This window comes from Methylotuvimicrobium sp. KM2 (assembly GCF_038051925.1).
Classification (GTDB): Bacteria; Pseudomonadota; Gammaproteobacteria; order Methylococcales; family Methylomonadaceae; genus Methylotuvimicrobium.
On sequence record NZ_CP150634.1, the window covers coordinates 2,825,242 to 2,882,912 of the forward strand.

Genomic DNA, 57,671 nt, shown 5'->3' on the forward strand with positions numbered 1-57,671 from the left:
AACTTTTTGAATCGAGCGCCAAGAGCTTAGGACTTACCAGTATTGAAATAAGCGGCGATCCATTTCATCATCGAGCCTATTTGAACCGAATTGCGGCACAATCCGACATTATTCCGTTAGTCCATGTTTATTTAGATGGCGACGGCACGCCTTGGGAAATGAAGCGCTGGATTGCCGAAGACCCGACACCGAGAAACCCTTTGATATTGCGTTTAATGGCAGCGGATCAAGAACCGGCAATATTACTGGGCCGGCCTTGCTACTACGGCTTACATTCGACGGAACACTGCCACTATTCACTATGGACATCGAAACGTTATTCGACCGAAGTCGTCGAAAGCATGGCATCCGCCTTGCGGAAATGGCTAACAAACACCAAAGCAGCAAACGTAGTTTTGATCGGTTATAGCGGAGGAGGAACACTCGCCACGCTGCTCGCGCCTTACTTTAAAAACACAAGCATCGTTGTTACTATCGCAGCCAACCTGAACACAAGCGCCTGGAGCCGACACCATGCTTATTTACCACTAGACGCATCTTTAAACCCGATTGACGCTCAACCTTTACCGGCCGAAATAAAACAAATTCATCTAGCCGGCGTAAAAGACAGCAATGTTCCCGCTTCAATCGTCGAATCTTTTAGCCGGCGGCAAGCCAATGCCGTTTACCTGCCGATCGACGGATTCGATCATATGTGCTGTTGGGCAGACTTATGGCCCAATATTCTTAAAAAATATATCACGCCAACTAACCATCAGCCTGACCGTTAAAAACGGTTAACCTAACGTTCATGAAGGTCCGGCCATCGCCCCGGCAAATGAAAGTTCGAGGCGTGGCGGAGGGTGCAGTCACTCGCCCGACAGGACGCCGTGAATACGTCCATGTAGGCTCGACGGCGGCTTTCCCTGCCGCCGACGCCTGTCGATCGAGCAACCGCACCCTCTTCGGAGCCGGCATTGTACTTTCACAGTAAAAATACAATTAGAATATCGCGACAAATAACTTCCTAGAGCTATGATGGGATAGATCTTTGACGAACGACCTCATACAGCATCGCACCGGTCGCGACCGACAAATTGAGACTGGAAACACTACCCTGCATCGGTAATTTGACCAACCAGTCGCATTGCTCACGAGTCAAACGCCGCATACCTTTACCCTCGGCACCGATCACCAAGGCCATAGGTAATTTGAAATCACATTGATAAAGCGTTTGCTCGGCCTCGCCGGCTGCGCCGAAAATCCAAATCCCCTGATCTTTCAGCCAACGCAAAGTTCGGGACAGGTTCGTAACTTGATAGACCGGCACGGTCTCGGCCGCGCCGCTCGCAACCTTACAAACCGTCGGCGTAATACCGACCGCATTGTCCTTCGTGATAATCACGCCATGCACGCCGGTAGCATCGGCCGTCCTTAAGCATGCTCCGAGGTTATGCGGGTCCTGAACATTATCCAAAACCAAAAACAACGGCATGCCGGTAAGACTGGAAACCGCCTGCTTCAATGCATCTTCCGATTGCGCCGAAGGGAGTTCGATTTCAAGCACGATACTTTGATGATTATTACCATCGGCAAGGCGATCCAGTTTTTTTCGGTCGACTTTTTCGGGGTTAATACCGATCTTTTTCAAGTCTTCGAGCAATTGACTTAAACGTCGGTCCTGACGGTGCGAGTCAACCCAAGCCTGATGAATATGCTGAGGCGAATAATCGAGTGCCGCCTGGACCGAATGAATGCCGTAGATTTTAACTCGGCTCATTTTTTACGCCGTCTTTTTTTCGGGCGCTTTGCCAAGGCAGTAACCTTAACCAGTTCGAAATCGATTTTCTTGTCGTCAAGATTAACGCGTACGACTTTCACTTGCACGGTATCGCCAAGACGATAACGAATACCCGTACGTTCGCCGATTAACTGATGACTGGCCGCATCGAAATGAAAATAATCTTGGGCAAGATTACTGATATGCACGAGGCCCTCGACATAAATATCGGCAAGCTCAACAAAGAACCCGAACGATGTCACCGCCGAAATAATACCCGGAAACTCTTCGCCGACCTTGTCCATCATGTATTCGCACTTGAGCCAACTAACGACATCGCGCGTCGCATCATCGGCTCGACGCTCGTTCGTCGAGCAATGCTCGCCAAGCGTGACCATATCGGGAAATCCGTAATGATAACTTTCCGGCTTTTTGTCTTGTAAACAATGCCGGATGGCCCGATGCACCAACAAGTCCGGATATCGACGAATCGGCGACGTAAAATGAGCATAGGCTTCGAGCGCCAAGCCGAAATGGCCTTTCAAATCGGGACTGTAAACCGCTTGCGACATCGAACGCAACAAAACCGTTTGAATCAAATGAGCATCCGGGCGCCCCTTAATGCTATCGACTAGATGCATGTAGTCGAGCGGCGTCGGCTTATCACCACCACCCAAGCTCAGACCCAATTCACCTAAAAAGGTCTTCAGCGCCAATAATTTTTCCGGTCCGGGCCCGTCATGAATTCTCAATAACTTGGGCATTTTTCGGCGATTGAGAAATTTAGCTGCCGCCATGTTCGCGGTAATCATAAACTCTTCAATCAGCTTATGTGCATCGTTACGCACAACCGGAACGATCTTTTCAATTTTACGTTCGGAACCGAAAATAATCCGCGTTTCCTGAGTATCGAAATCCATTGCGCCGCGTTTTTCTCGGCTTAAACACATGGCTTTGTACAACGCATACAGTTCTTGTAAATGCGGCATTAAAGGCTTATATTTTTTAATTAAGGCCTTGTTGCCATCGACCAGCATGCTAGCGACTTCGGTATAAGTCAGGCGTGCATGAGAACGCATCACAGCTTCGAAGAAACACGAACGCGTCATCTGTCCTTCCGCATTGATCGTCATCTCGCAGACCATACATAAGCGGTCGACATTAGGATTGAGAGAACAGAGTCCATTCGAAAGAATTTCCGGCAACATCGGAATCACCTGTTCCGGAAAATAAACCGAGGTACTGCGGTTTTTGGCCTCAATATCCAACGCGCTATTGATCGCGACATAATGAGACACATCGGCGATCGCGACAAAAAGCTTCCAGCCCTTTCCCGTCTTACGGCAATACACGGCATCGTCGAAATCGCGCGCATCCTCGCCGTCTATCGTCACCAACGGAACATCACGCAAATCGACTCGACCTTCCTTAGCCGCTTCCGGCACTTCATCGCTGAATGCCTGAATTTCCTGCTCAACCTCTTCCGGCCAGACATGCGGCAAACCATGGCTGCGAATCGCCATCTCGATTTCCATGCCCGGAGCCAAATGCTTGCCCAGAACCTCGGCAACACGTCCGATGGGCTGATTGGTCTTACTCGGTTGCTCCAGGATTTCGGCGACAACGATATCGCCTTTTTTAGCTTTGCCGGTTTCATCACCCGGTATCAACACGTCTTGAGCCAGGTTTTTATTATCCGGCACGACGTAATTAACGCCTTTATCGGTGAAAAAACGACCGACCACTTGTTTGGTATTCCGTTCCAGCACCTCGACGATTGCCCCTTCGCGGCGCCCTTTCCGGTCGAGACCGGCGATTCGCGCGACGGCTCTGTCATTATGCAGAACCGAACGCATTTCACGGGGAGACAAAAATAAATCGTCGGACCCGTCGTCCGGCTTTAAAAATCCGAAGCCATCGGCATGACCGATGATGCGTCCGGCAATCAAATCCTTGCTGTTAACCCGGCAATATTTTTGGCGGCGATTGAATAATAATTGTCCGTCCCGTTCCATTGCACGAAGCCGTCTGCGCAAGGCCTCCAACTGGTCGGGCGACTCGAGTTGAAATTCCTGAGAAATTTGGTCGCGCGACAACGGTTTACCGACATGAGCGAGCAGATCGAGAATCAACTCCCGACTAGGAATCGGGTTCTCGTATTTCGCCGCCTCGCGCTCTGCATAAGGGTCTCGGGTCGGAGTAAAATTTGGTTTTTTATCTTTAGACTTCAATGTCGTCGTTTCCTAAATTAGAATGAATGTCATAGCTTAACTGATATACGCGTATTTTAACAATTCCCTATGCAAATCAAAATTCAACGTGATGTATTAAGAAGTTGATGAACGACCAACGGACAACCCTCAGCAATTTTTAGGCATCAATAGTATTGACAGCATATCAAGCAATCGGTATAGTGCGCGCTCACTTCGCTGATACAGCACACCTTTGCCGAGGTGGTGAAATTGGTAGACACGCTAGCTTCAGGTGCTAGTGCTCGCAAGGGCGTGGAGGTTCAAGTCCTCTCCTCGGCACCATTATCCCGAAAAAAAAGAGCTAATCGCCTTTTGTGTCAAATTTGAACTACTGAATTTTATTAGTCAATTTCCCGCTAATAATTCAAAAACTCTTCGTTTGATCGAAGCTCAAATAACCGCATTTACTGCGTTATTTTTATACCTCAAGTTTTCATCACCTGCTTCAATGCGGCCGCTGTCCAGGTTTTGACCGGTAGTTATGATCACGGCAAAAGACTTTTTGACCGTTACTGAAATGAACGCGTTAACCTATATAAAGCAGTTGACATGTGTTGTAGACCATTCGTTCTGAGCTAAGTCAAAGCATGAACGGGGTCTACAACACTTTTACCGGCTTGTTGAAGCCTCAAATACCTCTCATTTTTCGACAAGACTTTCCTGATCGTAGCGAAAGGACTCGGGGCAAACGGTAGATTGAGGCTCTCGACTGCTTTTTTTTGGCTAAAGCAACGCATAAACATCAATCCAGTAAATACCCATCCTATGTTTGGCAGCGGCCCTGTTGCGTTCTCAAAATATGAAAGCGACTATCTGATGCATTCGGAAGTAATAGATAAATTGTTGCTTATGGCAAATGAAATTCCAGATATGCTTAGTTATTTGGCTCAGATAACCGACATGTAATTATTCAGCCCCCTTATCGTTCCCACGCTCCCGCGTGCGAATAGCGTGGAAATGATAATTGGCGGGTACTGAATAGTTACGCCGACATTGATATTTTGAATCAATCACAAACGGTTTGCTTTATCGTCTAATGCGAATTCGACCGTTTACTAACTTAGAGCTTAAAAATTGGTTGTTTTACACCCAGCCTTCGAAATCTTTGAAACAAGTATCGGAAGAACCTGAACATCCACCCATACTTCAATATCAACTATGTCATTTAACCTAAACGATGCTGCTCAACCCAAACTATTGAGTGATATAACCTAAATTGTATTGCCGCTATTATTCACTCCTCCAAGTAAGATAACTCCGACAATTTGTAATAGAAGACTAAAATATAGGGGATTTTTTCATTTTTTTTGATTAAAAATTATTCCTGGCATATTGCTTGCAGTATCTCAGTCTGTGTTAATTAAACAAGCAAAGACCAGAATGAAAAAAATAATCAAAATAGGATTGCTCGGCGCGATGTTTGCTCCGACAACTTACGCCAACCAAAATGCCCTGACCGACATGGATTTTCACAATTCCAGTTCGGAAAAAATCAAACTAGGACAATTCCTCTTTTATGACAAAATATTATCCGGAAACCTCAATATTTCATGCGCGTCTTGCCACCATCCAATGGCCGGCACAGGTGACGGTTTGGCTTTGCCGGTCGGCGAAGGCGGCAAAGGATTAGGCGTCACGCGAGATACCGGTAGCGGCATCGACGCAATTCATGAGCGGGTACCGAGAAATGCGCCTCATTTATTCAACCTGGGCGCAAAAGAATTCGTCACCATGTTTCATGACGGGCGTTTAACGGTTAACCCTAATCACCCCTCCGGCTTCGACTCCCCGGCCGGTGACGCTTTACCTGAAGGCTTGGATCATTCTCTTGCAGCTCAAGCCATGTTTCCAGTGACTTCCACCACCGAGATGGCTGGGCAAGCCGGAGAAAACCCCGTGGGAGATGCCGCAACTGCAGATAACTTTACGGAAGTATGGAGACTGTTGACGGCTCGGGTGATGGCAATCGACGAATATCGCGACTTAATTCACCAAGCCTATCCCGGCCTCGCCGATCAGAATGCAACCTTCGTCCATATCGCCAATGCTATCGGTGCTTTCGAAGCGACTGCATTTCGTGCCGACAACAGCCGTTATGACCAATACTTAAGAGGCGAATACAGCCCCTCCTCTTCGGAAAAAAAAGGGTATAAAATTTTCAAAGACAACTGCATGTCTTGTCACAGCGGTCCTCTACAAACCGATCACCAATTTCACGCTCTGGGAATTCCACAAATTGGTCCGGGAAAAGGCGACGGATTATTCGGTTACGACGACTTCGGTCGAGAGCGCGTTACCGGAAACAATGACGATAGATATCGTTTCCGAACCCCTACTCTGCGAAACGTAGCCATTACCGGACCTTGGGGGCATGATGGCGCCTATGACACATTGGAAGGCATGATTAGACATCACCTTAACCCTGAACAAAGCCTGGATAACTACGATATCCGCCAAGCCCGCCTACCGCCTCGGAACGACTTGAGTGAAATCGATGACATCATCCACAGCGATGAAATCAGCCGTGCAGATTTAAAGGCCAGAATCGAAATTCAGCCGGTTAACCTGACCGACCAGGAAATCGACTCTTTACTCGATTTCCTGAAAGCACTAACCGACACTGCTAGCTTGGATATGCGCAATACAGTGCCCTATCGAGTACCGAGCGGCTTACCAATAGCCGATTAGTGATGTATCCCCGGAAAATCCGGTATTAATGAACAAAACCGATTCAATACTGTATGCCTTTCGCACTTCAAATTTCGGCAGTGTCTTAGGTGGCACCGAGGTGTGTGGCCCCTCACCCAATGCTAGGTGAGGGGCCAACATGGACGTATTCACCCAGCACCTAAACTCCATAGCCCACTGGCTATGATTAATCCTGATTAGCAAGATGCTTCAGCTTGCCGAAGCCAAGTGTCCGAGCAGGGACCAGTCGTAGTCGCAAAAACTGAAATATGCTGTTATCCAAGCTCCAGCTTGGGTAAGAGCGTGATGTGGGTTGGCCGTTTTTAGCTTGACGCACATGATCTGCGAACCCGGTCCTGCTAGGGATATGCTGATCTTTGGACTTTAGCTGAAGAAACTTACTAATCAGGTGATTAATTGTCTTAGATAATTTAGGTGCTGGGCTTTGACGGGCACCCCGGCGCCGAATTTTAATCTCCGATGAGTATTAGTTTAATTACACTGCATTCTGCCCCCTTAATACCGGAACATTGCGCTGCCCGCAACACTAATCCTTGCTTCATTGCGTGATCTCGCCTTCACTCGCCTGCAACACATAAATAGTCGCCCCAATCACGGCGGCCGGCGCAACGATGATATTTATTATCGGCAACGTTAGACCTAACATCGTGACGCCACCGAAGCTCATCGAGCCTAGACGAATACTTTTGAGTATTTTACGTTGCTCAGAAAATAACAAACCGGCATTCTCCAGTGGATAAGCCATGTATTCCAACGCCGCCCCCCAAGCCCCGAACAAACCCCATAAAAAAGGCGCCGCGATATTGATGCCGGGAATGATCGATACAATTAATAACGGCAATGCCCTGCTACCCAAATAGCCGAAGCGCTTGAATTCGGCCAGTATGATTTTGTTGACGGAGTGCTCTCCAATCTCAAGCTTTCGACCCGTAATGAGTTCCGCCGATTTTGCCGACAATGCGCCGTAAAACGGCGCCGCAATGACATTCGCCAAAATAGTAAACGTGAAAAATCCGGCGATAAAAAAACTAAGAAAAAACAGCGGCCACAAAACCCAGCTTAACCATGACAACCAGTCCGGGATAAAATGCGCTATAAGGTCGGCCACATAATAATAACCGAGAACCAAAACCGCGCTATAAAGCACGAGATTAATCAAAACCGGAATCACGATAAATTTTCGCAATTCAGGCTTAATCGCCCAACGCAGACCACGAAAGAAACAACTCACCGCCCACGCCGGATTATTGCCTTTTTTGGAAAACTTCATTATTTCAGTCCCTCCATACCATTTTCCGATGGATTCAATACCACGCCGCGTTCGGTCACGATCGCCGCAATCAATTCGGCCGGGGTCACATCAAACACCGGATTCCAAGCACCGACCAAGGATTCCTTATTATAACTATCCGGCAACAACTCATTCGATGCTCGCTGTTCGATTTCAATACCGCTACCATCGGCAAGATTCCAATCGATCGTCGATAATGGAGCAGCTACCATTAACTTGATGCCATGTTGCTTTGCCAACACCGCCAGCGAATAGGTGCCGATTTTGTTTGCGGTATCCCCATTTGCGGCGATTCGATCGGCACCGACGACAATCCAATCGACCGCGCCCGACTTCATTAACCAGGCGGCCGCCGAATCGGCTATCAAAGTCGCCGCAATGCCGTCTTGAGCCAATTCCCAAACGGTTAGTCGGGCGCCTTGTAGCCAAGGACGGGTTTCTCCGGCAAAGACTTTATTTAACCCTCGCCGGCAGGCGCTCCGAATCACGCCGAGCGCGGTACCGTAACCGCCTGTCGCCAAGGCGCCGGCATTACAATGCGTCAAAACGCCTTTAGTCCCACCGATAATTTCGGCGCCCAACTCGCCGATTCGATGATTCGCGGCAATATCGTCCTGATGAATTTGTATAGCCAAGGCTTGTGTTGCCGCCACCGGATCTTCCGGCTGGGAATTTAAAAGCGCTTTCATCCGGTCCAAGGCCCAAAATAAATTGACTGCGGTCGGGCGCGATGCCGCCAGTCGCTCTATATCGGCAAACACTTTATCAGACCAATTTACAGAACGATCGTGACAATGTTGCTTCACCGATAACGCTACGCCATAAGCCGCCGCAATACCGATCGCGGGCGCTCCGCGCACACGCATCGTTTTTATGGCTTCAGCGACTCCCGGCGCATCACGGTAATCTTCATAAACGATAGTTTCGGGAAGCAGCCTTTGATCCAGGACTTTTAACGAATCGCCTGTCCATTGCAGGGCTTGTACCGCTAATTGTTTAGGTTCAGTCATTGTTTATCGAATAGGTAGGAAAAAAAGTTATAATTCGGTTTTATCTTGCGATGCATGCTATCGGCACACATTACACGCAGGATATTCATTTAAATTGGAAACCGTTCATGAAAGTCGATATTGCTATCAATGCCCGCTGGATTATACCCGTTGAGCCCGAATCCGTAACCTACGAGCACCATACGTTGATTATCGACAAAGGTCGAATCGTCGACCTATTGCCGACAATGGAAGCCTCGCAAAAATACCATGCCGATTCGGTGGAGAATCTCGACCGTCATGCCCTCATTCCCGGCCTAGTCAACTGCCATACTCATGCCGCGATGACACTATTGCGAGGCATTGCCGACGATTTACATTTAATGGACTGGCTGCAAAATCATATCTGGCCGCTCGAAAACCAATGGGTCGGCGAGGCTTTCGTCCGGGACGGCACTGATCTCGCGATCGCCGAAATGATACGCGGCGGCACGACCTGTTTTAACGATATGTATTTTTTCCCGGAAATCACCGCGCAGCAGGCGATACATCACGGCATACGCGCAGGAATCGGCATGATTCTCATCGACTTTCCGTCCGCCTGGGCCGAGAATGCCGACCGTTATATCGAAAAAGGCCTGGAACTGCACGACCGTCTCCGCCACGAACCATTGATCATAACACCGTTTGCGCCGCATGCACCTTACACGGTCTCGGATGAACCGTTGCATAAAGTCAGAACTTTCGCAGACGAACTCGATGTGCCGGTACACATGCATGTTCACGAAACCCGGCACGAAGTCGATGAGGCCTATGAAAAAAACGGTAAACGCCCAATGGAAAGATTGAACGATCTTGGCTTGATCAATCCCTCGTTTATCGCCGTCCATATGACGCAATTAACTGACAGTGAAATCGAGCTGTTTGCCCAGTCAGGAGCGCATATCGTGCATTGCCCGGAATCCAATTTGAAACTAGCTAGCGGCTTTTGCCCGGTCGCGAAATGCCTCGATGCAGGAATCAATGTCGCACTGGGTACAGATGGGGCGGCCAGCAATAACGACCTGGATATGTTTGGCGAAATGCGTAGTGCCGCGCTTCTAGGGAAAGCCGTCGCGAACGATGCGTCCGCGATTCCGGCCATGACTGCGCTTAAAATGGCGACAATCAACGGCGCCAAAGCCTTGGGTCTCGGCGACGAAATCGGATCGTTGGCTATCGGAAAATCGGCCGATATCGCGGCGATTGATTTGAGCGGTATCGAAACCCAACCCTTATATTGTGCTGTCTCGCAAATCGTTTACGCGGCAAGCCGACAAAACGTTACCGACGTTTGGGTAAACGGCAAACGCTTATTGAAACAACAGCGCCTGACAACACTTGATCTTGCCGATTTAACGATCAAAATCGAAGCATGGCGGCAGCGTTTGTTTCAATAACGAATACTAACCTAAAATCCGCCGCTAGCAATAACCTAGTATTGTAGTATACAATTATTCAACCTAAACGGTTCACTATCATGACAGTTACAGACAACGTACATCTTCACGAAATAAATAAATTCGGCTCGCTCGCGGAACGCTGGTGGGATGTTTCCGGCGAGTTCAAAACTTTACACGATATCAATCCACTGCGAATCCGTTTCATTCAAGAGCATGCGGAGATTAACGGCAAACGTATCGTGGATGTCGGTTGCGGCGGCGGAATACTTTCCGAAGGACTGGCTAAAAACGGCGCCGATGTGCTCGGCATCGACTTGAGCGAGGAATTGATCGATATCGCCGATCTGCACGGACTGGAGTCGGGCGTCAACGCGCATTACCGCAAAATTAGCGCCGAAGCCTTGGCCGATGAACAACCCGAAGGTTTCGACCATGTAACTTGCATGGAAATGCTCGAGCACGTTCCCGATCCGGCATCTATCGTCAAAGCCTGTGCGAAACTAGTTAAGCCCGGCGGCACGGTATTTTTCTCGACGCTGAACCGTAAGCCGAAAGCCTATTTATTGGCCATCGTTGCAGCGGAGTATGTATTGAGAATGCTGCCTAAAGGAACACACGATTTCAAAACCTTTATTAAACCTTCTGAGCTGAGCCGCTGGGCACGCGAAACCGGGCTTGAACTACAAAGCATGGCCGGTATTGAATACAATCCTCTGACCAAACGCTTCAGTCTCGGCAAGGACATCGACGTTAACTATCTTGCCGCTTTCAAACGAAAAGACTGACTATGGTCTGCGATTTTAAACTTTCTTGCGTGCTATTCGATCTCGACGGAACACTCGTCGATACCGCACCGGACCTAATTGCCTGCTTGAATCATGCTTTGCTTGAACACGGCTTTGCGAATGCCCCAGAAGAATCGGTTAAGCCCTATATCTCATATGGTGCTGCGGCGATGGTTAAAGCCGGCATTAGCGATACCGTCAGTGATGACATTCGGCAGGCGATTCTAAAAACAATGCTCGACCGATATCAACACAATATCGCCGAATTCACGGTTTTTTTCGACGGCATGCCCCAATTACTTGAAGCCATTGAGTCACAAGGCCTTAAATGGGGGGTCGTGACCAATAAGCTTAAACGCTACACCGACCCGCTGATGCAAGCGCTCGATCTGACGCGACGAGCAGCCTGTATCGTCAGCGGCGACAGCACCGGCAACAGCAAGCCGCACCCCGAGCCGATGCTGGAAGGCTGCCGACTGGCCGAAGTAATGCCACACGAATGTGTTTATATCGGCGATGCGAGCCACGATATCGAGGCCGGAAGAAATGTCGGCATGAAAACCCTGGCCGCGTTATACGGCTATTTAAAGCCGGAGGATGTTCCCGAGAATTGGGGCGCCGATGCCTTGATCGAACATCCTCGGCAAATCGATTCATGGATAAAATCAACACTATGCAATTAACAGGAAAGGTTATTTTGATCACGGGCGCAGGCGGCGGTCTTGGCGGTACAGCTGCCTTGGCTCTCGCCAAACAAGGCGCTCAGGTCATTTTACTGGACAAAATCATCGCCAAACTGGAAACGGTTTACGACAAGATCGTCGCAGCCGGCGCACCGGAACCCATCATGTACCCTTTTGATTTGGCCGGCGCAAACGAAAACGATTACCAGGAACTCGCCGACCGCATCGAAGCAAAATACGGCTCGCTGCAAGGCTTGCTGCATTCGGCAGTCGAATTCAGCGCATTCGAGCCTTTAGTCTTGCATAACACCAAAGACTGGGGGCATTCGTTGAATGTCAATCTGAATGCACCCTTTATACTATGTAAAGTCTTGTTGCCGATCATGCAAAAAAGCGATTTCGCTTCTATCGTATTTACGTCGGATTCCAAGGCGAGAACCGGCCAAGCCTATTCGGCGTCTTACGGCGTATCGAAAATCGCGCTGGAGGGTTTGGCTAAGATACTGGCGGAAGAATTAGAGTCGGAAGGAAAAATCAGGGTTAACACCTTAATTCCTGGGCCTATCGATTCTCCATTTCGAAAAAAAGCCTACCCGGCCGAGGATAAAAGCCTGCTACCGGCAATGTCCTCATTAAATGAGATTTATACCTATCTTTTCAGCGCCGACAGCATCGATCTAACCGGTCGCATCATCGACGCGCAAACCTTTAAGCAACAACCAACAAATTAGCATGGCTGAAAGAGAAAGCATCGTTTTAACGCGGGATGTCAATATCGTCACGATTCCCGACGGCAATAACGGCACCTTGAGCAAAGGAACCGTCGTCACGATCCATCAATCGCTCGGTAACAACTACACAGTTGTCACCGATTACGGACACATGGTACGCATCAACAGCGCCGATGCCGACGCATTGGGCAAAGAGCCTCACGAGCTCCACACCTTGGTCCGCGACACGGATCCTGATGCAGTCGAGAAAAACTGTTGGGAGGTCATGAAAACGGTCTATGACCCAGAGATCCCCGTCAACATCGTCGATTTGGGACTGGTTTATAACTGCGTGGTCACACCGACCGGGGAAGGCAAAAACAGGGTCGACATTCAAATGACGTTGACCGCACCCGGTTGCGGCATGGGCCCCGTCATTCAAAGCGATGTCGAAAAAGCGATACGCGCGCTGCCCGGCGTCGAAAGGGTCAATGTTGAAGTCGTACTCGATCCGCCCTGGTCGAGACACATGATGTCGGAAGTCGCCCAGGTGCAGTTGGGGTTGTTTTGATCGGAATTCAGGCCAAATTGGCACTGAGTCGCCATATGGCATTAGGGCTCTAATTTAATTGTGACTATACCACATCGCGCTCGGCCTCCTCGATCACACTATCGGGAACTCCTAGCTTTTTCAACGCGGCAATGAATCGCGCTTCACGGCTTGAGGAAAATTGCGCCTCATCGCGGCGTAAGCCTTCGCCTACATAGGACTTCAACAGTGCTTGATAACCGGAGAATCCGCGCAACGGCGCAAGCGCCTTCATCGATTCCACCACATCCTCCGGCATACGCACGGTAATGGAAATCATCGGACGGTCTTTATTCAGACGTTTTTTGATAGTGTCAGAGATCATAATGGTTGCGCTCCGTAACGGTTGCCTTGCGGGCGGAAATTAAGCGGATGGCTTCGCCTTCGATTTCGACATGCACCACAAACAACAAGCGTCCCGATGCGTCATAACCGATCACGGCATCGCGCGCTTCGTCGTTACGTCCAGCATCGACTAGTTTCAAAAACGGATCGAAAAACGCCTCGGTAGCCTGCTCGAAGGTCACCCTATCATGTTTGCGCGGATTGCTGGCCGCCTTGCGTTCATCCCAAACAAACAGCACGCCGTTTTTCTCGAAGTGAATATCCATGCGCTTACCTTAACAAATGTATTTACTTTGTCAATACTTACTGGACGTAGCGCTTAAATCCAACCGTGACCATGACAATCACAGCGAGTAGGATACGATAAGTGTTAAGGATGCGCATCGATCGTGGTCGATTAGGTTTGTCTTTCACCATAGTTGACTTGCTTGCTATATTTCAAGACTCCAGCTCGGTAGGTCCGATTAGCGTAATCGGACTCATGACTAATCATCGCCCTTTACCGAGATATTCCCATCACCGCACCAATCCAAGGGATAAATCCATTTATCTACATGCTGCTCATAATCGGCATCGTCGCGGATCGCATGCTCTCAATAATGTCGCTGCCATATCTCGCGTTCGCCCGCTGCACGGCGAACTTCGGAGCGGCGTTCGGTTTGCGGGAGCGCCCGAGAAAACCGCTTTTGATCAATCGCCAACGCGTGCTGAAATCGCTATCGCCCGGCGGCAAGGTCCAAACGCTATGCATATGTTCCGGCAACACGACCCAGGCATCAATATGGAACGGGTAACGCTTCCGCGCACGCCTCACCGTGTCATGTAATAGATCTATATAAATCATTGCCTTGCCGTTGCAGCAAGTTCACCGTAAAGAACCAAGTAGCTCCGGGGATGAACACTCGTCGATAGTTAGGCATGCTTAACATTTCTCACTTCAAATTTCGCCATTAGCGTATGGAGGTGTCGGGGTGTTCGACAAAGGCTTTGATAGCATGGATGCTATCATAGAGCCTACATGGACGTATTCACGGCGTCCTTTGACGGGCACCCCTGCACCGAAATTTGACTAGCAAAGGGTATATATTCCAAACACAACATATACACTGTAGCCAGTTGATTCATGCGTCCGATTACGCTACGCTAATCGGACCTACACGAGCTGCATCTGTACTCTGCGCCTCAGCGCGAGACAACTTAATCGCCGATGATGAACTGACCGAAGGCCCTACTGCCGCCTCCCGTCTCGATCGTTTCGATGACTTCGAGACTGACCGCGTCGATTACCGACACGTTATCGTCGAACCAATTCGCGACATAGACATGGCAACCGTCGGGCAGCGTGCCGATGCCTTCCGGCTTATCGCCAACGCCTATCACGGCTTTCTCGATCAACGTTTCGGTATCGATCACCGATACCGTGCCATCGTCCTGGTTCGTTACAAACAATAAACTGTCATCGAGCGCCAAAGCCGCCGCATAGGGCAGCATTTTAACTTTAACGGTCGCAATTCGCTTGAGGTGATCCCGACCCAACACCGTAACATCGTCACTCTCGACATTGGCCACATAAATTCTTTCGCCTTTGCTGTCGACAGTCAATCCGAACGGATGCTCGCCGACCTTAGTCGTATTGCGGATGCGCAATGTTTCCAGGTCGATTTGCGACACCGAATTATCGAGCCGGTTCGCGACATAGAGCCATCGGTTATCGGGGCTTACCGCAAGACCGGACGGCGATTGTCCAACCGGAATCGTTTTCTTAACTTGCATGCTTTCGGCGTCGATCACCGATACGATGTTCTTGTACCAGTCGGCGATGTAGATCGTCTTGCCGGTCCGGTCCGTCGTGATGCCCAATGCGCCTGCACTGACCGGAACCTGAGCGACCAATTTGTTAGTCGCAGTATCGATCACGGCCATTTCGCCCGATTCCGGTGTCGTGACATACACGCGGCTACCGTCCGGCGCAACTGCGATCCCTGCCGGTTTGCCGGGTACCGCGATCGTTTCGGTAACCGTATTCGACGCAGTGTCGATAACCGATACGCTATCGCCGAGTTGATTGGTGATATAGGCGCGTGGCGCGGCGGCGGCCAATGGCAGGGATAAAAAAAACGCGGCAGCCAAAGCCGCCGCGTTTTTGACATGCGTTAAAAACACTGCAAACAACCTTATTTTTCGGCTAAGGCTTTCAGGTTTTCCAAACCTTCTTTAAAAATAGCGTTAACGGCAGTGTTGGCCGCTTCTTCGTTCATTTCAGCCGGTGGGTTGTTGTTCATGTATGCGCGGTAGTAACCGGCTTTCCAAATCACCTGCGTTTTATCGCCTTTAGCCTTGACGTCGATGCTCGCAGCATAGTTACTGACCGGCAATACCGGCACCTCTTCGTCTTGGCCGGAATGCGTTATGGTTTTTGCAGCACTCATATCTTTGATTTTATAAGCATAACTCATCTTTTTATCGTCATGCTTTTTCAATTCTTCTTTAATCGTGCCCCCGTCTTTTAGCGTTAAAACACGGGTTGCGCCTTTTTTGTTGCCGCCCTCACCTGTTGTGCTGGCCACTGCCGGCAACCATGACATATCGTCGAAATTTTTAATCAACGCCCAGACTTTATCTGCCGGTGCATTAATGGTGATATCCTGCTTTACCTTCTGACGCACCGGGCCATGAGCATGGGCGCCGGCTGCAAACAAAAACAAAGCTGAAACTAAGAGCGTGAATTTTTTCATTATTGACTTCCTATTGCGGAAAAGTGAAAAGATAGCTGGCTATTATATGCCAAAACACCGATCGCTAAAAACGAGTCGAGGGTTAATACTGCAAAAAAACACCTGAATTTTTCCTGAATTCATGCGTCAAACAAAAGCATTCACTGCCGACAAATCTTTTTTGATGTCCTCGATGTTTTCGAGACCGACCGAAACACGCACCAAACCATCCTTGATTCCCGCAGCCTCCCGCGCCTCCGGCGTCAGACGACCATGCGTGGTTGTCGCAGGATGAGTAATTGTGCTTTTGACGTCACCCAGGTTTGCCGTAATCGAAATCATGCGCGTCGAATCGATCAAATTCCAGGCCGGCTCTTTGCCGCCCTTCAATTCAAAACTCACGATACCGCCGAATCCGCTTTGCTGACGTTTCGCCAATTCATGTTGCGGATGCGATACCAGACCCGGATAGTGAACCCTTTCCACTCCCGGTTGCCTTTCCAACCAACGAGCTAAATCCAAAGCATTGGCGCAATGTTTTTCCATGCGTAGTGCTAGCGTTTCGAGCCCCGACAGAAAAGCCCAGGCATTGAAGGGGCTCATCGTGGCGCCGCCTGTGCGCAAATAAGGATAGATGGCCTTTTCGATGATTTCTTCGGAAGCAACAACAGCGCCGCCGACACAGCGACCATGCCCATCGATATATTTGGTCGCCGAATGGACGATGATATCCGCACCCAGTTCGAGCGGTTTTTGCAGTGCCGGAGTACAAAAACAATTGTCGACAATCAATAAACAATCACTCCCATGCGCCAAGTCGGCAAGCGCTTGAATATCGGCGATTTCGGTCAACGGATTAGACGGCGTCTCCAAAAACAAAAAACGGGTATTCGGTTTGATCGCCGATTCCCAAGCAGCCAAATCGGTTAAGGCGACAAAATCGCTCTCAACGCCGAACTTGGCAAAATAATTTTGAAACATCAACACGGTATTGCCGAATACGCCACGCGACACCACCACATGATCGCCCGACTTTAGTAAGCCCATGCCGACCGCCATGATGGCGGCCATGCCCGACGCAAAAGCCAAGCAACGCTCACCCTTTTCCATCCAAGCCAATCTTTCCTGGAATGCATTGACAGTCGGATTGGTAAAGCGGGAGTAGATATTACCGGGAATTTGGCCGGTAAACTTCAATGAGGCTTCTTCGGCGCTGTCAAACACATAACTGGAAGTCATGAATATCGGAATGCTATGCTCTGCTTCGCCCGTTCGCCGATGCCCCGCTCTAATGGCCTGAGTTTCGAGCGAATAATCGTTCCAATCGGTATCTTTCATGTTGCTCCTGTTCTAACCGGTGAGACGTTTCTATAAGTTTCCAGCATAAACTTTGCTCAGTCTGAATTCTGCATTTCTATGATAAAATTTTCCGAATTTCTTTTTGCCTGAGCATCATCGTTACGCAAGGCTTGAACGTTCTCCAAATAGGCATCATCGATATCGCCGGTTATATATTCGCGGCTGAAGCACGATGTATCGAAATGCTGAATATCCCTATTGCCTTTCCTTACCGCCTCGATCAAATCCTCAAGATCCTGATAAATTAAACGATCCGCACCGATCGCTTCGCAAACCTCGTCTTCGGTACGGCCGTGCGCAATTAACTCTTCGACCACCGGCATATCGATACCGTAGACATTCGGATATCTGACCGGCGGCGCTGCCGATGCAAAATACACTTTTTTAGCCCCGGCTTCACGGGCCATTTGTATGATTTGTTCCGAAGTCGTTCCTCTGACGACAGAGTCGTCAATTAGCAAAACATTTTTTCCGTCGAATTCCAAATCGATCGCATTGAGCTTTTGCTTAACCGATTTTTTGCGCTTTTGTTGCCCCGGCATGATGAACGTCCGTCCGATATAACGGTTTTTGATAAAACCTTCTCGGTATTTGACACGAAGCTTGTTAGCCAACTGCAATGCCGCGGTTCGACTGGTATCGGGAATCGGAATCACCACATCGATATCGTGATCCGGCCATACCCGCATAATTTTTTCGGCCAATTTTTCACCCATTCTCAAGCGGGCCTTATAAACCTGGATATCGTCGATGATCGAGTCGGGTCGAGCAAAATAGACATATTCGAACATACAAGGACAATGATCGACGAAATCGGAACATTGCTTGGTATGCAAGGCACCCGATTCCTCGATGAACACTGCCTCTCCGGGCTCGATATCCCGAATCAGATCAAAGCCCAAGACATCCAGCGCGACACTTTCGGAAGCGATCATGAATTCGCTGCCTTTATCGGATTTTCTTTCGCCGAATACGATAGGCCGGATGCCGTGCGGGTCGCGAAAGCCTAAGATGCCGAAACCCGCTATCATTACGACGACCGCATAAGCGCCGCGAACGCGCTGATGAACTCTGGAAACCGCGGTAAACACGTCGTCCACAGTCAATTTCAACTTACGTAGTTGCTGCAACTCATGCGCAAACACATTGAGCAATACTTCGGAATCGGAGTCGGTATTGATATGACGTTGATCTTCGATGAATAAAACGTGCTTTAACGCTTCGGTGTTGGTTAAATTGCCGTTATGAGCCAGCGTCAGGCCGAACGGCGAATTCACATAAAAGGGCTGCGCTTCGGCCGAGCTCGTACATCCGGCGGTCGGATAGCGCACATGACCGATGCCCATATTACCCTTGAGCTTCAGCATTTGACTGGTCGTAAATACATCCCGAACCAGGCCGTTGTCCTTACGTAAATGCAACCGCCCGTTTTCACAGGTCACGATGCCGCTCGCATCCTGCCCCCTATGCTGCAATACGGTCAACGCATCATACAGCTCTTGATTGACGTTGTTATGAGCAACAATACCGGCAATACCACACATGCTTTAAACCTAAAATTTTAATCAACGATAATTAACATAGCTCATCAGGTCCGACGGAATATGTTCCCGCAACCAGACGGCAAGCGATTGAAAAGGCGGAATCAAAGTCGATTCTTTCCACCAAGCATCCTCCGGAAGCGGCGTCAAACCGGCCAACATGACGCAAACCGTGACGACCAACAATCCGCGAGCGATACCGAAAATCATTCCAGCGAAACGATCCGACCCGGTCAATCCGGTTTGCTTGACCAATTTTCGTAACATTAAATTGATCAATGCACCCCCAATCAACACGGCAAAAAACAATGCCGCAAAGGCTGCGGCAACCCGTGCCGAAGGCACGCTAAAAACCGGCTCCAAAAGCACGGAAAACTCACGACTAAAAGTTAATCCGAGCCAAATCGCGACGACCCACAATACCAGTGAGAATGCCTCTTCGATAAAGCCTCTAAACAAACCGATCACCAAGGAAATGGAGATCAACCCCAAAATGGCATAATCGACCCAGATCATATCCGCATCTCCTATAAAGCTTATTCGGAAACCAGAAAACCTTTCAGACTGTGTTGGCTATCCAATTGCATCAGTTGGGTTTCAGCCCGTTTTTTATCGAGCTCGGGACCGACACGAAGACGATACGCCTTACCTTGCGCGGTATCTACTTCGGTAACGGCGGCAGGAAAACCTTTTGCGCGCAGTTTATCACGGAGCGAATCGGCATTTTCCTGCTTACTGAAACTACCTAATTGTATATACCACTTAACCAGACCTGTGCTTGCAGCCGGACTGTTCTGTTGAGGCGCCGTTTGCCCCCCTTGAGCAGTAGCCGCTGCCGGTTCAATGGCCTTGGGTTTATTGACTGACAATAACAGACTTTTGAGGTTATTGTCGGCATCCAGCCGATTTTTAAGCGCCTGGGCTTTGCTTTTATCGGTTTCAGGCCCCACCAAGACCCGATAGGATTTTCCGCCTCGGATGTCAAATTCCTCGACTGCTGCCGGAAAACCTTGCGAACGCAATTTATCGCGTAATGCGAATGCATTATCTTTCTTACTAAAACTGCCCGGCTGTATATACCAAGTCACAAGTTCCGCAATCGGCAATGCCGCTACCGACTCCGTTTTCGTTTCCAGAACCCTGACTTCGGAAACCGGAGCCGTCTCAGCCGGCTTATCCGTTTCCATCAAAGAGGCCGGCAATTTATTCTTATCAATAGGCTTAAGCTCAGACCCGTCATCGACAGGCCCAATGTATTCGAGTTCTTCAGGAGTCAACCCCTCTACTTCATCGACATCAGGCTCGGGTTCGTCAACCGACTCTTCGGTCCATTGAGGCCGACTACTGTCCGGAAGACGCTCGGCAGTCTTGGCAAAGTCCTGCGTTGGCGGCTCAGGTAAGGCTAATTCATTGACCAATTCACCGCTCTCCTCAATCGGATCGTCAAACAGCATCGGTACAAAAATAGCGGCCAACGCGGTGATGACAACCGCGCCGATCAATCTTTGTTTTAATTCCTGGTCCATCGTTAACCTCTAAGCTAAACCAGCTAAGGAACGAACATAAAATAACTTCGACAACTGTTGGAAAGAGAGGCGGCGGCTCGAATGACAGTTATCGGCGGCAGGGATAGCCGCCGTCAAGCCTACATAGACGTATTTACGACGTCCAATCAAGCGAGTCACCGAACCGCTGCAAAACCTAGTATTTGTAGAATTTATTTTGCGCATATTCCTAAATATTCAGATACTAAAAAGAAAGAACCGAAAACCAATAATAAATCGTTTTTTCCGGCTTTAGTCTTGGCACTATCCAATGCATCTTGCAGTCCGGAGAAACCGAAATCAACACCCGTAATTTTGCACTGTTCGAAATAATCTTGCATCATTGCCTTGGAAACGCACCGAGGATTGTCTTTTAACGGCACAAAATACCATTGATGAACCAATGGTTTCATGATGCTGATAACGCCAGGAATATCTTTATCCTTCATCATCGTAAAAACGGCATGAACGCGTTTGCCGGAAAAATTATCACTTAGATAGTCGATCAAGGTCTGAACGGCTTGAGGATTATGCCCGACATCGAGTAGGACAGGTATCTCGTCATGAATGAATTGAAAACGCCCAGTTAGTTCAACGGACCCGATGCCATGCCTTATCGAATCCACACTAATCGGGAGGCGTGAAGACATTAGGGTCGCAGCCATTACCACAGCAGCCGCATTTCGATATTGATGCTCGCCTTTGAGATTAGGTTCCGGCAATCGGTCGATCTGCCGATCGGGTGCACACCATATCCAACCTTTCGACTGCTTCCTGTAAGCAAAATCGCACCCGATAAAAAAAGCCGGGGCCTCGATTTCATTTGCATATTCGAATATCGAGTCGGGTGGCTCAGGATCGCTGATAATCGCAGGAACTTGCTTTCTGAAAATACCGGCTTTTTCACGGCCAATCAGCTCGCGCGTTTCGCCGAGCCAATCGGCATGATCGATCCCAATGCTGGAAATAATAGAAACGTCGGGGTCCACAATATTGACGGCATCAAGACGCCCGCCCAATCCTACCTCCAACAATTGCACATCGAGATTGGCCCTGGAAAAAATATCGAGCGCAGCCAAGGTACCGAATTCAAAGTAACTCAACGAAACACCGTCTCGAACCGATTCAATACGCTCGAAAGCCGAACAGATCAAATCGTCGCTAACTGGTTTGCCGTTAATTTTTATACGTTCGTTATAACTTAGAATATGCGGAGAAGTATAGGTGCCGACTCGATAACCTTGAGCCCGATAAATGAATTCCAAAAAGGCCACGCATGAACCTTTACCATTAGTTCCTGCTACCGTGATCGTCGGCGGCTTATTGTAATCCGGTTGCAATGCTCGGAATACCCTCTGTACTCTCTCCAAGCCTAGATCAATCGTTTGCGGATGCAAACCTTCTTGCCACCTCAGCCAGCCCTCGAGCGTATCGAAATGCTTCATCTCAGACAAATTGTCGGTTCCACAAAAACATAAAAAAGCACGAAAGCGCCAACGAGATAGAAAATCGTGGATTGTCCCATCCAATAACTGCAAACTTAGGCCCTATTGCGGACCGGTTTTTGTTGTGTTTCTCGTGGCTTAACCGCAACAGCAAGATCATTCGGCCATTTAAAATTGCACTTAATCCTGAACGGCAGGCAAAGGCTCGGTTTCGGCCAAGATAATAGGTTCTTCTAAATTCGGGCTTATTTTCGTTTCCATCCGCGAGGCCATTAAAATCGCCAGCATTGCAGCAATTTTATCGCGCATTTCACGCCTATCGATAATCATGTCGATAGCGCCGTGCTCTTGCAGAAACTCGCTACGTTGAAAACCTTCCGGCAATTTTTCTCGAACGGTTTGCTCGATGACGCGAGGTCCTGCAAAACCGATCAAGGCATTCGGCTCGGCGACATTGATATCGCCAAGCATCGCCAAACTCGCGGAAACACCGCCCATCGTAGGGTCGGTCATACACGAAATAAACGGCAATCCCGCTTCCGACAACCGTGTCAAGGCCGCGCTGGTTTTCGCCATTTGAAACAATGAAAACAATGACTCCTGCATGCGAGCGCCGCCGCTGGCGGTAAAAACAATGAACGGCGCACCGATTTCGAGGCTCTCATTCACACCTCGCACGAAACGCTCGCCGACCACCGACCCCATCGAGCCACCCATAAAACTAAAATCGAACGCGGCGGCTACGATATCTTTATTCTTGAGCTTACCCTTAATCACTACGAGAGCATCGCTTTCCTTGGTCTGTTTTTGCGCTTGACTTATACGGTCTTTATAGCGTTTGGAATCCTTGAATCTAAGCGGGTCGGTCGGTTTGATATGTTGACCGATTTCTTCTTGATCCTGCTCATCGAGAAATAATTCCAACCGTACTCTTGCCGATATCCGCATGTGATGATTGCATTTAGGGCACACACTGGAATTTCGTTCCAATTCGTTGTTATAGAGAATCGCGTTGCAACTCGGACACTTGGTCCATAAACCCTCGGGCACGGCGCCTTTTTTCTTGTTAGTCCCGTCTGTTCTGATTGTTGAGGGGACCAGTTTTTCAAACCAACTCATATTTTAAACTCCGAATTCGCTCATGTGATCGACGACTTATTCATCCATTGCGGCGCGCATGGCTTTAAGTAAATCGACTATTTCGGAACAGGCCTGCTCCGGATTATCCAAATTCGCTTCGATTTTACTGATCAAGGCGCTACCGACAACGACACCATCACCTAAATGAGCCACTGTCTTTGCCGTCTCGGCATCCTTAACACCGAAGCCGATACCGATCGGCAATTGAGTATTCGCACGGATTAACTTCAGCCTTTCCTCGACATCGGCGGTGTTCAAGTGCCCAGCACCGGTTACACCTTTGAGTGAAACGTAGTAAATATAGCCACTGCCCGCCGCATCCATTTTACGAATGCGTTCTTCATTACTATTAGGCGCCAACAAAAAAACCGGATCGATACCGCGTTCTTTCAGCAACGAAACACAGAAACCGGCCTCCTCAGGCGGCAAATCAACCGTCAGCACACCATCGATTTCGACGCGTTGCGCCGCATTGGCAAAATCTTCGTAACCCATTGCCTCGATCGGATTTAAATACCCCATCAACACGACCGGCGTTTGGTCATCCTTTCTTCTGAATTCGGCGACTATATTGAGTACTTTTCTTAAACTCATTTTATGCGCCAAGGCGCGTTCACTGGCTTTCTGAATGACCGGTCCGTCCGCCATCGGATCGGAAAACGGTACGCCAAGCTCAATAATATCAACGCCCGCTTCCACCATCGCATGCATCATCGGCACGGTAAAATTCGGATGCGGATCACCGGCCGTCAAAAATGGAATCAAAGCCTTACGGCCTGACTTGGAAAGCTCTTCAAATTTAGCGGCTAAACGGCTCACAGTTGTATTCCCTCGCGTTGCGCCAAGGTCATGATATCTTTATCGCCACGACCGGAAAGATTGATAATAATTATGCTGTCTTTGGGCATGGTCGGCGCCAGCTTTGTCGTATAAGCAATCGCATGACTCGATTCCAGCGCAGGAATAATGCCTTCCATTTCGGTTAAATCATGAAAACCCTTCAAGGCTTCATCATCGGTTATGTTGACATATTCGGCGCGCCCGCTGTCTTTCAACCAAGCATGTTCGGGTCCGACGCCGGGATAATCCAAGCCCGCCGAGATTGAATGCGTTTCGATGATTTCACCATCATCATCCTCGATCAAATAAGTCCGATTGCCGTGTAAAACTCCCGGACGTCCCGCACAAAGCGGAGCAGAATGACGTCCTGTTTCGACGCCGTCTCCGGCCGCTTCGACGCCGTACATTTTGACCGACGCATCGTCGATAAAAGGATAAAACAAACCGATCGCGTTCGACCCGCCCCCGACACAAGCGACCAGCGCATCGGGCAACCGCCCGGTCATGGTCAAACATTGCTCTTTGGCTTCACGTCCGATCACGGTTTGAAAATCGCGCACCATCGCAGGATAAGGATGAGGTCCTGCTACCGTTCCAATGATGTAGAATGTATTGTCGACATTGGTAACCCAATCACGGAGCGCCTCGTTTAACGCGTCTTTCAGAGTCTTCGAACCCGATTCGACCGCAACGACTTTTGCGCCAAGCAGTTTCATCCGGTAAACATTCAAGGACTGTCGGGCGACATCGACCGCCCCCATATAAACAACGCACTCGAGTCCCAATCTGGCAGCGACAGTAGCCGTAGCCACGCCATGCTGACCCGCACCGGTTTCAGCGATGATCCGGGTTTTTCCCATGCGCTTAGCCAATAACGCCTGTCCGATCGTATTATTAACTTTATGCGCGCCGGTATGATTGAGGTCTTCTCGTTTCAAATAAAGCTGCGCTCCGCCTAAATGCCGACTCCAGCGTTCGGCATGGTAAAGCGGTGAAGGACGCCCGACATAATGCTGCAAATCGGCATCCAGTTCGGTTAAAAATTCAGGATCCTGCATATAGCGCAGATAAGCCTCTTCTAACTCTTGAATAGGCCCCATTAATGTTTCGGCAACGAATTTTCCGCCATAAGGACCGAAATGTCCGCGCTCGTCCGGCAAGTTATAATGCTGTGTCATGTTGCTAACTTCTATTACCCTCGTTAATTATTCTTACGAATGCCGCCATTTTACCGGCATCCTTAATACCTTTTTCCGATTCCACGCCGCTGCTGACGTCCAATGCATAAGGGCCGACCGACTCCATTGCCTGCGTGACATTGCCGGGTTCCAAACCGCCGGCCAAAATAATCGGTTTCGGACAAGACTGCGGAATCAAATCCCAATCAAAACGGTTTCCGGAACCGCCTTTCACTCCCGGATGATACGCATCGAGTAACAAACCGGCGGCTCCGGAATACCGTTTAGCCAAATCAGCTATATCAACGTCCTGTCGCATCCTAATTGCCTTGATATAAGGCTTATTGTACAGCTCGCAAGCATCTGGCGTCTCATCGCCGTGAAATTGCAAACAGTCGATCGGCACCCGGCTCAACACTTCACGAATACGCGCCTCTTGCTCGTCGACGAACAAACCGACAACACTGGTAAAGGGAGGCAAAGCCTCGACAATCGCAAGCGCTTGATCGATATCAATATTTCTTGGGCTAGACGGATAAAAAACCAACCCGATCGCATCCACGCCTAGATGCGCCGCACGGACTGCGTCATTAACCCGGGTAAAGCCGCAAATTTTAACGCGAGTACGCATAAAGAGATAAGATATTTAATAAAAAATTTAGCCGGATAGAATAACATAAAACAAAAGCCCTAAACTAAGGCTAAAATGACCTCAACAATTCTTAATTTGAGGATAAAACAGGGTGCGGGTGTGCTTGGCGAGGATGTCGGCGGCAAGGCAGATTTTTGCTCCATGCAAAATCTGCATTCACGCCATCCCTGGCGATCGAGCTGCCGTTAAACCCGATGGATGGGTTTACCCAGCACCTAAATTCCATAACCCATTGGCTATGATTAGCGGTCTGGGATAATTTAGGCGCTGGGTGAATACGTCCATCTAGGCTCTATGCCAGCTCCATGCCGCCCCTCACCTAACGCTAGATGAGGGGCCGAGTTTTTATCTACGATGAGCAATACAACGACTAATGAGTATGGGTATGAGTTGATTCGGAATGCTCGTGATCGTTTGGATTTAGATGACTATCACTGGAGTGATGGTTCTGAGACGAATCCGAGTGCGAATGATCATGACCGGAATCATGGCCATGCTCATTGACATGCGGTTGCCCGTGCTCATGCTCACTGGCTTCTTGAGGATCGATGGCCCCTTCGACCGCAACGCCGTAACGATAGACCATTAATCCGCCCAAATCGGCGCCCAAAACGACCAACACAGACAGACCCGCCGACAGCAATAGAAAAAAACCGTTTGCAGCACCTTTAAGCGAACTACCGGCCAACAGACGCCAAACCGATAATAACGCCGATAAACTCAACACCGTAATACCAATTTGCTCATGCCTTTCCATGATGTCATGAACATTACCCCCGTGCGCAACCGTTTCGCCGGCTTGCAAACCGGTATAAACAGTCACTGCTGCGCCAATCGTCCCAAAATAAAGCATCGCCGAAGCGGCACTGCGCCAAACCGGGTTACGAATCAAAGTCCCCAATAAGTCGAGAATAAAAAAACCGATCAATAAAGCGATTGGAAAATGTACTAGCAAAGGATGAATATTATCCAGTTCTGCGATTCCCGGAAATATGCTCGCAAATATGTCCGAAGGTTCTTGAGCCGCCAGACTTTCCAGAAATCCCAAAAAATGCCCGACAGACTCGGCTACCCCGCCGCCATGATCGGCGCCGCCATGAATTTGAAAAGAATAAAAGTGATTCACATCAATTACGCTATGTTAGGTTTCGAATAAACACAATGTACTCGAAATCTTCGGAATTGCAAACTGTTTGAAAGCGATAAAGCTGACTTGTAAGCCTTCATCCTACCGAGCTTTGAAATCGGCCCGGTTTCGCCGTATATTAGCGGCCTGTTTCCTAAAGCGACATTTCATCAATGGACACCATCAGCATTCGCGGCGCGCGCACCCACAATTTAAAAAGCATCGACCTGGATTTGCCCCGCGACTCCTTGATTGTCATTACCGGCCTCTCCGGTTCCGGCAAATCCTCACTGGCTTTCGACACGATTTATGCCGAAGGCCAACGGCGTTATGTCGAATCCCTGTCCGCCTATGCCCGGCAATTCCTGTCGATGATGGAAAAACCGGATGTCGATCATATCGAAGGACTGTCCCCGGCGATTTCGATCGAACAAAAATCGACCTCCCACAATCCTCGCTCGACGGTCGGCACAATTACCGAAATCTATGATTACTTGCGTTTACTCTATGCCCGCGCAGGCACGCCTCGCTGCCCTGACCATAACGTTTCATTAGCCGCCCAAACCGTCAGCCAGATGGTAGATAGCGTGCTCGAACAACCGGAAGGCGGTCGCTGGATGTTATTGGCGCCCGTCATCAGCCAGCGCAAAGGGGAATACCTGCAATTGTTCGAGGATTTACGCGCGCAAGGTTTTATCAGAGCACGTATTGACGGCGCCGTATACGATCTCGACGAAACGCCGGCGCTCGACCCCAAGAAAAAACACACGATCGAAGTGATCGTCGATCGATTCAAAATTCGTGACGACATCGCATTGCGCCTTTCCGAGTCATTCGAAACAGCGCTTCGCATCGCAGACGGTATTGCGCTGGCCGTTTCCATGGACGACAACACGACCTTATTGTTTTCCGAACGCTACGCCTGCCCCCACTGCGGATACAGCATCAGCGAATTGGAACCGCGCATTTTTTCGTTCAACAACCCGAAAGGCGCGTGCCCAACTTGCGATGGACTTGGTGTTCGTCAACACTTCGATCCGGAATTGGTGGTGCATAATCCCAACATCAGCCTAGCCGGCGGGGCGATTCGAGGCTGGGACCGGCGCAACGCTTATTATTATCAAATTATCTGCTCGCTGGCCGAACACTACGGTTTCGATCCGGAAATCCCTTATCAGGAACTACCGGACAACATCAAAAAAGTATTATTGTTCGGCAGCGGCAACGAAGCGATCGATTTCAAATTACTTGGCGGTCCGCGCGCCGGCCAAACCAAGCGCTACAGCTTCGAAGGCATCATTGCGAACATGGATCGCCGTTACCATGAAACCGACTCACCGATGGTCCGTGAGGAACTGGCCAAATATCTATCGCAAAAAACCTGCCCCGACTGCGGCGGAGCGCGTCTAAATAAGGCCGCCCGCCATGTTTTCGTCAATGAAAGCCCCTTGCACGAACTTACCCGTTTTCCGATTCGCAAATCTTTACAGTTTTTCGAAGAATTGGACTTACCTGGAAAACAGGGCGAAGTAGCTGCGAAAATTATCAAGGAAATCGTCGAACGACAAGAATTTTTAGTCAATGTCGGGCTGGACTATCTGACTCTCGATCGTAGCGCCGATACGTTGTCCGGCGGCGAAGCGCAACGTATCCGACTGGCAAGCCAAATCGGCGCAGGCTTAGTCGGCGTGATGTATGTGCTCGACGAACCGTCAATCGGCCTGCATCAGCGCGATAACGATCGCTTGTTGAATACTTTGTTCCGGCTCAGGGATCTGGGTAATACCGTAATCGTCGTAGAGCACGACGAAGATGCGATTCGCTCGGCCGATCATATCGTCGATATCGGCCCCGGCGCCGGTATTCACGGCGGTAGAATCGTCGCACAGGGGACGCCGCAAGACATCATCGACTCGCCCGACTCGCTGACCGGCCAGTATTTGTCGGGAAAACAAATGATTGCGATTCCGGAAAACACGACGCCGGTCGTCCCGGAAAAGCGCATCGTGATCCGCAACGCTCAAGGCAATAACCTGAAAAACGTCGATATTGCTCTGCCGGTCGGTCTACTCACTTGTATTACCGGCGTATCCGGCTCAGGAAAGTCGACGCTCATCAACGATACGCTCTACCGCTATGCTGCGCGCGCAATCAATCGAGCCGGCGCCCTGCCCGCACCTTGCGATGAAATCGAAGGCATTGAATATTTCGATAAAGTCATCGATATTAATCAAAGCCCGATAGGCCGAACGCCCCGCTCGAATCCGGCTACTTATACCGGAATTTTTACGCCCATCCGGGAATTATTCGCGGCAACGCCCGAAGCCCGATCACGCGGTTACACCCCGGGGCGCTTCAGTTTCAACGTCAAAGGCGGCCGTTGCGAGGCCTGCAAAGGCGATGGAGTCATCAAAGTCGAAATGCATTTCTTGCCGGATATTTTCGTACATTGCGACGTCTGCGGCGGTAAACGTTATAATCGTGAAACGCTGGAAATTCGCTACAAAGGCAAAGCAATCAACGAAGTATTGGACATGACCGTAGAGGACGCCGCGCAATTTTTCAGCGCCGTCCCGGTGTTATCCAAAAAACTCCATACTTTGACCGAAGTGGGATTGAATTACATCACGCTCGGACAAAATGCAGTCACGCTTTCCGGCGGCGAAGCGCAGCGCGTCAAGCTCGCTAAGGAACTGTCGAAACGCGATACCGGCAAAACACTCTATATTCTCGACGAGCCCACAACCGGCCTGCATTTCCACGATATCAAACAATTATTGCGCGTTTTGCATACACTACGCGATCACGGCAATACCGTGATTGTCATCGAGCATAACCTGGACGTGATCAAAACGGCAGATTGGATTATTGATATGGGGCCGGAAGGCGGCGACGGAGGCGGCACATTGGTCGCTGAAGGCACACCTCAACAACTGAGTGAAAACAACGCCTCGCATACCGGGCATTATTTAAAACGATTTTTTAGCTGATTTGGCGAATTGACTCGATTTTTTAACGCGGCTCAATCTTATTCGCTATCTTCATATCTTTCTAGATAAATATTACGAAATAAGTATTGAAAACAAAAAAGGCCGGAAAGAACGCTCTTTCCGGCCTTTTTTACATTGCAAAAGCGTTATACTTTTTCCGATTCGGCTATCGCGTTGAACGCATCGATTTTACCTTTGCCGGTGTTGACCAATTCGACTCCGGTATCGATGACCATTTTGACAAGACCAGGAATTCGATAGACTCTCAAACCTAAATAAGCCACTATAGGAATCGCAATAAAAGCCGCAATAAATCCGTTTAAACCGAACAAGGTCAACAACTTGATCAATAGCACGGCGGCATCCAGCGGCAATAAAACCATCGCTCCGAAATAAATCAATACCATAAATGTAAACAGAACGAATACGACGAACTGGAGAAGTCTAACTAATGCGACATTAATATTTTTCATTGTAATTTTAATTTCCCGACAATACTAAGAAGCCTCGAAGGCCGCAACATGTTCGGCCCTTTAATCGTGAAAGGGCAAGCCTTTAAAAGGCGCTTATTATACAGAAATGCGTTCCAATTTCATTTTTTATTGCTCAGGCTCGTTACGCAGGAAAAACCGATATAAAACCGCCCCTGCAATAAAACCACCTAAATGCGCCCACCAAGCCACATCAACCATCACGCCATCAAACATCACCGAAGTCGTGGCTTTTTGCAATTGAAGAATGATCCAAAACCCCAAAAAAGCTATCGCCGGCACATGAAAAACCAATGGAAAAAATAAGATCGGTATAAAAACAATGACGCGCTCAAACGGATATAGAAAAAAATAAGCCCCCAATACGCCGGCGATGGCTCCCGATGCGCCAACGACCGGTATCGTTAAATAGGGATCGAAATAAAACTGCAAGGCCTGAGCCGATAATCCGCAAATTACATAAAAAACCAAAAAGCGCCCCCTGCCCATCAGGTCTTCGACATTATCGGCAAAAATCCACATGAACAACATGTTAGTAACTAAATGCAACCAACCTCCATGCAAAAAAAGACTGGTCAAAAACGATAAATAATAATCGGGGGGCAAGCCGAAATGAGCCGCCCAAGCGGGACTTGAATAACGCAACGGCACCATGCCGAATAGATAAGTCAAACGGTGTTTCAATTGATCGGGAATAATTTCCATCGCGATAAAGATCACGATACATAAAACCATTAAACTCCAAGAAACAATCGGCCTTGAATAACACGGAGCGGTATCTCTAATTGGAATCATGATCTTTCCGTTTGTAGACAGCTTTTCTAAAATTTAAAAAAATATCGGCCATGCCGAGAAAAGCCATGCCGACGATCGCATATTGCGGCATAACAAACAATAATAAATACGGCGGCAGTAAATAATTTTTGCTGCGCTCGGAAACGTCAACCGTACAATGTAAAACCGCCATACCGTGGAAGAAAAACGGCATCGTAAAAACCAATAACAAATCATAAAGCAAGGCTTCGCTGAATAGCGCTGTCACGATCAACACAACACCCAAAACACCCAATGCATAAATGGGATATCTAACTCGGTAAAATTCCTCGGCGAATCCTCCTGGGTTGTATAAAGCCGCCTGCATCCAACGTCCGATCAACAACGATGAAGTCACTGCGAAACCGAACATCATCGCCACCAATCCATTCATCAACCGTAAAGTACCATCGGCCTCGAAACCTTGATAAGTAGCGCCTTTAACGCCTTCAACAGCCTTTTCCAACCAATTAGCCCACCATTGCGCGGCATCGCCTGATACGACCTGTATCGAAACCGCCAAGAGGGCCGCAAACACCGCCGCGACCATTATCGCCAAACTTTGCGATTGGGTAACACGCAATACTTTCGCCGAAGCCGCCAACGGCAACAACAAAAACAAAACTACCGGAGTCTCGAGGCCCGGTCTGCTTTCGACAAAAAGACTACTAACATAAACAACCAAAGCCGTTCCGATCAAAACAATCAACCAGTAGCTATCGGAACGCGACAATACGCATAATGCGATGATGCCGCAACAAAATAGCGCCAACGGCAAAACAAATTGAGATAAAGCACCCAACACGCAAGCAGCGGCCAAGGCCTGATAAGGTCCCTGCATTACAAAATTTGCTAAAGCCCTCATAAATAACAATCCTCCTTAAAACCCAATCTTAAAAATAAAACCGGCGCATTAAATTTGATATTCCGTGCCCGGCGACTTTGCTGCCTAGCATATCAGCATGCTGAAAAAGATAAAATCAATGACTATGTTCGCGTTAATAGTTGATACCTATTTGAACTCAAAGTCAGCAGAAACCAAAGGATATAGCTCTAAATAACTTGCTTTTTTTAATATTGAGCGGATTCTTGAAAGGAGGGAAATTATTTATGGCCAAATCCTAACGCGAAAATAGCCAAATCAATGATGCTTCATACAGATCTCAACGACACTACTCCCTTTTGATTGAAAAACCGTCTAAGAATAAAAAGGCATGGGATATGTCTATCGAGGACCGCCGTGAACCCGTCCATGGGGGCTTGACGGCAGCGATCCCTGCTGCCAACATCCTCGCTAGCCACACCCCATACCTTTACAAAGTTAGCTAATTTTTGAGTATAAAGGGAGTAGAACTTTTATTCGAAGTTGCTTATATTTTAAACAAAACGTAACATTGTCGGATTTATCTTTACGGCGCTTCTGCTAAATCGGAAAACCGCCGGCTCAGCCAACTCATTCAAGGTTTTATGGAAACACAACCGGGGCCAACGCCCTCTTTAACATTCGGCCAATTCGAGCTTGATTCACGCATCCAACAAGCCACGGAAGCCATGGGTTTCGATCGCCCAACCGAAGTACAAGCTGCCGTCATACCTTTGGCCACCAAATCCAAAGATCTTTGGGTTTGTGCAAAAACCGGAAGCGGTAAAACCGCAGCTTTTCTAATACCCGCTTTACAGTATCTGCTGCAAAATTGCCCCGAAGACAACGCGGCAAAAGTCTTGATACTCGCGCCTACAAGGGAACTGGCCAAACAAACATATAAACAATGCCGACAGTTGGCCGAATTCACTCCGATCAAGTCCGGCATGATTATCGGCGGCGAAGACTTCAAGAAACAATCCGCTTTATTTGCGAAAAGTACCGCCATCATCATCGCAACTCCAGGACGCCTAATCGAAGTCATCGAGGAAGGCTCCGCCGATTTCAACCGACTCGACCTACTCATTCTCGATGAAGCCGACCGTATGCTCGACATGGGCTTCAAAAACGATTTACTGAAAATCGCAAGCGTTTGCAAGCCGGAACGCCAAACCCTGTTATTTTCCGCGACACTTAATCCGACGATCAAAGGCATTGCTCTCACACTTCTTAAAGAGCCGGAAAAAGTCTATCTCGATGGCATACACGCAGAACATGAAGATATCGAACAGCAAATGTTGCTGGCCGACGATTTCGAACATAAGAAAAAATTATTGATCTGGCTGCTAAGCCACGAAACATATCAAAAAGCCTTGGTCTTCACCAACACCAAAGTCCATACCGATCAATTGCGCGGTCCATTGAGAGGGCAAAAATTGCGCGTGGGCTCGCTGCATGGAGACATGGACCAAAGCGAACGCAACAAGACCATGGGGTTTTTCCGAGATGGAACCATCGATATATTGGTCGCGACCGACGTTGCCGCCCGCGGTCTCGATATCGAAGGAGTGGACCTGGTCATTAATTTCGACTTAGCCCGTAACGGTAATGACTATCTGCACAGAATCGGCCGCACCGGACGAGCCGGTCGACCGGGACTTGCAATCGCATTGATCAACTCTTCCGAATGGAACGTCTTGGCGGGTATCGAACGCTATCTACAACAGCGACTGACCCAGCGCACGATCAAGGAGTTGGAAGGTCGCTATAAAGGACCCAAAAAGCTCAAAGCCTCGGGAAAAGCGGCCAGTAGTAAAAACAAAAAAGCGGAACCGAAGAAGAAAGCGTCCAAAATCAAAGATCGCCATCGTGACCGCAAAAAAATCGGTAAAAGACGCATGCCAAGCGAACTGAAAACCAACGGTTAATCCTAAATACGGCTGTTTAACCATGAAGGGCATGAAGTTAATGAAGGAAAGAGTATTGAGCGCTTTATGAACCGTCCAAATATCACGAATGAACTCAATAGATAAATTCAATGTAGTTATACAGCGCTTTCAAAACCAGTTAATGACTAAAAAAATCAAACCGATGGTGGGATTGGAGTGCACTGGTAATATTGATGACACAGGCTGTTAATGGCTGGGCACTCAATTAAGGCGATTTCCGGCGAAAAACATACCCCACTAACTGGTCTTTTTGTCCATCTACTGCAAACCGGAAAGGGTTACATAGCGCAAATATGCGCCCCTTTCCGGTTTTTGTAGCTGAACAAAAATCCTGCGTTATTTGGGTATGTTTATTCTTGTCAATCGCCTAAGGATTTGGCCGTAAATAACTTCCCTATTTTAAGGAGGGTTCGGTTGCTCGATTGGCAGGTGTCGGCGGCAGGGAAAGCCGCCGTCAAGCCTACATGGACGTATTCACGGCGTCCTGCCAAGCGAGTGACCGAACCCTCAACAAGGCTCATAGTTCCAGGACGTTATTTATCACGAAATCCTAAATTGAAAACATTGTATCTTCAAGTCCTTCATGCTCTTCATGGTAAGATGCTTTTTCTAGGTTAATCTCAAACTTTCAATCGTTCGACAACTCGCCCATTCTGCAAATGTTCCTCGATAATCTCATCGATATCGGCTTGATTTTCATAACGATACCAAATTGCATCGGGATAGACGACCATTACCGGCCCTTCCTTGCAACGATCCAGACAACCGGCATTGTTGATGCGACATTTACCGGGCCCGCTCATTTTAAGCTTTTTCAATTGCGTTTTCGCATAATCTCGAAAAAACTGGGCCTCATGATCCTGACAGCAGGCCGCGCCGTTCTCGCGCTGATTGGTACAGAAAAAAACATGGTGTTTAAAGTAACTCATCGCAGTATTTTAAAATTTCGTAAGATTTCTATTTCTGGTTCCCACGGTCCTCCGTGGGAACCCATACTTTGGCTTCCGAGGCGAGATTATGCATTCCCACGCTGAAACCGTGGGAACGAGGAATATTTGGCAAATAATTACTTCAATCGCCATCTGCAGTGCCGTCATCGACAAAATCCCGGCTATCGACATCTTGAGAATCGGACCTAGTTTCAGGATACAATTCTTGGATGGCGCCATCAGCCCCTATCAATACTGAACTTGCCAAGCCCCGAAATATGCCGTGCTCGATAACGCCCGGCATGGCGTTAAGCGCATCGTCGAGATCAACGGTATCAATCGTGGCATCGAATACGGTATCGAGTACCAAGCTTCCGTAAGAAGTCACCACCAATCCGTCACCGTTTGCAGTACGTCGTAATGCCGGCCTGCCGCCTAGTTTTACCAAACTTTCTTTAACCATTCGCCAGGCAAACGGCATTACCTCGATTGGGATCGGAAAACGTTCGCCGATACGCCCGACCAGCTTGCTTTTATCGATCAGAACGACGAATCGGTCGGCCGCCTTCGCCAACAATTTTTCTCGCACCAAATCGTAGCCCCGTCCTTTAAGCAGCGTCTTATCGAAGGTAACTTCATCGGCGCCATCGACATAGAGATCGATTCGCTCGGTTTGTTCGATCGACTGCAGAGGCAAACCCAATTCACGAGCCTTAATCGCGCTGACAACCGAACTGGCGATCACGATCACTTTTAAACCTTCATCTTTATGGAGGCGAGACAACTCTTTAATAAAACAGTCTGCCGTGGAACCGGTCCCGAGTCCGACCCGCATCCCGTCTTTAACAAGCTTTGCGGCATGGACTGCCACCAATTCTTTATCATTCATTGCGACTCCCAGAAATACTTCTTTCGTAAATCAAGTTTCGATATAAGTAAAGAAGCGATAACAACAAACTATTGACCACCCGCCATCAACTTATAAGCCACCCCTCCGATAACTACCAGTGCAACCAAAGCCCAGCCCAGACTATCCATATATTCGCGTAGTTTCGCTTCGAGTTTTTCGCCACCTGCCGCGATTAGCAACGACACCAAAAAAAACCGCGCACCGCGCCCGACTGTCGATGCCAAAACAAACGGTAAAAACACCATACTCATCACGCCGGCCGCAATCGTGAATACTTTGTAAGGTATCGGCGAAAAACCGGCCACCAAGACTGCCCAGAACCCCCAATTGGTAAACCATTGTCGGGCCAATAGAAAGCCCTCCCAATAATGCGTGGTTTTTAACCAAGGCTCAAGCTGGTCGAACATAAAAAAACCGATCGCATAACCAAAGATGCCTCCCAAGACCGAAAATACCGTGGTCCATAGCGCAAATTGGAAAGCGTATTGAGGACGACCGAGCGCCATCGGCGCCAACATGACATCGGGCGGAATCGGAAAAAAAGACGATTCTGCAAAGCTCAAAGCGCAAAGATACTTCAAGGCATGCCGATGCCGGGACCACGATAGCGTCTTATCGTATAGCGCTTGAAACATGCTTATTCCCTGCCCGACAAAAACGGCACGAAATTGACCGACTCCAGGATTTCGACTTCGAATCCTGATGCGTTTCGCGTAACCCGTTGTAACTCCTGTCCGCCGGCATGACCGATCGGAATCACCATCACGCCGCCGACAGCCAGTTGCCGTAGCAGCATTTCGGGAATTTCGGGCGGAGCCGCCGTTACCAAAATCCCATCGTAAGGAGCATGTTCCGGCCATCCCCAGCCGCCATCGCTGTGCAAATAGCTGATGTTTTTATGTTTCAAACTCCATACCAAATTTTTGGCTTTCTTCTGCAACGGCTGAATCCGTTCGACTGTATAAACATAATCAACCAATTGCGACAACACCGCCGTCTGATAACCGCAACCGGTACCGATTTCCAGGACCTTGGCAAGCGGGCCTGATGCCAGAAGCAATTCGGTCATTTTAGCGACAATATAAGGCTGAGATATCGTCTGGTTATAACCGATCGGCAAAGCGGTATCTTCGTAGGCTCGACTAGCGAGTGCTTCATCGACGAACAAATGACGCGGCGTATTACGCATCGCATCGAGAATTTTATGATTGGTGATCCCCTGTTCCTTCAAACGCCCCACCATGCGCTCCCGAGTTCGCATGGAAGTCATGCCTATTCCTTTTACATTAAGCATCATCATTATTATATTTCTCCTAAGGCAACCAATTTTCTAAAGCGCCTATACGTTCATAGCGCGTCAAATCGACTTGCAAGGGGCTAACCGAAACATAACCCGATTTAATCGCGTAAAAATCGGTTCCCGGCCCCGCATCTTGTTCGACTCCTGGCGGCCCGACCCAATAAATAGGTCTTTCCCGAGGATCGACACTTTTGACCACCGGCTCGGCTTTATGGCGTTGACCCAAACGCGTTGCCTGAAATCCTTTAAGCTCGCTAAAAGGAATATCGGGTACATTGACATTCAAAATACTATCTTGAGGCAAAGGCTCTTCTATCAATCTTTGTAGTAATATAACCGCAACTTGCGCCGCCGTATCGAAATACCTCGGATTATTGCCGACCAACGAAATCGCCACAGCCGGCAGGCCTAAAAACCGGCCTTCGGTCGCCGCCGCCACGGTGCCGGAATAGAGTACGTCATCGCCCAAATTGGAACCGTGATTGATTCCGGCAAATACCATATCAGGCTCTTTCGCCAACAAACCGGTGATCGCCAAATGAACGCAATCGGTCGGCGTGCCGTCTACTCTAATAAAACCGTTAGCGGTTTGGTAAGCCCTGAGCGGTCTTTCCAGAGTCAGTGAATTACTGGCCGCGCTGCGGTTTCGGTCCGGCGCCACAACCGAAATTTCGGCATGATCGCTTAATGCATCCGCCAATGCATTCAGGCCTTCAGCCAGATAGCCGTCATCATTGCTCAACAAAATATGCATTTTAAGTCGCCCCGCGCACAAATAGTTTATAAAATCCCTAATATTAACAACTTATCGTATTTAAATCAGCTAACGTGAGAAAAAAAAGCCTAACACAAGAAGATCGGGATCTGTTTCGCCAAACAGTCGGGAAAGTCATATCGATAGACAGCGACAAACTGCACCTGAGCACCACACCTAAACCCAAACCCATACCCGCTAAACGTTCAGTCGATAATGCTCAATCGCTTGACGAATCAATATTGGTCACTGAATTGCTAAGTCTCGAGGATAGCCTAAGCTTTTTAAGCCCCGGCTTACAAAAAAATGTTTTGCGAAAAATGCGGAAAGGGCATTACGGACTCGATGCCGAAATCGACTTACACGGCCTGAGTAGCCACGAGGCAAAAAAGCAACTATTACGCTTTCTGCATAGTTGTGTGGAGGAAGGTTTTCGTTGCGTCTGTATCGTGCATGGCAAGGGCTATCGCTCGCCGGATAACCTACCGATTTTGAAAAACAGCCTCAATTTATGGCTTCGCCAACATCGGGATGTACAAGCCTTTTGTTCCGCGCCCCACAGAGAAGGCGGCACGGGGGCGGTTTTTGTTCTGCTGCGCTTAACGGATAAATACGACGAACAAGACGATGCCGAGCGCTAAACGATACCAAACGAAAGGAATCATGCCGATCCGATTCAGCAATTTCAAAAACCAACCGATTGTTAAGTAAGCAACGACACAGGAGACCGCCGCCCCGATCGCCATGAAGTCCCACATGACTTCGATATCGGACTTGAACAATTCAAAAGCCTTTAACATACCGGCCAATGCAATGACCGGAATCGACAATAGAAACGAAAAACGAGCAGCTTGCTCGCGCTGTAAACCGGAAAACAAACCGGCCGTGATCGTGATACCCGCACGGGAAGTGCCGGGAATCAATGCGATCGCTTGAAATACGCCGACCAGCAAAGCATCGAATAAAGTCACGACAGTCCGGCGCTCTTTAGCGAATTTTTCCGAAACCCACAGCAACATCGCGAAAACGATGGTCGAACTCGCAATCACCAGAGGCGATCTCAATGACTCTTCAAGCGAGTGAGGCATCGATAAGCCCGCAAGGCCCACGGGAATCGTGCCCAACACCACATACCAGGCCAAACGGGAATCGTCCGAAGCTCCATTGCCGGTGAACGAACCGAACCAGGCCGCGATGATCGTCAATAAATCTTTACGATAATAAGCTACAACAGCCGTTAAGGTACCGACATGCACCGCAACATCGAATGCGAGCCCTTGATCCTCCCAACCCAAAATAACCGGCAATAAAATCAAATGCGCGGAACTCGAAATCGGTAAGAATTCAGTCAACCCCTGTAGCAAAGCCAACGAGATGGCTTGAATAATATCCATGATTTAACTCTCTATAATTTCTCGAAGCAAAGCGGTCGCATAGCTACCCGCCGGTAAAGTAAATTTTAGTTGCAATGTGTCCTGCGAAATAAAACGCCACTCTAAATCTGTCACACACATCCTAAGCGCCCTGCGAGCGCTTTCCAGGCCGCAGTTGGACAAACCGCGACCTATAAAATCGAAACGTTCGATCACTGCGGATTCGATCGCCCTAGCCTCACCCGCTACTTCGGAAGCCCCCTGCCCGGAAAGCACAGCGCTCGGGTGAATTTCGCACGCGTCGACCCGTTTAGAAATGGATTGATCGATTTGGTCGACTTTAAAAAACCCTCGGGAGCCGTCAACAATGAAAACATCGCCATCGACCGGTTTATTCCAACTCTCTAGCCTGATTCTCTCGGCCAAAATATGATTGAACAAAAACGAACGTGCCGCAGATAGGTAAATACCGTGTTGTTCACGCTTAACCTTAGCGCCTTCGAATAGAGCCAGAGCTTTATTGACATTCTGCCCGAGATTCCCGAAGCGTTGCTCGCCGAAATAATTCGGCACACCGCGGGTCTTGATCCGACTCAACTGATCTTCAAGCCGCCTTTCGTCACCTTGCCAATCTCTAATCAATAGTTCGAAACGATTACCGGATAAGATGCCGCGTTTCAATTTACGGGCATGACGTATCGACCGATGAACCGTAATCGTTTCCGATTCGAAATCGGACCATTGCGGCGCTTCTTTGCCCGGTAACCACACACTGAACCATTGCGTCGTGACGGCATGACGATCCTTCAAGCCGGCATAACCGATATCGCGCTGCCTAACGCCGGCAAAACGAGCCAGTTGTCTCGCCACAAATTCGGTATTTTCGCCTTTTTTTTCGATAAGCAAAAAAACATGCTCGCCTTCGCCCGAAGGTTCGAACGACAGCATTTCTTTAACGATGAAATCTTCCGGCTCTATGCGGATCTTTCCGGTTCCGGAGGGACCTCCGTAGGCATAGGGCCACTGTGGTATTTCGACGGTTTTCAAGACTAGGAGGGATCCGTTGGTTTAACTATTGAGACTTGGATGATGTCGATCAAACTACTCCCTTTATAGTCAAAAAATGGCTAACTTTATGAAGGTATGGGGTGTGGCTAGCGAGGATGTCGGCAGCAGAGAAAGCTGCCGTCAAGCCCCCATGGAAGGGTTTACGGCGGTCCTCGATAGACACATCCCACACCTTTTATTCTTAGACGGTTTTTTCGATCAAAAGGGAGTAGTTCTTGCTGATGTATCCAAGGTAATTGCGGCAATTATCCGGCTTTGAGAAAATAATCTTTCATCCTAACGTTCATGAAGTCCCGGCAAATGAAAGTACGAGGCTTGGAGAGGGCGCGGTCACTCGCCCGACAGGACGCCGTGAATACATCCATGTAGGCTCGACGGCGGCTTTCCCTGCCGCCGACGCCTGTCGGTCGAGCAACCGCACCCTCTCCGGAACCGGCATTTGCTCTGCCGAGCTTCGACTATCGAAAAATTAGATAAAGAACCAAAATCTACGAACTTTCACAGTAAAGCACATAAAGAATTTCAAGAAATTACTTAAACTTTATCGCTAGCCTTTTGGTGAGCGGAAGTTTTATACAAACGTATAGCAAATTATTGAACTACCTTTTTATTCTTCATGAACCTCATGGTGAAATGCTTTTTCTAGGTTTAAGGTTTGCCCTGCTACAAGTTTGAATAACGACTGCAGGACTGGGTTACAAATCCGGCTAGCTCTATCTCCGTCGCCCTACCTTTCAATCAATACGGCTGCCTGGACGGCAATGCCCTCTCCGCGGCCTTCGAAACCTAGCTTTTCGGTCGTGGTCGCCTTGACATTGATACAGTCGAGTTCGACGTTCAAATCTTCAGCAATATTACGGCACATCCCCTCGATATGCGGAGCCATTTTCGGCGCTTGGGCAATAATCGTAATATCGGCATTGACGAGAAAATAACCTTTATTTTGCACGACCTGATAAACATGGCGAAGCAATACACGGCTATCGGCGCCTTTGAAACTCGGATCGGTATCGGGAAAGTGCTTACCGATATCGCCTAACGCGGCCGCGCCCAAAAGCGCATCAGACAAAGCATGCAGCACGACGTCACCGTCCGAATGCGCGTCGAGACCTTTTTCATAAGGAATCTTCACGCCACCCAAAATAACGTCTCCGCCTTCCTTGAAACGATGCACATCGTAACCTTGACCGACTCTGATCATTGTTGTTGCTCCAGGTAAAATTGCGCTAAGGGTAAGTCTTCGGGTCGGGTAATCTTGATATTGTCGGGACGGCCTTCGACGATCTTGGGTTGAAAACCGAGCAATTCGAGCGCACTCGCCTCATCGGTCACGGCCGGATTGCCGACCGACGCTTCGAGCGCCTGTTTCAATTGTCCGTAACGAAACATCTGCGGCGTCAATGCGCGCCAAATATGCGTTCTGTCCAAGGTTCCGACTATACTGCCGCCTTGGACGTTTTTTAGCGTATCATGCGACGACAGCGCCAAAATTCCGCCTATTTCGTCATCTTGCAATGAGTCAATCAGAAACCGTATATCGGCGGCAGTAATACAAGGTCTCGCCGCATCGTGAACCAATACCCAGTCTTGTTCAGATGCTCGTCCGGATATCGCCTGTAACGCAGAAAGCACTGAATCCGAACGCTCCTTGCCGCCCGGTGCGGTCTGCACATGCTCATTTTTCGAAATCGCCAGTTCCGGCCAATACGGATCTTCGATAGAAATCGCCACAGCAACTGCAGCAAAAACATTAGCTTGCAACAAACGCGTCAACGTATGCTCCAAGACAGTTTTGCCCGCTAATTCGAGATATTGCTTGGGGCGGTCGGCCTGCATTCGTTTACCGACTCCCGCCGCCGGCACCACCGCCCAAATGGATCGAGTATTTGTCATTAATTAACGTTAAATAATCTATGCGCGGGCAGAGCCCAAGTAGTACTGGGGACAAGATCAGTAGGGATAAAAGCGGAAGCCGAAACCCATTAAAAACGTAACAGCGCGTCTCGGCGATGGCTTTCACTTCTTTCTAGCTACTCCAGAACCTGAAAAAAAGTCTCGTCTTCCTTGATCATCCCTAATTCATAGCGGGCTCTTTCCTCGATCGCTTCTTGTCCTTTTCTCAAATCGAGAACTTCGCCGTAAAGGGCCGCATTGCGTTCCTTTTTTTCCTGGACTTGCATCGCGAGCTCATCCAATCGGCTTTGATATTGATTGATCTGAACAATGCCTCCGTCGCCGAACCAAAGGCGATACTGCAGATGCACGATGATCGCAATCAGCACCGCGACGAGAATCTTAAAATTATTCATTGGACGGCCCATCCTGAATCAGGGCGGCAAAAACGCCGCCCCTTTTCAGATAAATCAGAGCATTTTGAATGCACTGCGGCCTGCGTATTTCGCTTTAGAACCCAATTCGTCCTCGATTTTCATCAAACGATTGTATTTGGCAACACGATCGGAACGACTCAGAGATCCTGTTTTAATCTGACCGGTTCCGGTCGCGACGACTAGATCGGCAATCGTCGTATCTTCGGTCTCACCGGAACGATGCGAAACGACTGCGCTATAACCGGCGGCTTGCGCGGTATGAATCGCATCGAGCGTTTCGGTCAAGGTGCCGATTTGATTAACCTTGATCAAAATCGAATTGGCGATGCCTTTCTCGATGCCTTCTTTCAGAGTTTTAGGGTTAGTCACGAACAGATCGTCGCCGACCAATTGAATCATGCCGCCCAGCTTCTCGGTATGAATTTTCCAACCGGCCCAATCGTTTTGATCCAGGCCGTCTTCGATCGAGATGATCGGATATTTTTTGACCCATTCGACAAAGAAATCGGTCATTTCTTCCGACGTGAAGCTCCGGTTTTCCGCAGATAGCACATATTTGCCGCCTTTGTAGTATTCGGAACTGGCCGCATCCATACCCAGATAGATGTCTTGCCCTGCTTTGTAACCTGCTTTTTCGATCGCTTCGAGGATGACTTCGATCGCTTCTTCGTTCGAAGACAGATTCGGAGCAAAACCGCCTTCGTCGCCGACCGTAGTTGCCAAACCTTTACCTTTCAGTACTTTCGCGAGGTTGTGGAATACTTCCGCGCCGTAACGAATCGCTTCACGGAAGTTCGGCGCGCCGACCGGCAGAATCATGAATTCTTGCAAATCGACGCTGTTGTCGGCGTGCGAACCGCCATTGATGATATTCATCATCGGCACCGGCATGATAAATTCGCCACTGGTGTTCATATAATTGTACAAAGGCAGACCCGCGTCTTTCGCTTCGGCATGCGCGGCCGCCATTGAAACCGACAGAATCGCGTTAGCGCCTAAACGACCTTTGTTCTCGGTACCATCCAATTCGATCATCTTTTGGTCGATAGCAGACTGATCGCCTGCGTCCATGCCAAGGATCGCGGAACGAATTTCAGTATTGACGTTATTAACTGCTTTCAACACGCCTTTACCTAAATAGCGCGATTTATCGCCGTCACGCAATTCGATTGCCTCACGTTCGCCTGTCGATGCGCCGGAAGGCACCATGGCGCTACCGATAAAACCTGAAGACAGAACCACGTCGGTTTCAATCGTCGGGTTACCGCGTGAATCCAAAATTTCTCTTGCACGAATGTCTACTATTTCAGCCATTAGGGTTCCTTATAAAGTTGTTTCGATCAAACTGCTTGCTTTTACAGCCCGATCCAAGGTGATTAAAATTTCAAGTAATTCTTTGATGCGGTGCATAGGCCAAGAATTAGGGCCATCGCTAAGCGCCTCGGCCGGATTCGGATGCGTTTCCATAAACAGCCCGGAAACACCGACCGCTACCGCCGCTCTTGCCAATACCGGAACGAATTCGCGTTGCCCGCCGGAACAAGAACCTTGCCCGCCCGGCAATTGCACCGAATGCGTCGCATCGAAAACGACCGGACAACCTGTATCTCGCATAACGGCCAATGAGCGCATATCCGATACCAGGTTGTTATAGCCGAACGACACACCGCGTTCGCAAACCATGATCTGCTGATTGCCAGTCGCTTTGGCTTTGTTTGCGACATTGGCCATGTCCCAGGGCGCCAAGAACTGGCCTTTTTTAATATTGACCGGTATGCCTAATTCGGCCACGCTTTGAATAAAATTAGTCTGCCGACATAAAAATGCCGGCGTCTGCACGACATCGACCACTTCGGCGACTTCTTTCAGCGGAGTGTCTTCATGAACGTCAGTCAATACCGGCACACCGATTTGCTGCTTGACCTTTTGCAAAATGGCCAATCCCCGCTCGAAACCGAGGCCGCGAAAACTTTCCAGGGACGAACGATTCGCTTTATCGAAAGACGATTTATAGATGAACGGAATACCCAATTCAGCCGTGATTTCTTTCAGGAAACCCGCAGTTTCCATAGCCAGTTCCTCACTTTCGATCACGCAAGGGCCTGCGATCAAAAACAATGGCTTATCGAGCCCTACTTCAAAGTTGCATAATTTCATTTCTCGGTTTCCTTTTTATGAAGAGCGGCCGCGGCAACAAAACCGGAAAATAACGGATGCCCTTTACGCGGCGCCGAATTAAATTCCGGATGAAATTGGCAAGCCAAAAACCAGGGGTGCCCCGGAATTTCGATGACTTCGACCAAGCGCCCGTCGATCGATTTGCCTGAGAAGCGCATGCCGTTTTGCTCAAGCCTTTCAAAATATTTATTATTAAATTCGTAACGATGGCGATGCCGCTCTCTAATCACTTCCTTCTGATAAAGCTCGTAAGCCAGCGAGTCAATTTGCAAACGGCATTTTTGCCCGCCCAAACGCATCGTGCCGCCTAAATCGGAATTTGCACTACGAACCTCCACCTGTCCTTCCGCATCCATCCATTCGGTAATTAAGCCTATTACAGGATGCGGGGAATCGGGTAGAAACTCGGTACTGTGCGCGCCCTCCAGGTTGGCGACATTGCGAGCAAACTCGATAACCGCCACCTGCATGCCTAAACAAATCCCTAAATAAGGGATTTTATTTTCCCGGGCATACCTGACTGTCGCAATCTTACCTTCGACACCCCGCTCGCCAAAACCGCCGGGAACCAAAATCGCATCAACGGGCTTCAAAGCCGAAACACCTTCCTCCTCGATCATTTCCGAATCGATATATTCAATCCTTACCTTATTTCGGGTTTTAATGCCGGCATGAATCAATGCTTCATGCAATGATTTATAAGCATCGGAATGATCGACATATTTTCCGACGATCGCAATCGACACTTCATTGAGCGGATGAGTTAGACCCTCGATCACATTTTCCCATTCGGTCAAATCTGCTTTAGGGACATCCAAGCGAAGTTTTTCGACAACAATATCGTCCAACCCCTGCTCATGCAGCAGCAAAGGAATACGATAAATCGAATCGGCATCGATCGCGGAAATAACGGCTCTCTCGGCAACATTCGTAAACAACGCAATTTTACGACGTTCGATTGCCGGAATCGGTTGTTCGGAACGACAAATCAAGATATCCGGCTGAATTCCGATTGTCCTAAGTTCTTTAACAGAATGTTGGGTCGGTTTGGTTTTGATCTCACCGGCCGACTTGATATAGGGAACTAGCGTCAAGTGAATGAAAAGCGCGCGATCCCTACCCAATTCAACATACATTTGCCGGATCGCCTCCAGAAAAGGCAGCGATTCGATGTCGCCGACAGTGCCGCCAACTTCGATAATCGCGACATCCATGCCTATGGCACTGAGTTCGATTCGACGCTTGATTTCATCGGTAATATGCGGAATAACTTGAACGGTCGCGCCTAAATAATCGCCTTTGCGTTCTTTGCGCAATACATTTTCATAAATTTGACCGGTCGTGAAATTGTTCTTCTTGGTCATTGTGGTTTTAATAAACCGCTCGTAATGACCTAGGTCGAGATCGGTTTCAGCGCCATCCTCGGTGACGAATACCTCGCCATGTTGAAAAGGACTCATCGTTCCGGGATCGACGTTGATGTAAGGGTCCAGCTTTGTCATCGTCACTTTCAGCCCACGCGCTTCAAGAATGGCAGCCAACGACGATGCGGCAATGCCTTTACCCAACGAGGAAACGACACCACCGGTAATGAAAATAAATTTGGTCATGTAAGAAATAAAAATTTCGGGAGACGGCTTTGAAATAGCCAAGATTAAAATTTATCTATTTTAATCGACTAAGACGCATTCGTCATGGCCTTTCCGGTTTTTATTTTTTTGCGACCGAATTAGCCGAATACACCCTGGCTTGTTTTTGCAATAAAATTCGGAACCGATCCAAAGATCGGCAATTGCCGCCAAGCGCCCGTCTAAATAGATTAATGGAATATAAGGCCTTTCCCAAGGCGGAATACCAGCTTCCTGATAAAGATTTTTCAAGCGATGCCGCCCTTCTCGATTCGGCAAAGCAATTTTTTCCCCGCCGCTACGAAACCTAACGTCGATATGCGACCTAAGCCAAATCGATTGATCAATTCCGGAGTGGTCATAAGCAATTTTCAGTTCCGTACCGTCAGGCAAGTCAAGAGGGGCATCGCTATTCGACCATACAACGCCTTGTTCCGGTAAATTAACGGTTTGCTGCGGCACACAAAACAAGCTATTCCGGAAACGGCGTATTGTATGTTTTTGATTCGGCAACTGCGGATCGCCAAGCGGCGACTGAATCATGGACAAAATGCGCAACACAAAGGCACGGGGCGGCATTTTTAGCCCCAAACGCGCGAACCATTGCCGAACAATTAATGCTTGTTCCGTCACATCAAGCTTTACCAAAGCCGGTATCGATAGCGTTGCATCCTTTGTTTGATAGACCTGCTTGAATTGATCGCCAGCTAATTTACTCAACAGTTCAGAGGCTTCCGCGCAATGAACCGCTGAACGAGAGACTGTTTTATCGATGGACGGCCAACGTTGCTTGAGTAAAGGAACAATTTCATTGCGTAAAAAATTACGATCGAAGTCAATGCCTTGATTACTGGGATCTTCAATAAAATTGAAATCATGTTGCCGGGCGTATTGGTCGATGACTTGTTTTGGTGTATTCAATAAGGGCCTCAACAGCACTCCCTTGCCAAAGGTCATCATTTCAGGCATGCCCGAAAGCCCTTGCAAACCTGCCCCTCGAAACAATTGCAATAAAACGGTTTCCAATTGATCCTCTCGGTGCTGAGCCACCATCAAAACATCGTTATTCGAAAGCAAAGCCTTTAAGGCATCATATCGCGCATTCCTGGCAGCCTCCTCGGGGCTTTCGCGCGCTAAGCTTCGCGCATCAACATAAAGATTCATAAAATCAACACCCAATTGCTTAGCGACTGAACGACAATGCCTAGGCCAAGCATCGGCTACGGGTTGCAGACCATGATGGACATGAACCGCGGTAATTTTATTTTGTAGAGAAGATATCGAAGCACAAAGATGCAACAACACATGCGAATCCACACCGCCGCTATAGGCAATATAAACTTGTTGCGCTGATTTTAATTTTTGCAGGCTCAATTCAACGACTCGCGGTTCTAATCGAAGCATTTAATTTACCAATTGTTAACCAAATTTGGGGGCCGAGGCGCCAGTCAAAGGCCCAACGCCAAAATTACCCAGGATAGTTATCATCACCAATGGAATGGACTATGAAATTAAGGTGCAGAGCCTGTAACTCAATGATTTCCGAACGCCATTGAACGCCCCGAGCCTTCTAATACCGAATTTTTATGCGTGAAAGGTATAAGTTGATTTTAATGAAATGTGAAATAACGCTCGGACAAAACAACATAAAAGAGCTAGTCTTTTTCATAAGAGCAAAGCAATAAAGAAACATGCAATTGAATTTAAAAGACTGAAATTAGTCTATATAATTCCACTAAGCACTCATATTTCACAAGGGTTTGGCTATGGACATTTCACCAACAAACAGCGCATTGAACCTCATCAACGGCGCACAAAACAAATCAGCCGAAGCGGCACACAAAATTGCCACATTATCGATAAAAAACGATGAAGTAGGCAGCTCTGAGTTTGAGCCTCGAGATATTATTAAACCGGTACTCAGCTTAAAAGAAGCGGAATTTGAAACATCCGCGGCCGTCAAAATCCTCGAAACCGAGAAAAAAACGATAGGAAGTCTATTAGACATCAAGGCTTAAGCCCGACTTGAGAGCAAGAAACGGCTAAAAGCCGAGGGCTAAAAGCCGAGAGAGTAAAGCTTAGTATGCATCCTTGGTCCGTCCGCATTGCTGGACTTATGACGCACCATTTTTCCGACAACGCCCGATTTTCCACACATCCCTCACCCTGCACATTCACTGCTAACTGCTAACTGCCAACAATTTACCCCAAACCATCAACCGGAAACAAGGCAGTTAACAATCCACCCGAACTTCAAAACCAAGCGATCTGATCTCGCCCGCAAAATCTCGCATGACTTCCGGCGACAACGGCTTCATTTTAGCCGATTCCGGCTGCATCGACGGGCGCGCAATGGTATAAAGCATAATTTTACCAACCGCCACACTATCATTCTTGATTCTTTTTAAAAATTGCAAATACGCGTTTTTTTCCACGTCGGTCAATCCCTGCCCGGAATAATCGACTAAACAAGTTTGAATTTTAGTCTGACAGATTGCAGCCGAAATCTTTAGATTTCTTAATGCCGACGCCATCGTTTGCGCTGTATTATTAATAAAATTCCGCCCCGCATCAGTCGCGCTATCAAACTTAAACCAAACCTCCCCCCCATAGCGATGCAATGACCGGAGCCCGGACTGAACCTTCAACTGATGCATTAAACTGCCGTTACTAATCAAAACAAAACCGCTGTTCGGCAACACACCCATTTCAGTAGCAATGCTGCCGATCAAATCGACTGCTTTATCGAAATCCTTAGCGCTAGTCGGCTCGCCGTTTCCCGAAATCGCAATATCCTTGATCGATCTATATTGGGGTTCGACTTGAAACCGATCAAAAAAATCGCCCTGCAAAACATCACTCAGAAACCGCCTCAATTCTTTTTCCAATAATGAAAAATCGAGCAGTGGCGCTGCACCCAACGTTAAATCGGGTACTTGACAATAAATACATCGCCAGTTGCAAGCATTGTTGATATTAAAATTCACACCGATCGACAAGCCTCCGGAACGTCTTGAGAGAACGGGATAAATATAAGTTAATCCGGCTGAACCCCTACTATGATCGGTTATTGTTAATCGTGTTGAATTTGTCACAGCCTTAAGAATGAGAGTCAAATGTGCTATTCTAGTCGTTCAAAATCTTTCCCTGTAACATTTTTATTAAGGAGATCATTATGAGCGAAAGAATCATCATGCGTACCGGCGAATCACTCGTAGCAGGCGGACCTCCGGGAACTGCAGCCGAACCGGAAATCGTCATCGGCGAACTGGACGGACCGGTCGGTACGGCCCTCGCCACTCTGACAGGGGACCAAGTCAAAGGTCATAGCCGGGTTTTCGCAATTTTGAACACCGATATTCAAGTCCGCCCTGTCACACTGATGGTTAGCAAGGTCACTGTTAACAATAGCCGCTACACCAATATATTAATGGGTACCGTTCAAGCCGCTATCGCTAACGGTGTGCTTGATGCAGTTCGCGCGGGCGATATCCCGAAAGAAAAAGCGAACGATTTGGGAATCATCTGTTCGGTATGGCTCAATCCAAGTGTCGCAACCGACGACAACCTCGACCACCAAATCCTGTTCGACATTCATCGTAAAGCGATGGCACAAGCCATCCATAAAGCCATGACCAATACGCCGGATATTGATTGGCTACTGGAAAATCAAGACAAAATCACTCACAAATATTTCCAGATGGGCCTTGACGGAAAAATTTAAATAGTTCGAGGACTGCCCCCGACAACAGCTGTAAAAACTTGATTTTTAGTTTGTCGGTTTCAGTCGTGATATTCGCGACTGAAACCTCTAAAAAATGAACTAGATTTCCTCTAGCAAACGATAAACCAATTCTTTAATATTTCTCGGCTCGAACGGCTTATCACAAATCGCGGAAACTCCGGCCTGCTGAATTTTATTGAGCGTTGCTTGGTTCGACTCGCTGGTGACCATCAGTATCGGAATCGAGCTGTTTTCCATATTGGCTCGTATCGCCTCGATCAATTCCTGACCATCCATTTCCGGCATATTATAATCCGTTACGATCAAGTCGAAGGCATCCGGCGACTCGGCGAATATCGCCAATGCTTCCGTCCCGTCGTTTGCCAACGTTACGCACTGTATCCCCATATTGTTGAGCACTTTGGTAATATGCTTTCGTGCCGGCGCACTGTCATCGACCAACAAAACCCTAACAGCTTCGATATCATAAGAATCCAATTCCAATTCCTCCGGATCGACAAACTCGACCGAAGCGCGTAATGCCCTTTTCAAATCGGCATGATCGAACGGTTTGGGTAAAATTGCCACAACGCCGGCTTGGCGAATCGGCTCCAGCGCCGCTCGACTGGTTTCGCTGGAAATCAGCATGCATTGCATATCCTGAAAGTCGTCCGATTCCTTAATCCGCGTAAATAACTCGGTCGCCGTGGTATCGGGTAAGTACATACTGCTAATCAGCAAGTCCGGTTGATAATTGCTGATAGCCTCCAAAGCCTCCTCGCCTGAAGAGACGCCATTGATGTACTTAACACCTTCTTCCTGCAAGTGCTTCACAATTAACTTCAATTGCGGAACGGAAGGCTCAACCAGAACAATGGACAAGTCCGAAATAGTCAATTTATGCATGATTTAATCGATGGATTAGAAAAGCGAAAACGATCGTACTCAAAAATTAATTCGAACTGAAAATCCCAATCGCCGGCCATTACTTAAAATCAACGGACCCGAGCTAGGGTGTCGAAATTTACCGATTTCCATGTCGGATAGAATGACTGCTTTATGGATTTTGAGAAAATAACTAGGACTTTATAGCCTATGATGATGAACAAATTCGTAACTCTTCAGTCCCCCGGCAATTATCGTTCCCATGCTCTGCGTGGAAATGCTTGAGTACCGCTCCAGCGGTACGAGACGCTAGAGCGTCTCGGGCTGCATTCCCACGCAGAGCGTGGGAACGATAGCTGGATGTGAATAATTACACAAATTCCAAGACAGCTTGAACGCCGCCGGGTGCCCATCGCGCGCCTTTTCAAAAATATTTTGAGTCTAAAAAGCGGGAACACGGCGATTAGCTAAAAGCGGCTTTTTTCGATAGCCTAGACCCGAGCTCCTTAATCGTCCTGCCGATAACTATCAATAAACCCGTCCCGATTCGGCATGACGACAGCCGGCAACGATCGTGCATTCATTTCGTCATACGGCCCGATAATACGATTGAGATAAAGCAAATAGGCGGTTACCGCATAGACTTGATCATCGGTTAACGCCCCAGGATTCGATAACGGCATGGAGCGTCGCGTAAAATCGAAAAGAGTCGTCGCATACGGCCAATAAGTTCCGATCGTTTTATCCGGCGGATCGTCGATCAATGAATGTTCGGCGCCGGCCAGCTCCTCGGCGCTACCGCCACGCCCTTCCGGGCCATGACAACCGATGCAATGCGCCCGGTAAACGACCTCACCTTCGCGAGCGCTACCTTGCCCTGAGGGCAAACCCGCCCCATCGGGAAAAACATCTCTATTCCATTGTTTCAACATCGCCGGCGGCGCCTGAATACCCAATCCGGGACCAATCAGTTCTTCGGCGACAACCATATTAGCCGAGCCGAGGCTAAAGCATAGCAGACTCTTAAAGATAGACATGACTAATCTCACCCGCCTCCGTAATAGCCCAACTGACAATAGCATTATAATGAAAATAACCATGCCGGCCGCGCTTTGCGATCAGCTCGGAACGTTCCGGCTGAACCGCACCGGTTTCGTCGAACGCCCGACTTTTGAGCACGACTCCTTTACCCTTCCATCGCCAAGGAATCCGGAAGCGCGTGAAACACTGCGCCAATATCGGCTCTTGTAACTCGGCCTCGGCCCAACTCTTACCGCCATCGGCGGATATTTCGACTTTCGCGATTTTACCGCGACCGCTCCACGCCAAACCGCTGATCTGGTACAAACCGTGCCGATCGAGTCGATGCCCGAATGATGGATGGGTAATCACCGACTTCGGCTCCATCACGAAGCTAAATTGCCGCGCCTTACCCGAAGGCAACAATTCGGTGTATTTAGCGGTTTCGTTACGAGCCATGACCGGTTTAACCGCAAGGTGTAATCGCCTGAGCCATTTAACATTGAGCACCCCTTCCCACCCCGGAACCAACAGCCGTAATGGATAACCGTTCTCGGGCCTCAGTCGCTCGCCGTTTTGATATAAGGCCAACAAACAATCGTCAAGCGCTTTATCGAGCGGCAGACTGATATTCATCATCGACGCATCGCCCCCTTCGGCGATGATCCATTTTGCACGGCCTTTAATGCCGGCCTCCTGAAGGACGACACTCAACGGCACACCGGCCCATTCGCTGCATGAAGCCATGCCATGAAAATAGCCGACTTGAGTTTGTATCGGCTCGCTCCGCCAACCGGCATTGCTATTGCCGCCGCATTCAATGAAACATAAACGGGATTGCATCGGATATTGCAATAAATCCGATATCGAAAACGTCAGAGGACGTTTGACTAAACCATGTATCAACAAGCGATGCCGTTCAGGATCGATTGCCGGCACACCGTTGTGATGGCGCTCGAAATGTAAGCCGCTTGGCGTAACAATACCCTCGAGTTCGTGCAGCGGTGTCCACGAAACGCCATTACCCGGAGCATCGTCGTTGGTCATAATCCAACGAATCACCTTTTTTTCATAGTCGGATGGCAACCCGTAATTAGAAAAAGGCTTACCCGGTTGTTTCGTCCACGATTCACGCTCGAATCCGGCCCTTGCGGTCTGCGAACTTACCGCACCCCAAGTCGCGGCGGTAAAAATCAAACCTTGCTTTAAAAACAGGCGTCGATCCAGCAAACCGCCGCCCGCGGCTTCAATTTCGGCACTGGATTGAACGGTTTTTACCGATTGCTTAGGCATCGACCGGCACGGATTTTTTAAAACGTTTCCGGGCCCAAATACCTTGCACGATAAATCCCAAATAAATCGATGCAACCATCACGAACGCTTCGGGGTTGCCCAACCCCAAGCCCGCAACAGCAGGCCCCGGACAATAACCGCTCATTCCCCAGCCGATACCGAAAATCATCGCCCCGAACAAAAGCGGTTTGTCCACGGACTTCTTCCGAGCGACATGAAATTCCTCAGCCCATATCGGTTTCGGACGTTTTAAAATGAAACGAAACGCAATAACGGAAACGGCCAAAGCTCCCATCATCACGAAGGCCAAACTCGGGTCCCAGCGTCCTGCGACATCGAGAAAACCCAAAACCTTGTTCGGGTCGGTCATTTGCGACAACGATAAACCGAACCCGAACAGCGTACCGCTCAATAAAGCTGCTAAACAGTGTTTCATACCCCGACTCCCACAATATGCCTGATACAGTAAACCGTGACGACACCGCTGATCATGAAAATCAAAGTCGCCGTTATCGAGCGCAACGATCCGTTGGCGATACCGCAAATACCATGACCGCTCGTGCACCCGCTACCCATGCGAGTACCGAAACCGACTAAAAAACCGCCCACAGCCAACAGCCCATAAGGATAGTCGGAACGCGGCGTGAAAAACCCGGGATTGAACCAATTAAACAGTAAAGCGCCTAAGACCAGGCCGATTAAAAAATTGAACCGCCAAAGCCACTCCGGCTTCGAGGAATTGAGTAAACGATGCATGATGCCGCTAACCCCGGCCATGCGGCCATTTAGCCATAACAGCAAGGTGGCGGCCAAGCCGATCAATGTTCCGCCGAGAAAAGCCGAGAACGGCGTAAAATTTTCCACAAAGAATTCCTGAATAATTTTGAAATTTAAAAAATAACCCTTATATACCCTTTGCTGGTCAAATTTCGGCGTCGGGGTGCCCGTCAAAGGACGCCGTGAACCCAGCACCTAAATTATCCTGGACAATTAATCCTAGCCAATGAGCTATGGAATTTAAGTGCTGGGTGAATACATCCATGTAGGCTCTATGACAGCATCCATGCTGCCAAAGCCTTTGCGGAACACCCCGATGCCTCCATACGTTAATGCCGAAATTTGAAGTGCGATAGGTATATACACACATAGGAAAGTGCATTTTATTGTTTTTTGAGAAAAGCCTTAAAAGCTACCCGCTAATATTAACGCTCGAGGATTCAGTCAACAAGGCAAAAACATATTGACCAAAGAATCTTTTAACCCAAAGTGAACAATTGGCATGTAACTATTCAGTCCCCCGGAAATTATCTTTCCCACGCTCCGGCGCTCGCCGTTATACACAAGTATCGGTAAACTTGCTAAACAGAGTTTGTCGTATAACTGGAAACGGTGCTGTTTGATAAATCTGCGGATATTGAACATCAGTGGCTTCGAAATCGCGACGAAGGCGTCGCTCCCACAAGGGGGCGGATGCTCTGTGGGAGCGATCCCCAGATCGCGATTTCGAAGTCGGGAACGTTGGGCGACAAAAAATGGTATCGAAGCCTCATTAGCTAAGATTGAAAAACAGTAATTTTTGACTTATGTATAACGATGAGCGCTCCGGCGTGGGAACGCCTGAGTACCGCTCCAGCGGTACGAGACGCTAGAGCGTCTCGGTCTTCATTCCCACGCCGGAGCGTAGGAACGATAGGGGGTGTGAATAATTACGTTGGCATGTGTTGTAGACCGTTCGCGCTGAGCCAAGTCGAAGCATGGACGGTCTACAACACTTTCACCATTTTGGTGAAGCCTCAAATACTCTTTTTAAGTTTAAACTTTTACAAATTTCCTTACGCGCCCTGAGCAACAGACAAGAAGGTTAAATTTATGAATAAAAAATATTTTTTACCGTTACTACTGTTAATTATCACATTTTCCCCTTTCTCGTTCGCGCAAACGGGCGGTATCGAAAATCTTCGCGAAACCAGTAAAGCGTTTGCGTCGGTCGCGCGGCAAACCTCTCCTTCGGTTGTCTTTATCCAAGTGGAAAGTTCCCGTGAAGGCGTCGCGCAAGCCCCCTTTACAACGCCATTCGGCGACGAATGGCCTTTCGGCGATGATTTTTTCCGGCGTTTTTTCGGCGATGAATTTCCCGGAACGCCAAGGCGACCTAGTCCTGCGCCAGCCCCACAACAACGGCCACCCGCGATTGGCCAAGGTTCCGGTTTTGTTTTCGCGTCGAAGCGAGGCTTGTTGAGCGAAACCTCCTATATCATCACGAACAATCATGTCGTTGCGAATGCCGACAAAATTCGCGTGACGTTCCAAGACGGGCGTGAATTCGACGCCAAGATTACCGGAACCGATCCTAAATCGGATATCGCCGTCATTGAAATCAAAGCCGGAAACTTGCCGGCCTTGCCGCTGGGCGACTCAACAAAACTGGAAGTCGGCGAATGGGTCGTGGCTATCGGCAATCCGTTCGGCTTGAGCCATACGTTGACCGTCGGAGTCGTAAGCGCCAAGGGCAGAACCAGCCTCGGCATCAGCGATTACGAAGACTTCATTCAAACCGATGCCGCGATCAATCCCGGCAATTCCGGCGGCCCGCTCGTCAACCTGGATGGTGAAGCAGTCGGTATCAATACCGCGATTTTCAGCCGGAGCGGCGGTCATATGGGCGTTGGCTTCGCAATCCCTATCAATCTGGCAAAATCGATCGCCGACCAATTGATCGAACGAGGAGAAGTCACGCGCGGCTATTTAGGCGTCGTGATTCAACCGTTGACGCAGGAATTGGCCGAGTCCTTCAACTTGACTACGCATCAAGGCATTTTAATCGCACAGGTCACCGATGGTTCGCCGGCGGCGAAGGCGGGTCTCAAAGCCGGAGACATCGTGACCGAATACCAAGGCCGGCCGGTCAACGATATCGGCGATTTCAGAAACCGCGTCGCGCTAACACCGCCCGGCAAAAGCGCCAGAATCGCGATCTTGCGCGATGGAAAATCGCGAACCATCGACATAAAAATCGAAAAACTCGGCGATCAACCAATTGCAGCGGCACAAGCGCCCGCCCAAAGCACCGAAGAACTGGGCTTGACCGTGCAGACCGTGACTCGGGAACTGGCTCGGCAATTCAATGCCACCCCCGGCCAAGGCGTCATCGTCACCGAGATCAAGCCCGGCGCGATTGCCGCAATGGCCGGCATACGCCCCGGCACTGTAATCCTGGAAGTCGACCGCAAACCGGTCAATTCGGCCAACGAATTCAATCGCGCCGTCAACCAAAGCAAGGATAATAAGCGGATCTTGTTACTAATCAGCGATCGCGGCATGTCCCGCTATGTCGTCTTGCAATGGCGCTAAACGAAAACGCTTTGGCAGTCATTCTCTGAATCGCACATGGATTGCATCCTTGAATGAAAAGATGTAGGGCATGCCTAGCGAGGATGTCGGCAACAGCCGGGTAGGTCGGGTTAGGCGGAGCCGTAACCCGACATATCGATGGGCAAAATGTCGGGTTACGCTAACGCTAACCCGACCTACGCTATTAATTTAGGGATCATAATCCCCTCTACCTTGTTCAGCTCAATGACTCAACTCGACTCACTACTGCAATTCGACCGCGACCATATCTGGCATCCCTACACATCAATGACAACACCCACGCCGGTTTATCATGTCGCCAGCGCCTCAGGCGTCGTGCTTAAACTGGCCGACGGCCGCGAATTAATCGACGGCATGTCGTCTTGGTGGTCGGCAATACACGGCTATAATCATCCCAAACTCAACCAAGCGGCCACGGAACAATTACAATCGATGGCCCATGTAATGTTCGGCGGCATTACGCATACGCCGGCAATCGAATTGATCGAGCGTCTATTGAAAATCACACCCGAGGGCTTGAGCAAGGTATTTCTTTGCGACTCCGGCTCGGTCAGCGTCGAAGTCGCATTGAAGATGGCCATTCAATATTGGCAAGCGCTCGGCAAACCCGAAAAAAACCGATTCGTGGCGCTTCGAGGCGGTTATCACGGCGATACCTTCGGCGCGATGTCTGTCTGCGACCCGGTTACCGGCATGCATCATTTGTTCA

At 48.9% G+C, this 57,671-nt stretch carries 56 protein-coding genes and 1 tRNA gene (2 of these 57 only partly in view); 15 read left to right on the forward strand and 42 right to left on the reverse strand.

From position 1 onward, the window contains the following. On the forward strand, positions 1 to 770 hold the 3' portion of the coding sequence (locus WJM45_RS11855; RefSeq protein ID WP_341325311.1) for a hypothetical protein. The gene continues 124 nt to the left of window position 1, outside the view; the window shows 770 of its 894 coding nt (coding positions 125–894); its start codon lies off the left edge, out of view; it ends in the stop codon at positions 768 to 770. Between the two features lie 242 nt (positions 771 to 1,012). Here WJM45_RS11855 and rlmB read toward each other — a convergent pair whose 3' ends face one another. Both rlmB and rnr read right to left on the reverse strand, forming a co-directional pair. After that, on the reverse strand, positions 1,013 to 1,759 hold the full coding sequence (gene rlmB, locus WJM45_RS11860; RefSeq protein WP_341325312.1) for a 23S rRNA (guanosine(2251)-2'-O)-methyltransferase RlmB: 747 nt from the start codon (positions 1,757 to 1,759) through the stop codon (positions 1,013 to 1,015). After that, positions 1,756 to 3,990, reverse strand: a complete 2,235-nt coding sequence (rnr, locus tag WJM45_RS11865) for a ribonuclease R (protein WP_341325313.1) — start codon at positions 3,988 to 3,990, stop codon at positions 1,756 to 1,758. The genes rlmB and rnr overlap by 4 nt, the downstream gene beginning before the upstream one ends. Before the next feature lie 216 nt (positions 3,991 to 4,206). Between rnr and WJM45_RS11870 the strand changes: the two genes are divergently transcribed. After that, positions 4,207 to 4,293 (forward strand) — tRNA-Leu (locus WJM45_RS11870). A 1,098-nt stretch (positions 4,294 to 5,391) separates the two neighbouring features. Then, positions 5,392 to 6,699, forward strand: a complete 1,308-nt coding sequence (locus WJM45_RS11875; RefSeq protein WP_341325314.1) for a cytochrome c peroxidase — start codon at positions 5,392 to 5,394, stop codon at positions 6,697 to 6,699. Positions 6,700 to 7,258: 559 nt separating this feature from the next. Here WJM45_RS11875 and cysZ read toward each other — a convergent pair. Both cysZ and mtnA read right to left on the reverse strand, forming a co-directional pair. Further along, positions 7,259 to 7,990, reverse strand: coding sequence for a sulfate transporter CysZ (gene cysZ, locus WJM45_RS11880; RefSeq protein WP_341325315.1), 732 nt, complete (start codon positions 7,988 to 7,990; stop codon positions 7,259 to 7,261). Next, entirely contained in the window at positions 7,990 to 9,021 is a 1,032-nt protein-coding gene (gene mtnA / locus WJM45_RS11885; protein WP_341325316.1) for an S-methyl-5-thioribose-1-phosphate isomerase, read from the reverse strand. The genes cysZ and mtnA overlap by 1 nt, the downstream gene beginning before the upstream one ends. 107 nt (positions 9,022 to 9,128) lie before the next feature. Here mtnA and WJM45_RS11890 point away from each other — a divergent pair, with 107 nt between their 5' ends. The 5 genes from WJM45_RS11890 (at position 9,129) to sufT (ending at position 13,191) form a co-directional block, all read left to right on the forward strand. Beyond that, entirely contained in the window at positions 9,129 to 10,439 is a 1,311-nt protein-coding gene (locus WJM45_RS11890) for a TRZ/ATZ family hydrolase (protein ID WP_341325317.1), read from the forward strand. Positions 10,440 to 10,519: 80 nt separating this feature from the next. Further along, the gene (ubiG, locus tag WJM45_RS11895) at positions 10,520 to 11,227 is read left to right on the forward strand and encodes a bifunctional 2-polyprenyl-6-hydroxyphenol methylase/3-demethylubiquinol 3-O-methyltransferase UbiG (RefSeq protein ID WP_341325318.1); all 708 of its coding nucleotides are present in this window, start codon (positions 10,520 to 10,522) and stop codon (positions 11,225 to 11,227) included. 2 nt (positions 11,228 to 11,229) lie between these two features. Continuing rightward, positions 11,230 to 11,910 (forward strand): HAD-IA family hydrolase, encoded by a 681-nt coding sequence (locus WJM45_RS11900; protein WP_341325319.1) that lies wholly within the window; start codon positions 11,230 to 11,232, stop codon positions 11,908 to 11,910. Further along, the gene (locus tag WJM45_RS11905) at positions 11,901 to 12,641 is read left to right on the forward strand and encodes an SDR family NAD(P)-dependent oxidoreductase (protein ID WP_341328938.1); all 741 of its coding nucleotides are present in this window, start codon (positions 11,901 to 11,903) and stop codon (positions 12,639 to 12,641) included. The genes WJM45_RS11900 and WJM45_RS11905 overlap by 10 nt, the downstream gene beginning before the upstream one ends. Before the next feature lies 1 nt (position 12,642). After that, a complete protein-coding gene (sufT, locus tag WJM45_RS11910) occupies positions 12,643 to 13,191 on the forward strand; it encodes a putative Fe-S cluster assembly protein SufT (protein WP_125219028.1) in 549 nt (182 codons plus the stop codon). Between the two features lie 64 nt (positions 13,192 to 13,255). Here sufT and WJM45_RS11915 read toward each other — a convergent pair whose 3' ends face one another. The 15 genes from WJM45_RS11915 to WJM45_RS11985 form a co-directional block, all read right to left on the reverse strand. Continuing rightward, on the reverse strand, positions 13,256 to 13,534 hold the full coding sequence (locus WJM45_RS11915) for a hypothetical protein (RefSeq protein WP_341325320.1): 279 nt from the start codon (positions 13,532 to 13,534) through the stop codon (positions 13,256 to 13,258). Beyond that, positions 13,524 to 13,820 carry a BrnT family toxin gene (locus tag WJM45_RS11920; protein WP_341325321.1) on the reverse strand — a complete coding sequence of 99 codons (297 nt, stop codon included), beginning with the start codon at positions 13,818 to 13,820 and terminating at the stop codon, positions 13,524 to 13,526. The genes WJM45_RS11915 and WJM45_RS11920 overlap by 11 nt, the downstream gene beginning before the upstream one ends. 284 nt (positions 13,821 to 14,104) lie before the next feature. Further along, the gene (locus tag WJM45_RS11925) at positions 14,105 to 14,398 is read right to left on the reverse strand and encodes a hypothetical protein (RefSeq protein WP_341325322.1); all 294 of its coding nucleotides are present in this window, start codon (positions 14,396 to 14,398) and stop codon (positions 14,105 to 14,107) included. Between the two features lie 353 nt (positions 14,399 to 14,751). Next, positions 14,752 to 15,717, reverse strand: a complete 966-nt coding sequence (locus WJM45_RS11930) for a cytochrome D1 domain-containing protein (protein ID WP_341325323.1) — start codon at positions 15,715 to 15,717, stop codon at positions 14,752 to 14,754. Positions 15,718 to 15,728: 11 nt separating this feature from the next. Then, entirely contained in the window at positions 15,729 to 16,289 is a 561-nt protein-coding gene (locus WJM45_RS11935; RefSeq protein ID WP_125219027.1) for an SRPBCC family protein, read from the reverse strand. Between the two features lie 126 nt (positions 16,290 to 16,415). After that, on the reverse strand, positions 16,416 to 17,606 hold the full coding sequence (locus WJM45_RS11940) for an O-succinylhomoserine sulfhydrylase (RefSeq protein ID WP_341325324.1): 1,191 nt from the start codon (positions 17,604 to 17,606) through the stop codon (positions 16,416 to 16,418). Between the two features lie 56 nt (positions 17,607 to 17,662). After that, a complete protein-coding gene (gene purF, locus WJM45_RS11945; protein WP_341325325.1) occupies positions 17,663 to 19,171 on the reverse strand; it encodes an amidophosphoribosyltransferase in 1,509 nt (502 codons plus the stop codon). A 21-nt stretch (positions 19,172 to 19,192) separates the two neighbouring features. Further along, positions 19,193 to 19,684 carry a CvpA family protein gene (locus tag WJM45_RS11950; protein ID WP_341325326.1) on the reverse strand — a complete coding sequence of 164 codons (492 nt, stop codon included), beginning with the start codon at positions 19,682 to 19,684 and terminating at the stop codon, positions 19,193 to 19,195. A gap of 20 nt (positions 19,685 to 19,704) precedes the next feature. Further along, on the reverse strand, positions 19,705 to 20,694 hold the full coding sequence (locus tag WJM45_RS11955) for an SPOR domain-containing protein (RefSeq protein ID WP_341325327.1): 990 nt from the start codon (positions 20,692 to 20,694) through the stop codon (positions 19,705 to 19,707). A gap of 191 nt (positions 20,695 to 20,885) precedes the next feature. After that, a complete protein-coding gene (folC, locus tag WJM45_RS11960) occupies positions 20,886 to 22,157 on the reverse strand; it encodes a bifunctional tetrahydrofolate synthase/dihydrofolate synthase (RefSeq protein ID WP_341325328.1) in 1,272 nt (423 codons plus the stop codon). 180 nt (positions 22,158 to 22,337) lie between these two features. Then, positions 22,338 to 23,276: an acetyl-CoA carboxylase, carboxyltransferase subunit beta gene (gene accD, locus WJM45_RS11965; RefSeq protein WP_341325329.1), complete on the reverse strand. Its 939-nt coding sequence runs from the start codon at positions 23,274 to 23,276 to the stop codon at positions 22,338 to 22,340. Between the two features lie 36 nt (positions 23,277 to 23,312). After that, positions 23,313 to 24,116, reverse strand: coding sequence for a tryptophan synthase subunit alpha (trpA, locus tag WJM45_RS11970; protein ID WP_341325330.1), 804 nt, complete (start codon positions 24,114 to 24,116; stop codon positions 23,313 to 23,315). Continuing rightward, a complete protein-coding gene (gene trpB / locus WJM45_RS11975) occupies positions 24,113 to 25,315 on the reverse strand; it encodes a tryptophan synthase subunit beta (RefSeq protein ID WP_341325331.1) in 1,203 nt (400 codons plus the stop codon). The genes trpA and trpB overlap by 4 nt, the downstream gene beginning before the upstream one ends. A gap of 4 nt (positions 25,316 to 25,319) precedes the next feature. Further along, complete coding sequence (locus WJM45_RS11980; RefSeq protein ID WP_341325332.1) at positions 25,320 to 25,946, reverse strand: phosphoribosylanthranilate isomerase; 627 nt, start codon at positions 25,944 to 25,946, stop codon at positions 25,320 to 25,322. 391 nt (positions 25,947 to 26,337) lie between these two features. Beyond that, positions 26,338 to 27,093, reverse strand: a complete 756-nt coding sequence (locus tag WJM45_RS11985; protein ID WP_341325333.1) for a DUF2231 domain-containing protein — start codon at positions 27,091 to 27,093, stop codon at positions 26,338 to 26,340. Positions 27,094 to 27,266: 173 nt separating this feature from the next. On the opposite strand from WJM45_RS11985, the gene uvrA reads away from it, so the two are divergent. Next, a complete protein-coding gene (gene uvrA / locus WJM45_RS11990) occupies positions 27,267 to 30,083 on the forward strand; it encodes an excinuclease ABC subunit UvrA (protein ID WP_341325334.1) in 2,817 nt (938 codons plus the stop codon). Positions 30,084 to 30,229: 146 nt separating this feature from the next. On the opposite strand, the gene WJM45_RS11995 is transcribed toward uvrA, so the two are convergent. The 3 genes from WJM45_RS11995 to WJM45_RS12005 all read right to left on the reverse strand — a co-directional run bounded on the left by WJM45_RS11995 (position 30,230) and on the right by WJM45_RS12005 (position 32,252). Further along, on the reverse strand, positions 30,230 to 30,556 hold the full coding sequence (locus WJM45_RS11995) for a hypothetical protein (RefSeq protein ID WP_341325335.1): 327 nt from the start codon (positions 30,554 to 30,556) through the stop codon (positions 30,230 to 30,232). 126 nt (positions 30,557 to 30,682) lie between these two features. After that, positions 30,683 to 31,369 carry a rhomboid family intramembrane serine protease gene (locus WJM45_RS12000; protein ID WP_341325336.1) on the reverse strand — a complete coding sequence of 229 codons (687 nt, stop codon included), beginning with the start codon at positions 31,367 to 31,369 and terminating at the stop codon, positions 30,683 to 30,685. Continuing rightward, positions 31,356 to 32,252, reverse strand: coding sequence for a hypothetical protein (locus WJM45_RS12005; protein WP_341325337.1), 897 nt, complete (start codon positions 32,250 to 32,252; stop codon positions 31,356 to 31,358). Before WJM45_RS12005 ends, WJM45_RS12000 begins: the two co-directional genes overlap by 14 nt. A gap of 602 nt (positions 32,253 to 32,854) precedes the next feature. Here WJM45_RS12005 and WJM45_RS12010 point away from each other — a divergent pair. Further along, a complete protein-coding gene (locus tag WJM45_RS12010) occupies positions 32,855 to 34,177 on the forward strand; it encodes a DEAD/DEAH box helicase (protein WP_341325338.1) in 1,323 nt (440 codons plus the stop codon). 641 nt (positions 34,178 to 34,818) lie between these two features. Here the strand turns inward: WJM45_RS12010 and WJM45_RS12015 are convergent. The 5 genes from WJM45_RS12015 to surE all read right to left on the reverse strand — a co-directional run bounded on the left by WJM45_RS12015 (position 34,819) and on the right by surE (position 38,091). Further along, positions 34,819 to 35,127 (reverse strand): (2Fe-2S) ferredoxin domain-containing protein, encoded by a 309-nt coding sequence (locus tag WJM45_RS12015; protein WP_341325339.1) that lies wholly within the window; start codon positions 35,125 to 35,127, stop codon positions 34,819 to 34,821. Between the two features lie 142 nt (positions 35,128 to 35,269). Beyond that, positions 35,270 to 36,016, reverse strand: coding sequence for a ribose-5-phosphate isomerase RpiA (gene rpiA / locus WJM45_RS12020; protein ID WP_341325340.1), 747 nt, complete (start codon positions 36,014 to 36,016; stop codon positions 35,270 to 35,272). 68 nt (positions 36,017 to 36,084) lie between these two features. Further along, the gene (locus tag WJM45_RS12025) at positions 36,085 to 36,672 is read right to left on the reverse strand and encodes a YqaA family protein (protein ID WP_341325341.1); all 588 of its coding nucleotides are present in this window, start codon (positions 36,670 to 36,672) and stop codon (positions 36,085 to 36,087) included. 2 nt (positions 36,673 to 36,674) lie between these two features. Then, positions 36,675 to 37,334: a protein-L-isoaspartate(D-aspartate) O-methyltransferase gene (locus tag WJM45_RS12030; RefSeq protein WP_341328939.1), complete on the reverse strand. Its 660-nt coding sequence runs from the start codon at positions 37,332 to 37,334 to the stop codon at positions 36,675 to 36,677. A gap of 16 nt (positions 37,335 to 37,350) precedes the next feature. Continuing rightward, entirely contained in the window at positions 37,351 to 38,091 is a 741-nt protein-coding gene (surE, locus tag WJM45_RS12035; RefSeq protein ID WP_341325342.1) for a 5'/3'-nucleotidase SurE, read from the reverse strand. A gap of 74 nt (positions 38,092 to 38,165) precedes the next feature. On the opposite strand from surE, the gene WJM45_RS12040 reads away from it, so the two are divergent. Further along, the gene (locus WJM45_RS12040; RefSeq protein ID WP_341325343.1) at positions 38,166 to 38,732 is read left to right on the forward strand and encodes a Smr/MutS family protein; all 567 of its coding nucleotides are present in this window, start codon (positions 38,166 to 38,168) and stop codon (positions 38,730 to 38,732) included. Here WJM45_RS12040 and WJM45_RS12045 read toward each other — a convergent pair. The 9 genes from WJM45_RS12045 to tilS form a co-directional block, all read right to left on the reverse strand. Beyond that, positions 38,691 to 39,485, reverse strand: a complete 795-nt coding sequence (locus tag WJM45_RS12045) for an undecaprenyl-diphosphate phosphatase (protein WP_341325344.1) — start codon at positions 39,483 to 39,485, stop codon at positions 38,691 to 38,693. The genes WJM45_RS12040 and WJM45_RS12045 overlap by 42 nt on opposite strands. 3 nt (positions 39,486 to 39,488) lie before the next feature. Further along, positions 39,489 to 40,511 (reverse strand): tRNA pseudouridine(13) synthase TruD, encoded by a 1,023-nt coding sequence (gene truD / locus WJM45_RS12050; protein WP_341325345.1) that lies wholly within the window; start codon positions 40,509 to 40,511, stop codon positions 39,489 to 39,491. A 748-nt stretch (positions 40,512 to 41,259) separates the two neighbouring features. Further along, on the reverse strand, positions 41,260 to 41,733 hold the full coding sequence (gene ispF, locus WJM45_RS12055; RefSeq protein ID WP_341325346.1) for a 2-C-methyl-D-erythritol 2,4-cyclodiphosphate synthase: 474 nt from the start codon (positions 41,731 to 41,733) through the stop codon (positions 41,260 to 41,262). Next, the gene (ispD, locus tag WJM45_RS12060) at positions 41,730 to 42,425 is read right to left on the reverse strand and encodes a 2-C-methyl-D-erythritol 4-phosphate cytidylyltransferase (RefSeq protein WP_341325347.1); all 696 of its coding nucleotides are present in this window, start codon (positions 42,423 to 42,425) and stop codon (positions 41,730 to 41,732) included. Before ispD ends, ispF begins: the two co-directional genes overlap by 4 nt. A gap of 137 nt (positions 42,426 to 42,562) precedes the next feature. Continuing rightward, positions 42,563 to 42,841 (reverse strand): cell division protein FtsB, encoded by a 279-nt coding sequence (gene ftsB / locus WJM45_RS12065; RefSeq protein WP_341325348.1) that lies wholly within the window; start codon positions 42,839 to 42,841, stop codon positions 42,563 to 42,565. 54 nt (positions 42,842 to 42,895) lie between these two features. After that, positions 42,896 to 44,176 carry a phosphopyruvate hydratase gene (gene eno / locus WJM45_RS12070; RefSeq protein ID WP_341325349.1) on the reverse strand — a complete coding sequence of 427 codons (1,281 nt, stop codon included), beginning with the start codon at positions 44,174 to 44,176 and terminating at the stop codon, positions 42,896 to 42,898. 9 nt (positions 44,177 to 44,185) lie between these two features. Then, on the reverse strand, positions 44,186 to 45,019 hold the full coding sequence (kdsA, locus tag WJM45_RS12075) for a 3-deoxy-8-phosphooctulonate synthase (protein ID WP_341325350.1): 834 nt from the start codon (positions 45,017 to 45,019) through the stop codon (positions 44,186 to 44,188). Beyond that, the gene (locus WJM45_RS12080; RefSeq protein ID WP_341325351.1) at positions 45,016 to 46,650 is read right to left on the reverse strand and encodes a CTP synthase; all 1,635 of its coding nucleotides are present in this window, start codon (positions 46,648 to 46,650) and stop codon (positions 45,016 to 45,018) included. Before WJM45_RS12080 ends, kdsA begins: the two co-directional genes overlap by 4 nt. A 60-nt stretch (positions 46,651 to 46,710) precedes the next feature. Beyond that, a complete protein-coding gene (gene tilS, locus WJM45_RS12085) occupies positions 46,711 to 48,072 on the reverse strand; it encodes a tRNA lysidine(34) synthetase TilS (RefSeq protein ID WP_341325352.1) in 1,362 nt (453 codons plus the stop codon). A gap of 362 nt (positions 48,073 to 48,434) precedes the next feature. Here tilS and WJM45_RS12090 point away from each other — a divergent pair, with 362 nt between their 5' ends. Then, a complete protein-coding gene (locus tag WJM45_RS12090) occupies positions 48,435 to 48,686 on the forward strand; it encodes a hypothetical protein (protein ID WP_341325353.1) in 252 nt (83 codons plus the stop codon). Between the two features lie 216 nt (positions 48,687 to 48,902). Here WJM45_RS12090 and WJM45_RS12095 read toward each other — a convergent pair whose 3' ends face one another. After that, positions 48,903 to 49,655, reverse strand: coding sequence for a radical SAM protein (locus WJM45_RS12095; RefSeq protein WP_341325354.1), 753 nt, complete (start codon positions 49,653 to 49,655; stop codon positions 48,903 to 48,905). Positions 49,656 to 49,843: 188 nt separating this feature from the next. Here WJM45_RS12095 and fae point away from each other — a divergent pair, with 188 nt between their 5' ends. Continuing rightward, the gene (gene fae / locus WJM45_RS12100) at positions 49,844 to 50,392 is read left to right on the forward strand and encodes a formaldehyde-activating enzyme (RefSeq protein ID WP_341325355.1); all 549 of its coding nucleotides are present in this window, start codon (positions 49,844 to 49,846) and stop codon (positions 50,390 to 50,392) included. Positions 50,393 to 50,491: 99 nt separating this feature from the next. On the opposite strand, the gene WJM45_RS12105 is transcribed toward fae, so the two are convergent. The 5 genes from WJM45_RS12105 to WJM45_RS12125 all read right to left on the reverse strand — a co-directional run bounded on the left by WJM45_RS12105 (position 50,492) and on the right by WJM45_RS12125 (position 54,454). Further along, complete coding sequence (locus WJM45_RS12105; RefSeq protein ID WP_341325356.1) at positions 50,492 to 51,298, reverse strand: response regulator; 807 nt, start codon at positions 51,296 to 51,298, stop codon at positions 50,492 to 50,494. Between the two features lie 485 nt (positions 51,299 to 51,783). Then, on the reverse strand, positions 51,784 to 52,314 hold the full coding sequence (locus WJM45_RS12110; RefSeq protein WP_341325357.1) for a cytochrome c: 531 nt from the start codon (positions 52,312 to 52,314) through the stop codon (positions 51,784 to 51,786). Next, positions 52,301 to 53,590: a sulfite dehydrogenase gene (gene soxC, locus WJM45_RS12115; protein WP_341325358.1), complete on the reverse strand. Its 1,290-nt coding sequence runs from the start codon at positions 53,588 to 53,590 to the stop codon at positions 52,301 to 52,303. Before soxC ends, WJM45_RS12110 begins: the two co-directional genes overlap by 14 nt. Further along, positions 53,583 to 54,026, reverse strand: a complete 444-nt coding sequence (locus tag WJM45_RS12120; protein WP_341325359.1) for a YeeE/YedE family protein — start codon at positions 54,024 to 54,026, stop codon at positions 53,583 to 53,585. Before WJM45_RS12120 ends, soxC begins: the two co-directional genes overlap by 8 nt. After that, positions 54,023 to 54,454 (reverse strand): YeeE/YedE family protein, encoded by a 432-nt coding sequence (locus tag WJM45_RS12125; protein ID WP_341325360.1) that lies wholly within the window; start codon positions 54,452 to 54,454, stop codon positions 54,023 to 54,025. Before WJM45_RS12125 ends, WJM45_RS12120 begins: the two co-directional genes overlap by 4 nt. Positions 54,455 to 55,459: 1,005 nt before the next feature. Here WJM45_RS12125 and WJM45_RS12130 point away from each other — a divergent pair. Together WJM45_RS12130 and bioA are read left to right on the forward strand one after the other, a co-directional pair. Continuing rightward, complete coding sequence (locus WJM45_RS12130) at positions 55,460 to 56,941, forward strand: DegQ family serine endoprotease (protein WP_341325361.1); 1,482 nt, start codon at positions 55,460 to 55,462, stop codon at positions 56,939 to 56,941. A gap of 225 nt (positions 56,942 to 57,166) precedes the next feature. Continuing rightward, a protein-coding gene (gene bioA, locus WJM45_RS12135; protein WP_341325362.1) for an adenosylmethionine--8-amino-7-oxononanoate transaminase crosses the window boundary here: on the forward strand, positions 57,167 to 57,671 show its start. Its footprint extends 785 nt past the window's final position; 505 of the gene's 1,290 nt are visible here — the first part of the coding sequence; it begins with the start codon at positions 57,167 to 57,169; the stop codon falls past the right edge of the window.

Coding starts and splice junctions, on each gene's coding strand:
- rlmB (WP_341325312.1), bottom strand. CDS start 1,759: ATGAGCCGAGTTAAAATCTACGGCATTCATTCGGTCCAGGCGGCACTC.
- WJM45_RS11875 (WP_341325314.1), top strand. CDS start 5,392: ATGAAAAAAATAATCAAAATAGGATTGCTCGGCGCGATGTTTGCTCCG.
- cysZ (WP_341325315.1), bottom strand. CDS start 7,990: ATGAAGTTTTCCAAAAAAGGCAATAATCCGGCGTGGGCGGTGAGTTGT.
- mtnA (WP_341325316.1), bottom strand. CDS start 9,021: ATGACTGAACCTAAACAATTAGCGGTACAAGCCCTGCAATGGACAGGC.
- WJM45_RS11890 (WP_341325317.1), top strand. CDS start 9,129: ATGAAAGTCGATATTGCTATCAATGCCCGCTGGATTATACCCGTTGAG.
- ubiG (WP_341325318.1), top strand. CDS start 10,520: ATGACAGTTACAGACAACGTACATCTTCACGAAATAAATAAATTCGGC.
- WJM45_RS11900 (WP_341325319.1), top strand. CDS start 11,230: ATGGTCTGCGATTTTAAACTTTCTTGCGTGCTATTCGATCTCGACGGA.
- WJM45_RS11905 (WP_341328938.1), top strand. CDS start 11,901: ATGCAATTAACAGGAAAGGTTATTTTGATCACGGGCGCAGGCGGCGGT.
- sufT (WP_125219028.1), top strand. CDS start 12,643: ATGGCTGAAAGAGAAAGCATCGTTTTAACGCGGGATGTCAATATCGTC.
- WJM45_RS11915 (WP_341325320.1), bottom strand. CDS start 13,534: ATGATCTCTGACACTATCAAAAAACGTCTGAATAAAGACCGTCCGATG.
- WJM45_RS11920 (WP_341325321.1), bottom strand. CDS start 13,820: ATGGATATTCACTTCGAGAAAAACGGCGTGCTGTTTGTTTGGGATGAA.
- WJM45_RS11925 (WP_341325322.1), bottom strand. CDS start 14,398: ATGATTTATATAGATCTATTACATGACACGGTGAGGCGTGCGCGGAAG.
- WJM45_RS11935 (WP_125219027.1), bottom strand. CDS start 16,289: ATGAAAAAATTCACGCTCTTAGTTTCAGCTTTGTTTTTGTTTGCAGCC.
- WJM45_RS11940 (WP_341325324.1), bottom strand. CDS start 17,606: ATGAAAGATACCGATTGGAACGATTATTCGCTCGAAACTCAGGCCATT.
- purF (WP_341325325.1), bottom strand. CDS start 19,171: ATGTGTGGTATTGCCGGTATTGTTGCTCATAACAACGTCAATCAAGAG.
- WJM45_RS11950 (WP_341325326.1), bottom strand. CDS start 19,684: ATGATCTGGGTCGATTATGCCATTTTGGGGTTGATCTCCATTTCCTTG.
- WJM45_RS11955 (WP_341325327.1), bottom strand. CDS start 20,694: ATGGACCAGGAATTAAAACAAAGATTGATCGGCGCGGTTGTCATCACC.
- folC (WP_341325328.1), bottom strand. CDS start 22,157: ATGAAGCATTTCGATACGCTCGAGGGCTGGCTGAGGTGGCAAGAAGGT.
- accD (WP_341325329.1), bottom strand. CDS start 23,276: ATGAGTTGGTTTGAAAAACTGGTCCCCTCAACAATCAGAACAGACGGG.
- trpB (WP_341325331.1), bottom strand. CDS start 25,315: ATGACACAGCATTATAACTTGCCGGACGAGCGCGGACATTTCGGTCCT.
- WJM45_RS11980 (WP_341325332.1), bottom strand. CDS start 25,946: ATGCGTACTCGCGTTAAAATTTGCGGCTTTACCCGGGTTAATGACGCA.
- uvrA (WP_341325334.1), top strand. CDS start 27,267: ATGGACACCATCAGCATTCGCGGCGCGCGCACCCACAATTTAAAAAGC.
- WJM45_RS11995 (WP_341325335.1), bottom strand. CDS start 30,556: ATGAAAAATATTAATGTCGCATTAGTTAGACTTCTCCAGTTCGTCGTA.
- WJM45_RS12000 (WP_341325336.1), bottom strand. CDS start 31,369: ATGATTCCAATTAGAGATACCGCTCCGTGTTATTCAAGGCCGATTGTT.
- WJM45_RS12005 (WP_341325337.1), bottom strand. CDS start 32,252: ATGAGGGCTTTAGCAAATTTTGTAATGCAGGGACCTTATCAGGCCTTG.
- WJM45_RS12010 (WP_341325338.1), top strand. CDS start 32,855: ATGGAAACACAACCGGGGCCAACGCCCTCTTTAACATTCGGCCAATTC.
- WJM45_RS12015 (WP_341325339.1), bottom strand. CDS start 35,127: ATGAGTTACTTTAAACACCATGTTTTTTTCTGTACCAATCAGCGCGAG.
- rpiA (WP_341325340.1), bottom strand. CDS start 36,016: ATGAATGATAAAGAATTGGTGGCAGTCCATGCCGCAAAGCTTGTTAAA.
- WJM45_RS12025 (WP_341325341.1), bottom strand. CDS start 36,672: ATGTTTCAAGCGCTATACGATAAGACGCTATCGTGGTCCCGGCATCGG.
- WJM45_RS12030 (WP_341328939.1), bottom strand. CDS start 37,334: ATGATGCTTAATGTAAAAGGAATAGGCATGACTTCCATGCGAACTCGG.
- surE (WP_341325342.1), bottom strand. CDS start 38,091: ATGCATATTTTGTTGAGCAATGATGACGGCTATCTGGCTGAAGGCCTG.
- WJM45_RS12045 (WP_341325344.1), bottom strand. CDS start 39,485: ATGGATATTATTCAAGCCATCTCGTTGGCTTTGCTACAGGGGTTGACT.
- ispF (WP_341325346.1), bottom strand. CDS start 41,733: ATGATCAGAGTCGGTCAAGGTTACGATGTGCATCGTTTCAAGGAAGGC.
- ispD (WP_341325347.1), bottom strand. CDS start 42,425: ATGACAAATACTCGATCCATTTGGGCGGTGGTGCCGGCGGCGGGAGTC.
- ftsB (WP_341325348.1), bottom strand. CDS start 42,841: ATGAATAATTTTAAGATTCTCGTCGCGGTGCTGATTGCGATCATCGTG.
- eno (WP_341325349.1), bottom strand. CDS start 44,176: ATGGCTGAAATAGTAGACATTCGTGCAAGAGAAATTTTGGATTCACGC.
- kdsA (WP_341325350.1), bottom strand. CDS start 45,019: ATGAAATTATGCAACTTTGAAGTAGGGCTCGATAAGCCATTGTTTTTG.
- WJM45_RS12080 (WP_341325351.1), bottom strand. CDS start 46,650: ATGACCAAATTTATTTTCATTACCGGTGGTGTCGTTTCCTCGTTGGGT.
- tilS (WP_341325352.1), bottom strand. CDS start 48,072: ATGCTTCGATTAGAACCGCGAGTCGTTGAATTGAGCCTGCAAAAATTA.
- WJM45_RS12090 (WP_341325353.1), top strand. CDS start 48,435: ATGGACATTTCACCAACAAACAGCGCATTGAACCTCATCAACGGCGCA.
- fae (WP_341325355.1), top strand. CDS start 49,844: ATGAGCGAAAGAATCATCATGCGTACCGGCGAATCACTCGTAGCAGGC.
- WJM45_RS12105 (WP_341325356.1), bottom strand. CDS start 51,298: ATGCATAAATTGACTATTTCGGACTTGTCCATTGTTCTGGTTGAGCCT.
- WJM45_RS12110 (WP_341325357.1), bottom strand. CDS start 52,314: ATGTCTATCTTTAAGAGTCTGCTATGCTTTAGCCTCGGCTCGGCTAAT.
- soxC (WP_341325358.1), bottom strand. CDS start 53,590: ATGCCTAAGCAATCGGTAAAAACCGTTCAATCCAGTGCCGAAATTGAA.
- WJM45_RS12120 (WP_341325359.1), bottom strand. CDS start 54,026: ATGAAACACTGTTTAGCAGCTTTATTGAGCGGTACGCTGTTCGGGTTC.
- WJM45_RS12130 (WP_341325361.1), top strand. CDS start 55,460: ATGAATAAAAAATATTTTTTACCGTTACTACTGTTAATTATCACATTT.